This window comes from Gellertiella hungarica (assembly GCF_014197145.1).
In the GTDB taxonomy this organism is placed as follows: Bacteria; Pseudomonadota; Alphaproteobacteria; order Rhizobiales; family Rhizobiaceae; genus Gellertiella; species Gellertiella hungarica.
On record NZ_JACIEZ010000001.1, the window covers coordinates 1 to 56,457 of the forward strand.

Annotated in this window: 52 protein-coding genes (1 of these 52 only partly in view); 13 read left to right on the top strand and 39 right to left on the bottom strand. The window is 66.0% G+C overall.

The genetic code is table 11. The features are described from left to right. Nucleotides 1-15: 15 nt before the first annotated feature. The 12 genes from GGR23_RS00005 to GGR23_RS00060 all read right to left on the bottom strand — a co-directional run bounded on the left by GGR23_RS00005 (nt 16) and on the right by GGR23_RS00060 (nt 12,634). Nucleotides 16-798, bottom strand: a complete 783-nt coding sequence (locus GGR23_RS00005) for an SDR family oxidoreductase (protein WP_183364046.1) — start codon at nt 796-798, stop codon at nt 16-18. Next, the gene (locus GGR23_RS00010; protein WP_183364047.1) at nt 798-1,727 is read right to left on the bottom strand and encodes a dihydrodipicolinate synthase family protein; all 930 of its coding nucleotides are present in this window, start codon (nt 1,725-1,727) and stop codon (nt 798-800) included. Before GGR23_RS00010 ends, GGR23_RS00005 begins: the two co-directional genes overlap by 1 nt. A 10-nt stretch (nt 1,728-1,737) precedes the next feature. After that, the gene (locus tag GGR23_RS00015) at nt 1,738-3,183 is read right to left on the bottom strand and encodes an amidohydrolase family protein (RefSeq protein WP_183364048.1); all 1,446 of its coding nucleotides are present in this window, start codon (nt 3,181-3,183) and stop codon (nt 1,738-1,740) included. Then, on the bottom strand, nt 3,180-4,646 hold the full coding sequence (locus GGR23_RS00020; RefSeq protein WP_183364049.1) for an ABC transporter substrate-binding protein: 1,467 nt from the start codon (nt 4,644-4,646) through the stop codon (nt 3,180-3,182). Before GGR23_RS00020 ends, GGR23_RS00015 begins: the two co-directional genes overlap by 4 nt. After that, nucleotides 4,643-5,668, bottom strand: coding sequence for an ABC transporter ATP-binding protein (locus tag GGR23_RS00025; protein WP_183364050.1), 1,026 nt, complete (start codon nt 5,666-5,668; stop codon nt 4,643-4,645). The genes GGR23_RS00020 and GGR23_RS00025 overlap by 4 nt, the downstream gene beginning before the upstream one ends. Further along, nucleotides 5,665-6,645, bottom strand: a complete 981-nt coding sequence (locus GGR23_RS00030) for an ABC transporter ATP-binding protein (RefSeq protein WP_183364051.1) — start codon at nt 6,643-6,645, stop codon at nt 5,665-5,667. Before GGR23_RS00030 ends, GGR23_RS00025 begins: the two co-directional genes overlap by 4 nt. A gap of 17 nt (nt 6,646-6,662) precedes the next feature. Continuing rightward, nucleotides 6,663-7,535: an ABC transporter permease subunit gene (locus tag GGR23_RS00035; RefSeq protein ID WP_183364052.1), complete on the bottom strand. Its 873-nt coding sequence runs from the start codon at nt 7,533-7,535 to the stop codon at nt 6,663-6,665. Nucleotides 7,536-7,542: 7 nt separating this feature from the next. Further along, on the bottom strand, nt 7,543-8,508 hold the full coding sequence (locus tag GGR23_RS00040) for an ABC transporter permease subunit (RefSeq protein WP_183364053.1): 966 nt from the start codon (nt 8,506-8,508) through the stop codon (nt 7,543-7,545). An 82-nt stretch (nt 8,509-8,590) separates the two neighbouring features. After that, complete coding sequence (locus GGR23_RS00045; protein WP_183364054.1) at nt 8,591-10,159, bottom strand: ABC transporter substrate-binding protein; 1,569 nt, start codon at nt 10,157-10,159, stop codon at nt 8,591-8,593. Nucleotides 10,160-10,206: 47 nt separating this feature from the next. After that, complete coding sequence (locus GGR23_RS00050; protein WP_183364055.1) at nt 10,207-10,602, bottom strand: VOC family protein; 396 nt, start codon at nt 10,600-10,602, stop codon at nt 10,207-10,209. Continuing rightward, on the bottom strand, nt 10,599-11,978 hold the full coding sequence (locus tag GGR23_RS00055; protein ID WP_183364056.1) for a dihydroorotase: 1,380 nt from the start codon (nt 11,976-11,978) through the stop codon (nt 10,599-10,601). The genes GGR23_RS00050 and GGR23_RS00055 overlap by 4 nt, the downstream gene beginning before the upstream one ends. Next, entirely contained in the window at nt 11,975-12,634 is a 660-nt protein-coding gene (locus GGR23_RS00060; protein WP_183364057.1) for an aspartate/glutamate racemase family protein, read from the bottom strand. Before GGR23_RS00060 ends, GGR23_RS00055 begins: the two co-directional genes overlap by 4 nt. A gap of 195 nt (nt 12,635-12,829) precedes the next feature. Between GGR23_RS00060 and GGR23_RS00065 the strand changes: the two genes are divergently transcribed. After that, nucleotides 12,830-13,537, top strand: coding sequence for a GntR family transcriptional regulator (locus GGR23_RS00065; RefSeq protein ID WP_183364058.1), 708 nt, complete (start codon nt 12,830-12,832; stop codon nt 13,535-13,537). A gap of 197 nt (nt 13,538-13,734) precedes the next feature. Here GGR23_RS00065 and hydA read toward each other — a convergent pair whose 3' ends face one another. From hydA to GGR23_RS00090, 5 genes are all read right to left on the bottom strand, one after another. Beyond that, nucleotides 13,735-15,129, bottom strand: a complete 1,395-nt coding sequence (gene hydA / locus GGR23_RS00070; protein ID WP_183364059.1) for a dihydropyrimidinase — start codon at nt 15,127-15,129, stop codon at nt 13,735-13,737. A gap of 25 nt (nt 15,130-15,154) precedes the next feature. Further along, nucleotides 15,155-16,420: a cysteine desulfurase-like protein gene (locus GGR23_RS00075; RefSeq protein ID WP_183364060.1), complete on the bottom strand. Its 1,266-nt coding sequence runs from the start codon at nt 16,418-16,420 to the stop codon at nt 15,155-15,157. A gap of 22 nt (nt 16,421-16,442) precedes the next feature. Further along, nucleotides 16,443-17,180, bottom strand: a complete 738-nt coding sequence (locus tag GGR23_RS00080; RefSeq protein WP_210296799.1) for an amino acid ABC transporter ATP-binding protein — start codon at nt 17,178-17,180, stop codon at nt 16,443-16,445. Further along, entirely contained in the window at nt 17,180-17,851 is a 672-nt protein-coding gene (locus GGR23_RS00085) for an amino acid ABC transporter permease (RefSeq protein WP_183364061.1), read from the bottom strand. Before GGR23_RS00085 ends, GGR23_RS00080 begins: the two co-directional genes overlap by 1 nt. Nucleotides 17,852-17,913: 62 nt before the next feature. Beyond that, nucleotides 17,914-18,711, bottom strand: a complete 798-nt coding sequence (locus tag GGR23_RS00090; RefSeq protein ID WP_183364062.1) for an ABC transporter substrate-binding protein — start codon at nt 18,709-18,711, stop codon at nt 17,914-17,916. Nucleotides 18,712-18,870: 159 nt separating this feature from the next. Between GGR23_RS00090 and GGR23_RS00095 the strand changes: the two genes are divergently transcribed. Next, the gene (locus tag GGR23_RS00095; protein WP_183364063.1) at nt 18,871-19,560 is read left to right on the top strand and encodes a FadR/GntR family transcriptional regulator; all 690 of its coding nucleotides are present in this window, start codon (nt 18,871-18,873) and stop codon (nt 19,558-19,560) included. A 35-nt stretch (nt 19,561-19,595) separates the two neighbouring features. Here the strand turns inward: GGR23_RS00095 and GGR23_RS00100 are convergent, their stop codons facing one another. From GGR23_RS00100 to GGR23_RS00125, 6 genes are all read right to left on the bottom strand, one after another. After that, nucleotides 19,596-21,419 carry an aminopeptidase P family protein gene (locus GGR23_RS00100; RefSeq protein WP_246364787.1) on the bottom strand — a complete coding sequence of 608 codons (1,824 nt, stop codon included), beginning with the start codon at nt 21,417-21,419 and terminating at the stop codon, nt 19,596-19,598. Between the two features lie 63 nt (nt 21,420-21,482). Then, nucleotides 21,483-22,514, bottom strand: a complete 1,032-nt coding sequence (locus GGR23_RS00105; protein ID WP_183364064.1) for an ABC transporter ATP-binding protein — start codon at nt 22,512-22,514, stop codon at nt 21,483-21,485. Continuing rightward, nucleotides 22,511-23,524 carry an ABC transporter ATP-binding protein gene (locus tag GGR23_RS00110; protein WP_183364065.1) on the bottom strand — a complete coding sequence of 338 codons (1,014 nt, stop codon included), beginning with the start codon at nt 23,522-23,524 and terminating at the stop codon, nt 22,511-22,513. The genes GGR23_RS00105 and GGR23_RS00110 overlap by 4 nt, the downstream gene beginning before the upstream one ends. Nucleotides 23,525-23,529: 5 nt before the next feature. Next, a complete protein-coding gene (locus GGR23_RS00115; protein ID WP_183364066.1) occupies nt 23,530-24,399 on the bottom strand; it encodes an ABC transporter permease in 870 nt (289 codons plus the stop codon). After that, nucleotides 24,396-25,337, bottom strand: coding sequence for an ABC transporter permease (locus GGR23_RS00120; protein WP_183364067.1), 942 nt, complete (start codon nt 25,335-25,337; stop codon nt 24,396-24,398). The genes GGR23_RS00115 and GGR23_RS00120 overlap by 4 nt, the downstream gene beginning before the upstream one ends. A gap of 68 nt (nt 25,338-25,405) precedes the next feature. Further along, nucleotides 25,406-26,983, bottom strand: coding sequence for an ABC transporter substrate-binding protein (locus tag GGR23_RS00125; RefSeq protein WP_183364068.1), 1,578 nt, complete (start codon nt 26,981-26,983; stop codon nt 25,406-25,408). A 183-nt stretch (nt 26,984-27,166) separates the two neighbouring features. Here GGR23_RS00125 and GGR23_RS00130 point away from each other — a divergent pair, with 183 nt between their 5' ends. Then, a complete protein-coding gene (locus GGR23_RS00130) occupies nt 27,167-27,799 on the top strand; it encodes a cupin domain-containing protein (protein WP_183364069.1) in 633 nt (210 codons plus the stop codon). Between the two features lie 20 nt (nt 27,800-27,819). Here the strand turns inward: GGR23_RS00130 and GGR23_RS00135 are convergent, their stop codons facing one another. Further along, on the bottom strand, nt 27,820-28,308 hold the full coding sequence (locus GGR23_RS00135) for a MarR family winged helix-turn-helix transcriptional regulator (protein WP_183364070.1): 489 nt from the start codon (nt 28,306-28,308) through the stop codon (nt 27,820-27,822). A 108-nt stretch (nt 28,309-28,416) separates the two neighbouring features. Between GGR23_RS00135 and GGR23_RS00140 the strand changes: the two genes are divergently transcribed. Next, nucleotides 28,417-29,046, top strand: coding sequence for a pyridoxamine 5'-phosphate oxidase family protein (locus GGR23_RS00140; protein ID WP_343066585.1), 630 nt, complete (start codon nt 28,417-28,419; stop codon nt 29,044-29,046). Next, nucleotides 29,043-29,921: an MBL fold metallo-hydrolase gene (locus tag GGR23_RS00145; RefSeq protein WP_183364072.1), complete on the top strand. Its 879-nt coding sequence runs from the start codon at nt 29,043-29,045 to the stop codon at nt 29,919-29,921. The genes GGR23_RS00140 and GGR23_RS00145 overlap by 4 nt, the downstream gene beginning before the upstream one ends. A 16-nt stretch (nt 29,922-29,937) precedes the next feature. Here GGR23_RS00145 and GGR23_RS00150 read toward each other — a convergent pair whose 3' ends face one another. Genes GGR23_RS00150 through GGR23_RS00160 form a run of 3 tightly spaced genes read right to left on the bottom strand, consistent with a single transcriptional unit; the run spans nt 29,938 to nt 32,534 of the window. Then, a complete protein-coding gene (locus tag GGR23_RS00150; RefSeq protein WP_183364073.1) occupies nt 29,938-31,035 on the bottom strand; it encodes an ABC transporter substrate-binding protein in 1,098 nt (365 codons plus the stop codon). Nucleotides 31,036-31,083: 48 nt separating this feature from the next. Next, on the bottom strand, nt 31,084-32,037 hold the full coding sequence (locus GGR23_RS00155) for a GNAT family N-acetyltransferase (protein WP_183364074.1): 954 nt from the start codon (nt 32,035-32,037) through the stop codon (nt 31,084-31,086). Beyond that, nucleotides 32,034-32,534, bottom strand: coding sequence for a class I SAM-dependent methyltransferase (locus tag GGR23_RS00160; protein WP_246364789.1), 501 nt, complete (start codon nt 32,532-32,534; stop codon nt 32,034-32,036). Before GGR23_RS00160 ends, GGR23_RS00155 begins: the two co-directional genes overlap by 4 nt. 45 nt (nt 32,535-32,579) lie before the next feature. On the opposite strand from GGR23_RS00160, the gene GGR23_RS00165 reads away from it, so the two are divergent. Then, nucleotides 32,580-33,362 (top strand): helix-turn-helix domain-containing protein, encoded by a 783-nt coding sequence (locus GGR23_RS00165; protein WP_183364076.1) that lies wholly within the window; start codon nt 32,580-32,582, stop codon nt 33,360-33,362. Nucleotides 33,363-33,389: 27 nt separating this feature from the next. Here the strand turns inward: GGR23_RS00165 and GGR23_RS00170 are convergent, their stop codons facing one another. From GGR23_RS00170 to GGR23_RS00225, 12 genes are all read right to left on the bottom strand, one after another. Next, a complete protein-coding gene (locus GGR23_RS00170; RefSeq protein WP_183364077.1) occupies nt 33,390-34,154 on the bottom strand; it encodes an amino acid ABC transporter ATP-binding protein in 765 nt (254 codons plus the stop codon). Next, nucleotides 34,151-34,831, bottom strand: coding sequence for an ABC transporter permease subunit (locus GGR23_RS00175; protein WP_183364078.1), 681 nt, complete (start codon nt 34,829-34,831; stop codon nt 34,151-34,153). Before GGR23_RS00175 ends, GGR23_RS00170 begins: the two co-directional genes overlap by 4 nt. Before the next feature lie 79 nt (nt 34,832-34,910). Continuing rightward, a complete protein-coding gene (locus GGR23_RS00180) occupies nt 34,911-35,684 on the bottom strand; it encodes an amino acid ABC transporter substrate-binding protein (RefSeq protein WP_183364079.1) in 774 nt (257 codons plus the stop codon). A 772-nt stretch (nt 35,685-36,456) separates the two neighbouring features. Continuing rightward, nucleotides 36,457-39,018, bottom strand: coding sequence for a GcvT family protein (locus GGR23_RS00185; RefSeq protein WP_183364080.1), 2,562 nt, complete (start codon nt 39,016-39,018; stop codon nt 36,457-36,459). A 200-nt stretch (nt 39,019-39,218) separates the two neighbouring features. Beyond that, entirely contained in the window at nt 39,219-39,839 is a 621-nt protein-coding gene (locus tag GGR23_RS00190) for an RBBP9/YdeN family alpha/beta hydrolase (protein WP_183364081.1), read from the bottom strand. 161 nt (nt 39,840-40,000) lie between these two features. Beyond that, nucleotides 40,001-40,798, bottom strand: a complete 798-nt coding sequence (locus GGR23_RS00195) for an SDR family NAD(P)-dependent oxidoreductase (RefSeq protein ID WP_183364082.1) — start codon at nt 40,796-40,798, stop codon at nt 40,001-40,003. 27 nt (nt 40,799-40,825) lie between these two features. Beyond that, complete coding sequence (locus GGR23_RS00200; protein ID WP_183364083.1) at nt 40,826-41,995, bottom strand: zinc-dependent alcohol dehydrogenase; 1,170 nt, start codon at nt 41,993-41,995, stop codon at nt 40,826-40,828. A gap of 119 nt (nt 41,996-42,114) precedes the next feature. Further along, entirely contained in the window at nt 42,115-42,537 is a 423-nt protein-coding gene (locus GGR23_RS00205; protein WP_183364084.1) for a response regulator, read from the bottom strand. After that, a complete protein-coding gene (locus tag GGR23_RS00210; protein ID WP_183364085.1) occupies nt 42,534-43,661 on the bottom strand; it encodes a histidine kinase dimerization/phosphoacceptor domain -containing protein in 1,128 nt (375 codons plus the stop codon). Before GGR23_RS00210 ends, GGR23_RS00205 begins: the two co-directional genes overlap by 4 nt. 272 nt (nt 43,662-43,933) lie before the next feature. Next, nucleotides 43,934-47,053: an efflux RND transporter permease subunit gene (locus GGR23_RS00215; RefSeq protein ID WP_183364086.1), complete on the bottom strand. Its 3,120-nt coding sequence runs from the start codon at nt 47,051-47,053 to the stop codon at nt 43,934-43,936. 55 nt (nt 47,054-47,108) lie between these two features. Next, entirely contained in the window at nt 47,109-48,257 is a 1,149-nt protein-coding gene (locus tag GGR23_RS00220) for an efflux RND transporter periplasmic adaptor subunit (protein WP_246364793.1), read from the bottom strand. Between the two features lie 74 nt (nt 48,258-48,331). Next, nucleotides 48,332-48,946, bottom strand: a complete 615-nt coding sequence (locus tag GGR23_RS00225; RefSeq protein WP_183364087.1) for a TetR/AcrR family transcriptional regulator — start codon at nt 48,944-48,946, stop codon at nt 48,332-48,334. A 304-nt stretch (nt 48,947-49,250) separates the two neighbouring features. On the opposite strand from GGR23_RS00225, the gene GGR23_RS00230 reads away from it, so the two are divergent. The 7 genes from GGR23_RS00230 to GGR23_RS00260 form a co-directional block, all read left to right on the top strand. Then, on the top strand, nt 49,251-50,417 hold the full coding sequence (locus tag GGR23_RS00230) for a transporter substrate-binding protein (protein WP_183364088.1): 1,167 nt from the start codon (nt 49,251-49,253) through the stop codon (nt 50,415-50,417). Beyond that, nucleotides 50,414-51,022 (top strand): ANTAR domain-containing response regulator, encoded by a 609-nt coding sequence (locus GGR23_RS00235; protein ID WP_183364089.1) that lies wholly within the window; start codon nt 50,414-50,416, stop codon nt 51,020-51,022. The genes GGR23_RS00230 and GGR23_RS00235 overlap by 4 nt, the downstream gene beginning before the upstream one ends. Continuing rightward, nucleotides 51,012-51,908, top strand: coding sequence for an ABC transporter permease (locus GGR23_RS00240; RefSeq protein ID WP_343066586.1), 897 nt, complete (start codon nt 51,012-51,014; stop codon nt 51,906-51,908). The genes GGR23_RS00235 and GGR23_RS00240 overlap by 11 nt, the downstream gene beginning before the upstream one ends. Further along, a complete protein-coding gene (locus GGR23_RS00245; protein WP_183364091.1) occupies nt 51,905-52,825 on the top strand; it encodes an ABC transporter permease in 921 nt (306 codons plus the stop codon). Before GGR23_RS00240 ends, GGR23_RS00245 begins: the two co-directional genes overlap by 4 nt. Nucleotides 52,826-52,874: 49 nt before the next feature. Next, nucleotides 52,875-54,497, top strand: a complete 1,623-nt coding sequence (locus tag GGR23_RS00250) for an ABC transporter substrate-binding protein (RefSeq protein WP_183364092.1) — start codon at nt 52,875-52,877, stop codon at nt 54,495-54,497. After that, the gene (locus GGR23_RS00255) at nt 54,487-55,431 is read left to right on the top strand and encodes an acetamidase/formamidase family protein (protein WP_183364093.1); all 945 of its coding nucleotides are present in this window, start codon (nt 54,487-54,489) and stop codon (nt 55,429-55,431) included. The genes GGR23_RS00250 and GGR23_RS00255 overlap by 11 nt, the downstream gene beginning before the upstream one ends. Before the next feature lie 64 nt (nt 55,432-55,495). Further along, nucleotides 55,496-56,457: the 5' portion of a dipeptide ABC transporter ATP-binding protein gene (locus tag GGR23_RS00260; RefSeq protein WP_183364094.1), read on the top strand. The gene runs 823 nt beyond the window's last position; 962 of the gene's 1,785 nt are visible here — the first part of the coding sequence; its start codon is at nt 55,496-55,498; the stop codon falls past the right edge of the window.

Genomic DNA, 56,457 nt, shown 5'->3' on the forward strand with positions numbered 1-56,457 from the left:
CCAGATCCCAAAAACTCAAACCGATCCGATCAAGCCACCATCAACACGGATCTTGCTTCCCGTAACATACGAACTGCAAGCAGAAGACAGGAAAACCGCTACGGCGGCAAATTCTTCGGGACGGCCGTAACGGCCGGCGGGTATTCTCGCCGCAGACTCCGCGGCCACATCCGCGACACTCCGGCCCGCCCGATCCGCCGCCGCCGCGTCGAGCTCCTCGACACGCTGGGTGTGGATGCGTCCCGGCAGGAGCACGTTGACCGTCACGCCATCGCCCGCCACTTCCTGAGCAAGCGTCTTCGACCAGCCGACCAGCGCGGAGCGGATGCCGTTCGACAGGGCAAGCCGCGGTATCGGTTGCTCGACGCCGGAAGAGGCGATGGAAATGATCCGCCCCCAGCGGCGCTCGCGCATCATCGGCAGCAGCTTGCCGGTCAGGTGGAAGATGCTGGCCGCCATGGCCTCGAACTGCCGGACCCAATCCTCAAGCCGGGCTTCGGAGGCAAGGGCGGGCGGCGGGCCGCCGGAATTGTTGATCAGGATGTCGACACCCCCGGCCGCACGCAGCGTCTCCACGACGGCATTGACGCTTTCGATGCTTGCAAGATCCAGCGACAGCGGATGAACCTTCCCGAAAGTATCCGGCAGCGCGGAAGCCCAGGCTGCGATCGCCTCGACATTGCGCGCGGCGGCATAGACGGTCACCCCTTCCTCGGCGAGCCCGCGGGCTATCGCCGCACCGAGGCCGCGGCTTGCCCCCGTCACGAGGGCCGTCTTGTTTCTGAGGCCAAGGTCCATCAGCCAATCTCCTTCAGTCTGTTTTCCTGCCGCGCGACGAGGCGCTCGATGTCTGCGATGTCTGCCGGGGAAAGGGCTCCGCCGGGCTTGCGCAGCGCAGGCGTTGCGATCGCGCCGCGTCTTGCCATGATGTATTTCCGGATCGCCAGACCGAGGCCCGGCTGCTGTTCGTAGCGGGCAAGCGGGAGGTAGGCATCGAAGATGTCCTGCGCGCGGTCGCGCTCGCCGATGCGGTGGAAGTGGACAACGTCACGCATCATTTCCGGATAGGCGAAGCCCGTCATCGCGCCATCGGCACCGCGCGCCATTTCCTCGGGCAGGAAGAGGCCGCCATTGCCGCACAGGATGGAGATGCGGCGGCTCTCGCCGGCATCGGAGAGTTTGCGCAGGGCCGTTATCTTCGAAAGGCCCGGCCAATCCTCGTGCTTCAGGCAGACGCAGGTCGGCACCTCATCGACGATCGCCTGGATCACCGACACCGGAATGGTGACGCTGGTGACGAGCGGGAAGTCCTGCAGCACGAAGGGCGTGTCGCCGATGAACTCCGCGGCCTGCCTGAAATAGGTGACGATCTGCTGGTCGTTGCGCAGCGAGGAGGGCGGTGCGATCATCACACCGGCCGCGCCGTCGTCCATGACCATCGTCGTCAGTGCCTGCATCTGGGCGAAACCGGCGGCAGAGACGCCCGCGACCACGGGCACGCGGCCGTCCACGCGGCGCAGGATGCGGCGCACGTAGGTGCGGGATTCCTCGATCGTCAGCTTTTGCGCCTCGCCCATCATGCCGAGCACGGTCAGCCCGGTCGCGCCCCGCTCGAGGTAGAAGTCGACCATGCGGTCGGTGCTGTCGAGGTCGAGCTCGCCCGTTTCCGTGAAGGGCGTAAGCGCGATCACATAGACCCCTTGTGCCTGTTCGTTCAGCCTGTTCATCGTCGTTTCCTCATTGGTCGGGGTAACGGGCATGGGAGAAGAAGCCTTCCGGCTGCCCGATCATGGTCCGCAGGCCCATCCGCTCCACGAGCAGCTCTGCCTCGCGGTTGGCGTCGGCCACCACCGCGCCGGGATCGGTCCTGACCGGACGGCCGTTCTCCAGCAGGATCTCCCCGTCGATCACGACCATATCCACGTCATTGCCGTTTGCGAAATAGGCGAGGCGGAAGGCGGGCATCTGGAAAGGCGCGAGATGCGGGCGCTGCATGTCGACCACGACCACATCCGCCTTCCTGCCGGCTTCCAGCGAGCCGATTTCCGTCTCCATGCCGAGTGCCGCCGCCGCGTCGATCGTCACCATCTCCAGCGCCTTTCCCGGAGGCAGGACAGACGGATCGCGGAAATGCCGGCGGTGGTAATGCATGCACTGCTGCATGTGGCGGAACAGGTCTCCGGAACGATCGGGCGCGGTCGCGTCCGAGCCGATCGCGACGACGGCCCCGGCCTCGATCAGCTCGATCGCCGGGCAACGGCCGAGGATCGAGGCGATGGCGCTCGGGTTGTGGGCGATCTTCGAACCGGTATCGGCAACGATCCGGATTTCCTCCGGCGTGAGATCGATGGCATGGGAGAGGAGCGCATCCGGTCCCAGAATGCCCATGTCCAGAGCCCTGAGGACCGATCCCCTCCAGTGACCGTCCTGGGTAAAGATAACGCCCGCATCGCGGGAGAGGGCGCGGACGGCCTTCGTCTGAGCCACCGCCTCCTCGTAATCCGAGGCTGCCATGCCTCGTTCGTGTTCGTCGCGGAGTACGGGCGTCAAAAGGGCGATCCGGAGGCGGCCACGACCGTGCCACATGCCCAGAAGCCGGCGGCTGACTTCGAACTGTTCCTCGAAGGAGACATGCCGCTCGAAACGCCGGTCCTCGTGCCATGCGGCATAGAGGCGCGGATGCGGAGGCCGCGTGGGACCGACTGCCACCACCGATCGCGTGCCGATATCGGCCACGCCCTCGCAATGCGCGCAGCCATGGGCGACGTCGTCCGTCCGCATGATCGTGTCCCCGCCGCCGAGAAGCGAGACGCCCGTCGTCACGCCGAAGCGCAGCCGTTCGAGCGCTGCAAGCCGTGCCTCCGCAAACCAGAAATCGGGGGTTGAGCCGACGGTATAGGCGGCATTGCAGATCTCTTCCCAGTGGTTTGCCTGCTCCATGCCCATGGTCTTGATCAGCCCGTGGCCCGCATGGGCATGCACGTCGATCATGCCGGGCATGACCACCTTGCCCGTCGTGTCGATGATGCGCCTCGCCTCGAAGGTTCCGGCGATCTCCCCGGCCGTTCCCACCGCGGCGATCCGGTCGCCGGAGATGGCAACGGCACCCTCGCCGATGATGCGGCGGGCGCTGTCCATGGAAAGGATGGTGCCGCCGGTGAGGATCAGGTCCGCGTGCCTCATGGATTTGCGCCTCCGGCATGGAAATCGGGCAGGTTCGTCACATCGAGCACGCCGTCACGGCGCATCGTCCAGTCCGGCCAGCGACCGGAAAGTCCGGTCACCCGCAGGGGATTGTAGAGGTAAAGCCAGGGCGGATCGGCCTGCAGCGCGCGGAAGGCCGCGCGGTAGATCCCGGCCCTTTCCCGGTCCGCGATGGTGGCACGTCCCTTGTCGAGCAGCGCTTCCACCCCGGCATTGTGATAGCCGAGCCACCACGACCCCCTGGAGCGATGGTCGATCTTCTCCGCGAGGATCCGGAAGGTGCTGAGCGGGCTCGAATCGAAGACGCACATGTCGCGCACCTGTTTCAGGCGGACGCCATGGGCATAGGCCTCCCGGTCCTCATGACGGAAGACCTCGAGGGTGACGCCGATTTCGGCCAGCTGGCCGGCGAGGGCCGCCGTCAGCGCCTCGGCCTCGTCGGGAAGGCGGTTCGGGCAGTCCACCGCGATGGTGAGGCCATCCGCATGGCCGGCTTCCGCCAGAAGCCGCCGCGCGCCTTGCAGATCCGGCCTGTTGTCCTGCGTCGGCGCACTGCCGAAATGCACCGGGCTCACGAAGCCTTGCAGGGGCCTGGCCGCGCCGTGCACCACCTCGTCCACCAGGCGCTGGCGGTCTATGGCGAGGTTGAATGCCTGGCGCACTCTCGCATCCGCGAGCGGCCCGCGAAAGGCGTTGAAGAGGTAGATGATGGCAACAGGCACCAGGGAGACGGCTCTCGTGGCGTCCGCGGCCTCGAGGGCGCGGGATGTCCGGAAATCAAGGCTGTTTGCAACCTGTGCCCGGCCATCCAGCAGCATGGCGAGGCGGACATCGCCGTCTTTCTCGAGGCGGAAGGTAAGCGCCGCATTGGCGGGGGCTCCGCCATGCCAGTCGTCGAAGCGCCGAAGGTGGAGGGCCGCACCGCTTTCATGGGAGACAAGGCGATAAGGCCCCGTGCCGACCGGATGGGACGTGTCGCCGGCGTCGTAGCGATCCAGCGCCTGAGGTGAAACGACGTAGCCGTAGACGAGGATGTCGAGCAGGTCGGCGATCGGCTTTGCAAGGCGGATCGAGACGGTCAGCCGGTCGCGTGCCTCGATGACGGCATCGCCGAGATACTGGTTCCAGACGCCGGGCGCGCCGAGCGTATAGCCCTTGTCGGGCCGGGCCATGCGGCGGAGCGAAAGGCACACCGCCTCCGCATCGCAGGGGCTGCCGTCATGAAAGGTGAGGCCTTCCTTCAGCCGGAAGGTCCACGACTTCGCATCGGCGCTCACTTCCCATGACCGCGCCAGCGCCGGAATGTACCCGCCCTCGGGGCCGTAGCGGACGAGCCCGTCGAAGAGCGCATCGAAGACGGCCAGCATGTCGTTGGCGTCGGTGCAGTCATGGGGGTCCTCGAGGCCGAGGCGCGGCTGGACGATGACGGCGGTCGAACTCACGGGATCATCCTTTCGGTGTCGGTCCGGTCGTGGAGATGGCAGGCAACCGCACTGCCATCGGCCTGCGGTTTGAGCGCAGGCCGTTCGACGGCGCAGCGGTCGAAGGCGAGGGGGCAGCGCGTGCGGAAGCAGCAGCCGGACGGCAGGCGGAGCGCGCTGGGGACCTCCCCCCTTATCTCGATCTTCGTTCCCGGGTTGCTCTTGTCGAGCGTCGGTGCTGCCGAGAGCAGGACGCGCGTATAGGGGTGCTTCGGTTCCCGGAAGAGCTGGTCGCGGCTCGCGGTCTCCACCATGAAGCCGAGATACATGACGCCGATGCGGTCGGCGATATGGTGGGCGACGGAGAGATCGTGTGAAACGAAGAGGTAAGAAAGCCGGAACTCGTCCCGGAGATCCTTCATCAGGTTGAGGATCTGTGCCTGGATGGAAACGTCCAGTGCCGAGACCGGCTCGTCGGCGATGATGAGGGTTGGGCGGACCGAGAGCGCCCGCGCGATCCCGATCCTCTGCCGCTGGCCGCCCGAGAACTGGTGCGGATAACGGTTCGCCTGTTCCGCGTTGAGGCCGACCTTGGCAAGAAGGGCCACGGCCTCGTCCTGAAGCTCGCGGCGGCTGAGCCTGCCGCCCTGGGCAAGCCGCGGCTCCATCACGATGTCGCGCACGCGCTGACGTGGATCGAGCGAGGCATAGGGGTCCTGGAAGATCATCTGCAGCTTGCGGCGGACCGGCAGCATCGCGCGAAAGGGAAGGCGGGATACGTCCTCGCCGTCGATCCGGATCTCGCCCGATGTCGGCTCGTAGATCCGGGCTATGGTCTTTGCAACCGTCGACTTGCCGCAACCGGACTCGCCGACAAGCGCAAAGACCTCGCCGGGCGCTATCGTGAGGCTGACGCCGTTGACGGCCCTGAGCTGCCGTTGCGGCGCAAGCAGGCTTCCCTTGCCGACCTGCAGACGGTCGAGGAAACCGCCGACGGGGAAAGCCTTCACCAGATCTTTGACTTCAAGCACGGGAGGCGTCATGGAGCGGTCTCCTCCAGAGGGAAGTGGCAGGCCGCGTCCAGCGATCCGCGGACGGGTGAAAGGACCGGCGTTTTCTCCGCGCAGACTGGCTGCGCCCGGAAGCACCGGTCACGGAAGCTGCAGCCTTTTCCCAGTGTCCTGATGTCCGGCACCGTGCCGGGGATCTGGTCGAGGCGGTCGCGGCGCTCCGCGATGCGCGGAATGCTGTCGAGGAGCCCCCGTGTATAGGGGTGGGAGGGCGCGTTGATGATCTCCGCCGTCCGTCCCCTTTCCACGACCTTTCCGCAATAAAGGACGACCACGCGGTCCGCCATCTCCGAGATGACGGCGAGATCATGGGTTACCATGATCATCGCCGCGCCCCTTTCGACGATCTGCCGGCGCATGAGCTTGAGGATCTGTGCCTGCACGGTCACGTCCAGTGCCGTCGTCGGTTCGTCCGCGATGATCAGGCGGGATCCGGCAAGAAGCGCGATGGCGATGACCACACGCTGGCGCATGCCGCCCGAGAACTGGTGGGGATAGGCGTCGAGCCGGCTCTCCGCCTCCGAAATCCCGACCTGCTCCAGCATCTCCACGCAGCGCGCGCGTCTGGCCTTGCGGTCGAGATCGGTATGCAGCCGCAGCATCTCGTCCATCTGGTGGCCGACGGTGTAGACCGGGTTCAGGGATGTCATGGGGTCCTGGAACACCATGGCGATCTCGCCGCCTCTGACGGACCGCATCTCTTCCTCGCTCTTTGCCGCGAGGTTTTCCCCGGCAAAGAGGATCTCGCCGGCCTCGATCCGGCCGGGCGGGTCGATCAGGCCCAGGATCGAGAAGCCGACCACGGATTTGCCGCCGCCGGATTCGCCCACGAGCCCGACGACCTCGCCCTGCCTCACGTCGAAGCTCACGCCATCGACGGCCTTCACCACCCCGCCGAAGGTGTGGAAGTAGGTCCTGAGATCCCTGACCTCGAGCAGTGGATCGGCCATGGTTCTTGCCTCCTTGCTCACCGGAGCCTCGGATTGAGTTCGTCGCGCAGGAAATCGCCGAACAGGTTGATGCCGAAGACGAGGAACATGATGAAGAGGCCGGGGAAGGCCGATGTCCACCAGATCCCGGAGAACAGGACGTCGAAGCCCTCCTTCACCAGCAGGCCGAGCGAGGGCTGGGTGATCGGCACGCCGACGCCGAGGAAGCTCAGCGAGGCTTCGATCAGGATGAACGTCCCGACCTGGATGGTGGAGACCACGATCAGCGGCGTCAGGACGTTCGGCAGGACATGCTTGCGGATGATCGCGACATTGCCGAGTCCCGCGACCCTGGCTGCCTGGATGTATTCCTTCTGGATTTCGCCGAGCGTCGAGCCGCGCACGGTGCGCGCATAGACGACCCAGCCGACCGCCGTCAGCGCGATCAGCACCATGTCGATCCCGGTTCCGAAGGCCGACATCAGGAAGAGCGCGATCAGCATGGAGGGAAAGGAAAGCTGGATGTCCGCGATGCGCATGATGACGCTGTCGGCAAGGCCGCCGTAATAGCCTGCGACCAGACCGAGCGTGGTGCCGATCAGGCAGGAGCACAGCATTGCGGCGAGGCCGATGAAGGCGGAAATGCGCGCGCCATAGACGATCGAGGCGAGCACGTCGCGCCCCTGGCCGTCGGTGCCGAGCAGATAGCGCGGGTCGCCGCCTTCTAGCCAGACGGGCGGCTTAAAGCTGTCCATCAGCTCGAGCTGGGTGACGTCATAAGGATCCTGCGCCACCAGGAGCGGGCCGAAGATCGCCATCAGCGTGAAGCAGAGAAGAAGCGCGCTTCCGAAGATGGCCGGCAGATTGCGGCGATAGTGGTAGAAGAATTCGGAGGAGAGGAAACGGGTCACGGCATCCTCACTTCACGGAAATGCGCGGGTCGATCAGCGTGTAGACGATGTCGACGAGGAAATTGATAGCGACGAAGATGAAGGCCGTCAGCATGAGATAGACGACGATCACCGGCCGGTCGCCCCGGTAGATGCTGTCGATCAGCAGCTTGCCGGTGCCCGGCCAGGCAAAGATCGTCTCGGTGATGGTCGCGAAGGCGATGAGATCGCCAAGCTGCAGGCCGAAGATGGTGACGACAGGGATGAGGGCGTTCTTGAGGCCGTGCCGGAAAAGGATCGACCGGCGCGATGCGCCCTTTGCGCGCGCAAACCGCATGTAGTCCTGCCGCATCACCTCCATCATGCCGGCGCGGGTGATGCGGAGCATGATGGCGAGCGTCGCAAGTGCAAGCGTGAGCGCGGGAAGGATGATGTGCGCGAAGCCATCGGCGGTGAAGATCGAGAGGCGCAGGCCGAACACCTCCACCGTATCGCCGCGTCCGGACGACGGCAGCAGCGGGTAGCGGACGGAGAAGAAGAAGATCAGCATCATCCCCACCCAGAAGCCCGGCAGGGATATGCCGAGGAGCGAGCCCGCCATGATGCCGCGTGATACCGGCCGGTTCGGATTTGCCCCCGCATAGACGCCGAGCGGAATGGCGATTGCCGTTGCCAGCGTGATCGCCACGAGAACCATCTCGATCGTCGCGGGCAGGCGCTCGAGGATCAGCTGCATCGCCGGCTGGCGGAAGACGTAGGACCGGCCGAAATCGCCCTGCAGCATGTCGCCGAGGAAGATGAAATACTGGCTGAGCAGCGAGCGGTCGAGGCCGAGGAGCCGACGCGCCTGCTCGATTTCCGCCGCGGTGGAATCGATGGGGATCACCATGAACACCGGATCGCCGGTGAAGCTCATCATCAGGAAGACGATGACCGATACCGCGAAGAGTACCAGCACCATCTGCAGGAGCCGCTTGATCGTGTAGCCCAGCACGGACATGTCCCGTCATCAAGAAATTGCACTGGCCGGAACAGCCGGTTCTCGAACCGGCTGTCCCGCGTTCGGATGAAGGCGCTTATTCCTTGATGTCGATCTCGTAGGCCCAGAGGAACTTGTCCGCCCGCGGCGTCATCTCCACGCTGGTCTTCGCCGCATAGAGATCCTGCTCGTAGTGGATCGGGATCATCGGGATGTCCTGCATCAGGATCCGGGTGACCTCCTGGAGGTAGCCGTCGCGCTCCTCGAGCTTCGAGGTCGCGTCCGCCTTGTCGATCAGCTCGTCCACCTTCGGGTTGGAATAGGAGGCGCGGTTGACCTGGCCGTAGCCCTCCTTCTTGTCGCGCGAGTAGAACATGACGCTGTACATCGAGCCGCTGTCGTCCGAGGGCACGTCCCAGCCGCTCATGATCATGCTCGACTTGTCGCTCGGCACCCGGATGTAGCCGAAGAAGTTCGATTTCGGCATGAGGTTGAGCTGCAGGTTGATCTTGATCTTGCCGAGCATCGAGGCAAGCGCCTGGGCGATCTGCTGGTCGTTGACATACCGGTTGTTGGTCGTATCGAGCGTCACGGTGAAGCCGTCGGCGTAGCCGGCCTCCGCCATCAGTTCGGCGGCCTTCTTCACGTCGTAGGGGTACATGTCGCGGAAGCTCGCGCCCTCCACGTAGCCGGTGTGCGATGCCGGAACATACTGTTCGGACGGCGTCGAAAGACCGTTCATGATGACCTTGTTGATGGCGTTCACGTCGATGGCGCGAACCATGGCCTCGCGCACCCGGCGATCCTTGAGCGGGTTCTTGTCGAGCGCGATGGTGGGGCTCTTGTCGCGCTGGTCGAGCGAGACGACGACGTTGAGCAGGCTCGGTTTGGTCATCACCTTGTAGCGGCTGTCGGCCTTGACCCGATCGACGTCGCGGACGTTGAGATCCTGGATGACGTCGACTTCTCCGGTGAGCAGCGCGGCCGTGCGGGTTGCGCCATTGGTGATGGGCCGGAAGGTGACTTCGTCGATCTTCGGCGCGCCGGCAAAGTAATCGGGATTGGCCGCGAGCGTGATGTGGTCTTCCTTGACCCATTCCACCAGCTTGTAGGGCCCGGTTCCCACCGGCTTCAGGTCGAGCTGCTCGTCGCCGGCCTCCTTGGCATATTTCTCGTTGAGGATGAGGACTGCGGCAAGATCGTTCGGCAGGACCGCATAGGGGCGGGGCGTCTTGATCTCGACCGTGTAATCGTCAAGCGCCTTGAAGGAGGCGATGTTGGCGCCGAGATTGGCCATCAGCGACTTCTTCAGGCGGTCCAGCGTGAACACGACGTCCGAGGCCTTGAACTCTTCGCCATTGTGGAACTTCACGCCCTTGCGCAGCTTGAAGACCCAGGTCGTGTCGTCCTTGATCTCCCAGCTCTCGGCGAGGCCCGGACCGAAGGTCAGGTCCGCGTTGCGGCGCACCAGCGGATCGTAGATGTGGTAGAAGAGGATGTTGCTGGACAGCTCCTCGCCCGCCTGCGGGTCGAGATTGACGGCGTCCGAGGTCAGCCCGACCGTCAGCTCCTTGGCCTGAGCCAGTCCGCCGATGGCGGTCGAAGCGAGAAGGATGGCGGCGGCTAAAATGGCGTTCCGACCGGATTTCATGCGCAGATTCAGCATTGTGGTTCCCCTTTTTTGGTTATGCCGACATGTTTGCATGCGAGATTTCACCGAAGTGCGGATTGCACCTCCATCTGGTAGCCCTCCGGGTCCTCCAGCACGAAGGCGCGGATGCCGAGGGAGGCGCTGTCCCTGGGCTGGGTCAGTCCGGAGGCGTTGCAGGCGGCCAGATAGCGGTGCCAGGCATCGACATCCGGCACGCGGATGCAGAGCTGGACCGGCTTGACCGGATGGGCGCGGTGCATGCCGCGGCTTTCGTCCACGAGCCCGACATAGGCGTGGTCCGCGATCCTCAGGATCTTCGACCAGCCCTGGTCGATTTCGAGCGGAAAGCCCATGATGCGGGTGTAGAAGTCGAACGCGCGGGCAAGATCGACGTAATAGAAGAAGGTGATGGCCTTGGTGACGGTCCCGCCGTCCGGCCTTTCCGGAGCCTGGCTCATAGGGGCATTCCTTCCTGAAACCATGTGCTTTCGCCGCGGCGCAGGTACCGTCCGCTGCCGGGCGTGTTGAGAACGGTGCGGCCGTCATAGGCGAGACGGCCGGCATGGTAGGTTGCGGCGACCCGTGCCACGAAGCGGCGGCCGTCATAGGGGCTCCAGCGAAGCCCGTCCCGGGCGCGGCTCGAATCCCAGATGTCGTCCTCTTCGGCGAGAATGGCGATGTCCGCATCCGCGCCGGGCATGAGGGCGCCCTTGCGGGGGTAGAGGCCGAAGAAGCGGGCAGGACGCTCTGCCAGATATTCGGCGGTCATGAGGGCCGCATCGACACCGCGTCTTGCGGCGGCCGTGTAGAAGGCCGGCAGCAATGTCTCCATGCCCGGCACGCCCGCGCCCGCGTCGAAGATGCTGTCGGTGAACTTGTTGTCGATCGGCCAGCTGGAATGATCGGAACTGACGAAGGCGATGCGTCCCTCGACGAGCTCCTGCCAGAGCGCCTCGATCTGGCCGGGCCGGATCGGCGGGTTGACCTTCATCCGCGCGCCAAGCTCGCGGCCATGCTCCGCCGGGTCGAACCAGAGATAGTGGACGCAAAGCTCGCCCGTTGCCCGGAAGCCGTCGCGGGCATAGTTGTCGACCAGCCGGAAACCGCGCGGCGTGCTGATGTGCACGATATGCGCATGCGCGCCGGCGCTGGCGGCAAGCTCGAGGAAATGCGCCGTCGAGGCGAGTTCCGCCGCCGGGGGCCGGCTCGGAGAGTGAGCGTCGATGCCGTTTTCGCCCGCGGCCCTTGCCCGCGCGATGCGGCTTCTCACGATTTCCTGATCTTCGTTGTGAAGGCCAAGCGGCAGATCCGTCGCCGAAAGCGCTTCGAGGAGATCCAGCGTCAGGCCGGCATCGATCCGGGGGAAGCGTGTCGGGCTGCTTTCGAAGGCCGAGATCTTGAAGGCGACAACGCCGCCGTCCGCGAGAAGCTTGACCGCATCCAGCGGCTGGCCGGGCATGACGGTGCCGTAGAGCGCGACATCGCAATGGGCATGGCGCTCCACCGCCTCGATCTTTGCGGCCAGATGCTCCGCCGAGCTGAGGGGCGCGGGATTGTCATAGGGCATGTCGACGATGGTCGTGACACCGCCGGCAATGGCGGAGCGGGTGGTGGGTTCGATCCCCGGCAGACCCAGATAGCTGCCGGCATGCGTCTGGCCGTCGATGATGCCCGGAAGCACGAGCGAGCGGCCGGTATCGTGAACCGAGACGGCATCCGGTGGATCGCCCTTGCCGATGGCGAGGATCGTCGAGCCCCGGATTGCGACCCAGCCATTGTCGATCACGGTCTGCGGGGTGATGATCCGCCCGCGAATGACGAGGTCTATCGTCATGTGCGCCTCCCCGAATAGGCGAGTTCCGCATTCATGCAGGCGATCGCGACGCCGGCCTGGACCGGATCGACGACGGGCAGGCCAAGCTTCGCCTGCAGCGCCTGCCGGTAGGTGCCGAGCCCGGCGCATCCGAGGATCACCACATCGGCACCATCTTCATCGCGCAGTTTCGAGCCGATGCTCGTGACGGGCTGAACGACGTCGCGCGCCATGAGTTCTGCGACCGTCATGTCGATAGACCGGTCCCCGGCGAGACGGCCCTCGATCTTCAGTTTTTCCAGATAGCGCCGATGCCGGTCGATGGAGGACTGCCCGAGCGAGACGATGCCGAAACGGCTGCCGAGGCCGAGCGCCGTGAGATAGGCGGCTTCCGCGATGCCCGTGACCGGTACCCTGGAGGCGGCGCGCACGGCCGAAATGCCGGGATCCGAGAAGCAGGAGACGACAATGGCGTCGGCCCGCTCCCTCTCGACCGCCGCGATCAGCAGCGGGATCACCGCCTGGACGTGGTCGTCCGTTTCGATGCCGACGGGCGCTCCCGCAAGCTCGATGCAGCGGATGCTGTGGCCATTGCCGTCGAACGGCGCAAGGCACGCCTCCATCGACCGCGTGACGGCCTTCGAGCTGTTCGGATTGATCACCAGGATATCTGCCACGCTTCCTCCGAGACGGCTCTCCCCAGCCGTCGTGCTGATATGCAACGTAATATACTACGAAATATGTCATGTCAAAGGGCCCCTGTCTTGCGCATGGATGAAAAGTGGAGGAGAAGGATGACGGGGTAGGCGCGGTGGCACACGGCGCCTTGGAATTCGTGGAAGACAAAGCCCCTGAACCTTGGAACCTGAGCCTTGCAGAGCCTCACCATCGACACTGGTGCATCCACCGGTCGGCAGAAGAAAGTATCACTGACGGAAACCGCCTATCTGGCGCTCCGCAACCGCGTGCTCTCCGGCGAGCTTCGCCCGGGCGCGGAGTTTTCGGAGCTGGAGCTCGCCGACCAGATGTCGATGAGCAAGACCCCCGTGCGCGAGGCGCTTGGCCGGCTGGTGGCGGAAGGCCTGATCGAGGCTTTCCCCCGGCGCGGCTACCGGGTGACGCCGGTGACCGTGAAGGACATCAACGACCTCTTCGCGATCCGCGCCATGACGGAAGGAACGGCGGCGGCCATGGCGGCCATCAACCTCTCCGCTGGCGATCTCGATCGTCTCGAGGCCATGGCGGAGGCGCGCTACGACCCGCAGCAGGGGGAAAGCGTCCAGTCCTTCGTGAAGGCCAATCGCGACTTTCACCTGGCAATCGCCGAGGGCGCGAACAACCAGCGGCTCCTCGCGCTGGTGACGTCGCATCTCGACGAATGCACCCGCCTCTTCTATCTCGGCGCGGTCAGCCGGGACGTCAATCCCGAAACCAGCGCCGATCACCGGCGGATTGTCGACGTGCTGCGCCTTCGCGATCCCGATCTGGCGCGTGCCGCCATGGTGGAGCACAGCGAGCACACCCAGCAGGGCATTCTGAAGGCGCTGATCGCCAGCGATACGACCGCGCTGACGCTCTGAGGGCGAAGGCCCGTGCCTGTCGCCCGGGCGGGTCCGAAGCCGCACGGGAAGCGGGAAAGCCGGTCGGCCAAGCGGGGAAAAAACGCCTCGCGGCGTCCGTCGGCGGCCCCGTCGGGGACCGAGACCTTCCGGCAACCCGTCACGCTTCGCGATCCGCTTGAGCGCGTGCAGGCGTGCCTTTTGCACGGCTCAGGCGCCTAGATCCCGCTTCTGCCGCGCGGCAGGTATTGTCCCGACGATTGCACCCGCAGCGTATTGTCGCTCACGATCGTCTTGCCCCTGAGGATCGTGCGCACCGGCCAGCCCTTCAGGACCGTGCCTTCATAGGGCGTGTAATCGGCTCCGTGCTGCAGCATGTCGTTTGTCAGCACGCATTCCCTCTCCGGGTCCCAGAGGGTTATGTCCGCGTCCGAGCCGATGGCGATCGTGCCCTTTCGGGGGTAGAGGCCGTAGAGCTTCGCATGATTGGTGGAGGCCAGCCGGACGAACTGGTTGAGGTCGATTCGGCCCTTCATCACGCCTTCCGAGAAGAGGATCGGCAGGCGCGAGCCGACGCCGGGGATGCCGTTCGGTATCCAGCGGAAATGGCGCTTGCCCTTCTCGTTCAGCTTTCCCTCGGGATCGTCGAAGCGGAAGGGGCAGTGGTCGGATGAGAAAAGGTCGAAGACGTTCTGCTCCAGCCCTTCCCAGCAGGCATCCTGGCTCGCCTTGTCGCGCGGCGGCGGGGAGCAGACATATTTCGCGCCTTCGAGCGCCTCCTGGTCGAGGTCCTCTGCCGTCAGCATCAGATATTGCGGGCAGGTCTCGCCGGCGACCTTCTGGCCGCGCTGCCGGGCGCGGCGGATCTCCTCCATCGCCTCCCGGTTCGAGACGTGGACGATGACGATCGGCACGTCGACGATCTCGGCGAGCGACAGCGCCCGGTGCGTCGCCTCGCGCTCCGCCGCCACGGGCCGGGTGGAGGCATGGTATCTGGGGGCGAGCTTTCCTTCCTGCTCGTGCCGGCCGATGAGGTAGCGGATCGCATCCTCGTTCTCGCAGTGGACCATGACCAGCGCGCCGGTCCGCCTTGCGGTGTCGAGGGTGGCGAGGATCTCGTCGTCGCGAAGCCTCAGGCCCTCATAGGTCATGAACACCTTCAGCGAGGTATATCCGTCCTCCACCAGGGCCGGCAGTTCCTGGCCGAGCACCTCGGGAGTTGGATCGGTGATGACGAGGTGGAAGGAGGTGTCCACATGGCACTTCCCCTCGGCCCGGGCGTGATAGTCCTTCAGCGCCTCGCGCAAGGACTGGCCCTTCTGCTGCATGCAGAAGGCAAGGATGGTGGTATTGCCGCCGATGGCCGCAGAGCGGGTGCCGCTGGCGAAATCGTCGGCCATGACGATACCGTCGCCGGACGGCTGGTCGAGATGCACGTGGCTGTCGATGCCGCCGGGCATCACATAGAGCCCCTTCGCCTCGATGATCTCGGATGCGCCCTCGAGGCGGGCGGCGAGTGCCGCGATCCTGCCGTCGCGGATGCCGACATCGCTGACGAAGGTGTCGCCGGCGGTGACGACCGTTCCGCCGCGGATGATGGTGTCGAACTGCATGGCGCGCCCTGCCTCCGGCGTCCGTTCAAAGGGCCCGGGCCAGGTCGGCGGAGGGCGAGAGGATGGTGTCGAAGATCGCGGTCAGCCCGTCGACCTCCTCCACGGTATTGTAGTGGACCATGGAGACGCGCAGCATGCCGCCGAGATCGGTGACGTCGAGATATTCGGCAAGCCGCCGGGAGTGGAAGTCGCCGTGGCGGATCGCGATGCGGCTCTGGTCGACCGCCTTGCAGATCTCGGCCGCATCGCGCCCGTCGAAGCGGAAGGCGATGGTCGGCACCCGCTGGCTGTCGCGGTTCACGGTCTGGCCGATGACGGTGCAGTCGTTCCGGGAGCGCAGATAGGCGAGCAGCCGGTCGGTCAGCAGGTTTTCCTGCGCCGTAATCGCCTGGTAGGCTGCCTCGATGCGTTGGCGGGTCGAGCCCGTCTCGCCGGCACGGGCGCCGAGTTCGGAGAGATAGTCGACGATCCCGCAGGTGGAATAGGCGAGCTCGTAATTCGGGTTGCCGGGCTCCAGCTTCCCGGGAACCTTATCCTTGCCGTAGAAGTAGTGGTAGAGCGTGTCGAGCTCGGCCAGCAGGGCGTATTTGCCATACATCAGCGCATAATGCGGGCCATAGGTCTTGTAGAGGCTGAAGACGTAGTAATCCGCATCGAAGGCCTGCACGTCGACGGCGCGGTGCGGCGCATAGGCGACCGCATCGACACAGATCAGCGCGCCGCGGGCGTGGACGTAATCGGCGATCTCCCGGACGGGATTGACCGAACCCAGGATGTTCGAGACATGGGTGACGCAGACCATGCGCGTCCGCTCGCTCATCAGCGGCTCGAGATCGGCGAGGTCGAGGGCGAGCGTCTTCCTGTTCAGCGGCCAGACCTTCACCACCACCCCATGGTCCTGCAGCCGCACCCAGGGGCCGATGTTCGATTCGTGGTCGCTGACGGTGACGACGATCTCGTCGCCGGCCTTCAGCTGGCTCTGCATGGCCTTGGCGAGGTTCTGCAGGAGAACCGTGGTCGACGGGCCGAAAACGATCTCTTCCGGGCGGGATGCGTTGACGAGATGCATGGCGGCAGTGCGGGCCTCGTAGAGCGCTGCCGCGGCCTGCTGCGAGATGTCATAGCTGCCGCCGATCTGGACGTTCTTCTCGAACAGGAAGCGGTTGATGCGCTCGACGGCTGAGGAAAGGATCTGCGAGCCGCCGGCATTGTCGAAAAAGGTCCAGCCGCGCTCGAGCCCGGGAAACTGGCTGCGGGCATAGGCGAGATCGAGTGGATACGTGCGAGCCATGACAGCCCTCCCTGTGAATATGTCAATGATTGAGGACGGCGCGCAGGAAGGCGCGGGTACGGGCCTCCTGCGGGCTGTCGAAGAGGGCGGCAGGCGTGCCGCTTTCGACGATGCGGCCGCCATCCATGAAGATGACGCGGTCGGCCACCTGGCGCGCGAAACCCATTTCATGGGTCACGACCACCATCGTCACGCCGGTGCCGGCGAGCTTCTTCATGACGTCGAGCACCTCGCCGACCATTTCCGGATCGAGCGCCGAGGTCGGCTCGTCGAAGAGAAGCACGCGCGGCTCCATGGCGAGCGCCCGGGCTATCGCCACGCGCTGCTGCTGGCCGCCGGAGAGCTGGCCGGGAAATTTCTCCGCCTGTTCGAGGATGCCCACGCGGGCAAGCAGATCGCGAGCGCGCGCGGCGGCGGCCTCGGCCTTCATCCCGCGCACCCGCATCGGCGCGAGCATGACGTTCTTCAGCACGGTCATGTGCGGGAAGAGGTTGAACGACTGGAAGACCATGCCGACCTCGGCCCGCACCCGCGCCAGATTGGCGCCGGGTAGGACGGCGACGCCATCCACCACGATCTCGCTTTCCGCCGCGAAGCCCTCGAGATGGTTGATGCAGCGAATGAGGGTGGATTTGCCGGAGCCGGAGGGGCCGATGACGCAGACCACTTCGCCTTCCGCAATCGTGAGGTCGATGCGGTGCAGCACCGTGAAGCTGCCATAGGCCTTCACCAGGTTCTTGATGGAGACGATCGGCTTCATCAGCGCTTCCCCCGGTTGAGATGCTTTTCGAGCCGCGCGACCAGAAGAACCATGGGGCAGAGCAGCAGCACGTAGATGAGGGCGGCGCCGATCAGCGGCGTCGGGTTGGCGGCAAGCGCCTGCGCCTGGGTTGCCTGCTTCAGAAGGTCCGGCATGGCAACGACGGAGGCAAGCGCGGTATCCTTCATCACGTTGATCGAATTGTTGGTGAGCGGCGGAATGACGATGCGGATCGCCTGCGGCAGGATCACGTCCACCATGGTGTGCCGATTGGATAGCCCGAGCGCCGCGGAGGCCTCGAACTGCCCGTTCGGGACGGCCTCGATGCCGGCGCGGAAGATCTCCGCGGTGTAGGCCGCCGAGACGAGGCCCAGGGCCGTCACCGCCGAGGCAAAGGGCGAGAGCCGGATGCCGACGAAGGGCAGCGCATAATAGACGACGATCAGCAGCACCAGCAGCGGGATCGACCGGAAGACGTTGACATAGGCGACGATCAGCGTGCGCACCAGGCCGGGCGCATAGAGGCGCGCCACCGCCAGCACGAGGCCGCCGGCAAGCCCGACGAGAATGCTGACCACGCCGATTTCCAGCGTCACCAGCAGGCCCATCATCAGCACGGGCAGGCTGTCCAGCAGAACCGGAACGTTGAAGAAGGTATTGAGGATGTTCATGAGCAATCCGCCTCGCGGGGGGCTGCCGGCTGCGGGGATGCCCGCCGCCGGCGATTGAGGCCTTACTTACCCTTGGGCATGTCCAGAACCTGGACGGTGGAGGTGGTGTCTTCGGCCTTTGCGCCGAACCAGGTTTCATGCAGCTTGGCGATGAAGCCTTCCTTCTTCAGCGTGGTGATGACCTCGTTCACCTCCGCCGCGAGCGGATCGTTCTTGTTGAACATCACGGAGTATTTCTCGCCAGTGGGAATGCGCTCCACCACCTTCAGCTCCGGCTTGTCCTTGACGTAGTAGAGGAGGGCGGGAATGTCGCTGACATAGCCGTCGACGCGCCCGGCGACGAGATCGAGCATGGCCGGCTGCAGGCCCTCGAAGCGGCGGATCTCGCCGAACTTGTACTCATCCTTGTGCGCCTCGGCCCACATGTCGCCGGTCGAGCCGGTGTCGACGCCGACCGTCTTGCTGCCCATGTCCTTCAGCCCCGTGATGCCGGAGGCGGCGGTGACCGTCAGCGACTGGTCGCTGTCGTAGTAGGGCTGTGCGAAGGTGACGGATTCGAGCCGCTTTTCCGTGATCGTTATCGAGGAGATCGCCATGTTGATGCGACCGGACTGGACGGCGGAAAAGAGGCCGTTGAAGGGTGTGTTGACGAACTCGACCGACTTGCCGAGCCGCTTGCCGATCTCGTTGACCAGATCGATTTCGAAGCCGGTGACCTTGCCGCTCGAATCCTGGAATTCCCAGGGGACATTGCCGATGTTCGCGCCGACGGTGAGATCCGCCGCATGGGCGGAGAAAGCGGCGATTGCGGACACGATGCCGGAAAAGAGAGCGGTCTTGAGGGTGGATTTGAGTGCCATTGAGGGTTCCCCTTGTTTTTCGTGCCGGTTGCCGCTAGCTCTGGTCTAACTGGTCAGACCGGTATGACCAACAAAGCATGGCCGAATAAACTTGGCAAGACGACCCTTGAAAAAATAAGGTGGTGGCTCTCAGGCACCGCCGGCTGGCGAAGGTAACGCATGTTCAACAAGACGCTTCTCCCGCAGACCATTGCGCGGGAAATCCAGACCATGATCCAGTCGGGCGAGCTGAAGCCGGGCGAAAAGATCCCCTCTCAACGCGATTTCTCGATCCGTTTCGGCGTGAGCCGCGCATCGCTGCGCGAGGCGCTGCTGACGCTGGAGACGCTGGGCCTCCTGAAGACCGAGGCGGGCAGGGGCACCTTCGTCGCCGCCGCGCCGAGCGGCTCTTCCGGACACATGGCGCCCTGGCGCTATTCGGACAGCTATTCCGTCTTCGACGTCTTCCAGACGCGCCTTCTGCTGGAGGGCGAGATTGCCCGCCTCGCCGCCGGGCGGCTGACGCATGCCCAGCTCGAGCGCATGGAAAATGCCACGCGCACCATGGAGGATTGCTGGGCCCGCCAGGACCTGCTCTCGAACGTCGAGGCGGACCTCGAATTCCACGGAACCATTGTCGCTGCCTGTTCGAATGCCATGCTGAAGGCACTCTACCAGACGGTACGCGAGCAGATCGCCGAAGCCCAGCGCCAGCCGATCCCGATCACCGATCCCGACCGCATGCGCGAATCCGTCGGAGAACACCGGCAGATCATCGCCGCCCTCAAGTCGGGCGACGGCAATGCGGCCCGCGAGGCCATGGAGCGCCATGTGCGCAACACGGCCCGCTGCGCGGGCCTCTATCCCTGAGCGCAGGCGGTTTTCCCTGTCTTCCCTGATGCCTTTCAGCCAGGGAGGCGGGGAAGCGGCACGGCTTCGGTGCGGTCGAGAAGCCATTGCAGCGTCTCGCCGTCGAGATCGGGGGCAAGAGCGCGCCGCACGCCCATGTGGTATCCGTTCAGGAAGCGGATCTCGTCGAGCGAGAGCAGCCCCATGTCGGCCAGGCGAAGGTCGAGCGGGATCAGCGTCAGGCTGCGGAAGGCAAGGAAGCCGGGATGGCGGCCTTCCACCACCTCCACCTGGTTTTCCAGCCGGATGCCGTAGACGCCCGCCTCGTAATGGCCGGGCTCCACCGTGGTGACCATGCCCGCCTCGATGTCCACGTCGTTCACCCGCTTGTCGAAGCGCTGTGCCTGTTCGTGAACCGAAAGGAAGTGGCCCACGCCATGGCCGGTCCCGTGGTCGTAGTCGAGCCCTTCGGCCCAGAGCGCGCGGCGGGCGAAGGCATCCAGCTGGTGGCCTCTCGTCCCGCGCGGGAACTGAAGGCTCAGCATCGAGATCAGACCCTTCAGCACGGCCGTGTAGGCGCGGCGGATCTCGGCGCTGACGGGGGCGAAGGCGGTCGTGCGCGTCGCGTCGGTGGTCCCGCAGCGATACTGGCCGCCGGAATCGAGGAGATAGACCTGCTGCATCGAGAGCGGCGCGTCCGTTTCGGGTGCGGCGGCATAGTGGCACATGGCCGCGTGGCCGCCCGCCGCCGAGATCGAGCGGAAGCTCGGTTCGACGAAGAGCGGATCGCCATTCCTGAAGGCGAGGATCCTTGCCTCCGCCTCCAGCTCCGTCACGGGGTTGCCCTCCGCCTCCCGGCGCGGAACCTCCGCTTCCAGCCACGCCAGGAACCGGACCCAGGCCAGCCCGTCGCGCTGGTGGCAGGTGCGGAAACCGGAAAGTTCCGCCTCGTTCTTCACCATCTTGATCTCGGTCAGCGGGCTGCGCGCCAAAAGCACCGTGCCCGCCTTCTGCTCCACCGCGCGCGAAAAGGCCGCCGGGGCGAAATCGGGGTCGATCACCGCCCGCCTTCCGGCCGCCAGCCCGCCGATGCGCTCCAGCAGATGCTCGGGATCGGTGCGCGTGACGTCCTCGAGCTCGAAGGCGGCGAGATCGTTGGGCAGCTTGCGGCTGTCGACCATCCACTCCACCGCGCCGGTCGAGCTGGCGACGAGGAAGGAGTTGGGCATCGGATTGAAGGCCACGTCCCGGCCGCGGACATTGAGCAGCCAGGCAATGTTGTCAGGCTGTGCCTCGATGAGAAGATCGGCGCCCAGCGCCCGCAGCCGCTCGGCGACCAGCCGGCGCTTCTCGACCGAGGTCATGCCGGCATGGTCGACGGGCATCGGCGTGATGGCGCCCAGCGGCCGGTCGGGCTGGTCGTGCCAGATCGCATCCACCGGATCGGACTCGAGCGCCAGCCATTCACCCCCCTTTCCGCGTACCGCCGCGCCGCATTCGCTGTCCCAGCGGTGGGGGATGAGCATGGGATTGAAGCCGATCCTTTCCCCGGGCTTCACCGTCCGGGCAAGCCAGTCCTTCAGCGGTGCCTGATGGAAGTGCTCGATGGCATAGAGGCCGGTATCCGTCTCCTCGCGCACCTGCACCTGGTAGCGTCCGTCGACGAAGAGGGCGGCCCTGTCGCGGAAGACGGCGGCAACCCCCGCCGAGCCGGTAAAGCCGGTCAGGAATGCCAGCCGGTTGTCGTGCGGGGCGCAGTATTCGCCCTGATGCTCGTCGAAGCGGGGAATGACGAAGCCGTCGAGGCCGCGCCGGTCGAGTTCGGCCCGCAAGTCGGCAAGACGTTGGGCCAGCAGGAATTTCGGGGTCATCATGGACATGGGAGTCATCATCCTTTCGGCCGGTGGCCGGGCGCGGTTGGGGCAAGGGGCAGGCGGGCTCGATCAGGCAGGCTGCGGTTCGGCCTTCCGCACCGGCTGCGTGCCGGCGGCGATCTCTTCGGCGAAGTGGCAGGCGGCAAGCCCGCCCCCGTGAGGCAGCAGGGCAGGCTTCTCGCGCCGGCAGCGTTCTGCCGCATAGGGGCAGCGAATGTGAAAGGGGCAGCCGGGCGGAATGGCGAGCGGGCTGGGCAGTTCGCCGGAGAGGGCCGGGGTCTTCCGCCCCTCCTTCACCTCGAGCGTGGGTGCCGCGGCCAGAAGGGCCTGCGAATAGGGATGGCGCGGTGCCGAGAACACCGTCTCGGACGGGCCGATCTCCACCACCGAGCCGAGATAGATCACCGCCACACGATGGGAGACGTGGCGGACCAGCCTGAGGTCGTGGGCGACGAACAGCACGGTCAGCCCCAGGCGGTCCTGCAGGTCGAGCATCAGGTTCACCACCTGCGCCTGCACCGATACGTCGAGGGCAGAGACCAGCTCGTCGGCAATCAGGCATTCCGGTTCCACCGCAAGGGCGCGCGCAATCGCGATGCGCTGTCTCTGCCCGCCGGAGAATTCGTGCGGATACTTGTCCCGGGCGTCCTGCGGCAGGCGCACCAGCTCGAAGAGCTCGCCGATCCGCTCGTCGACCCCGGAGCCGGAGCGCATGCGGTGGACGGTAAGGGCCTCGCTCAGCATGTCGCCGACGGTCATGCGGGGGTTGAGCGAACTGTAGGGATCCTGGAAGATCAGCTGCACCCGCCGGTTATAGGCGCGCCGGTCCTTGCCGCGCAGGTCGGCGAGCCGTTCGCCGCGGAAGCGGATTTCCCCCTCGGTGGGGGTGACGAGGCCTGCCAGGCACCGCGCGAGCGTGGATTTCCCGCAGCCGGATTCGCCGACGATCCCGAGCGTCTCGCCGCGGGCAACCGCGAGATCGATCCCGTTCAGCGCCCGCACCTCCTGCCGGGGGTGGCCGAGCAGCTGGTGGGCGAGCGGCCTCGGTTTGGAAAAGCGGACCGAGAGGCCGGAGACCGATAGAATGGGTTCTGCGCTCATCGGGTCTCCTCCGTGGGACCGGGTTCGGGATTGTGGCAGGCGAGGCCGCGACCCCCGGCCGAGACCGACGGGACGGGCTTCTCGTCACGGCAGACATCCAGGGCGTTCGGGCAGCGGGGCGCGAAGGCGCAGCCTGGCGGGCGCTCTCCAAGGCCCGGCGGCACGCCGGGAATGGAATAGAGCGGCGTGCGGGGCGCCACCCCGCGCGGGATCGAATGCAGCAGTCCCCGCGTATAGGGATGGCGGGGGGCGGCAATGACGTCGGCGGTCGGGCCGCTCTCGCAGAGCCGTCCGCCATACATGACGCTGACGCGGTCGCAACAGGCGGCGACGACGCCCATGTCGTGGGTCACGAGGATGACCGACATGCCGAATTCCGCCGCGAGCGACTGGAGAAGCCTGAGAATCTGGTCCTGAATGGTCACGTCGAGCGCGGTGGTCGGCTCGTCGGCGAGCAGCAGCTGCGGCCTGGAGGCCAGCGCGATGGCGATCATCACCCGCTGGCGCATGCCGCCGGAAAACTCGTGCGGGAAATCGGCAAGCCGCGCGCGGGCGCCGGGAATGCCCACCCGGTCGAGGAGGGCAACGGCCTCGCGCTCCCGCTCCGCCCGGGCAAGACCGGTATGGGCCGCGAGATTTTCCGTGATCTGCAATCCCACCGGCAGCAGCGGGTTCAGCGACGTCATCGGCTCCTGGAAGATCATGGCGATCTCCTTGCCGCGGATCGCCCCGAGCTCCCGTTCGGAGAGGGCGGCCAGGTTTCGCCCCTTCCAGAGGATCTCGCCGCCGACGCGCCCGCGCGGCTGGATGAGGCCGAGGATGGAGCGCAGCGTGATCGACTTGCCGGACCCGCTTTCGCCGACCAGGCCGTGGATCTCGCCCGCCTTCAGCGAAAGGGAAAGGCCGTCCACCGCCACGAGGGGCCGTTCCTGCGGGCCGAAGCTGGTGGTCAGGTTGCGGATTTCGAGAACGGCGGGGCGCGCGGCGGCGTCAATGTGTCGGTCGAGCATCACGGTCAGCGTCCCTTGGGCCGGAGGAGATCGGCAAGCGAGTCGCCGAGAAGACTGAAGCCCAGCCCGGTCACCACGATGGCGATCCCCGGCATGAGGCTGATCCACCAGGCGGTCATGATGAAGTTGCGGCCCTCGGCAATCAGCACGCCCCATTCGGCGGCCGGCGGCTGGGCGCCGAGGCCGAGATAGCCGAGCGAGGAGCCGAGGAGGATGGCAAGCGCCATGTCCGTCATCCAGTAGACGATGACGGGGGAGATGGCGTTCGGCAGCAGGTGGCGGAAGATGATCCGCGCATCGGAATAGCCGAGCACCCGGGCGGCGGCGGCATAATCCTGTGCCTTCTGCGCCATGATCTCCGCCCGGGTCAGGCGGGCGTAGTAGACCCAGTTTACCGCCGTGATCGCCACATACATGTTGACGAGGCCCGGCCCGAGCACGGCGACGATGGCGATGACCAGCACCAGGAAGGGAAAGGTGATCACCGCATCCACCACGCGTCCGAAGATCGCGTCGGCGATGCCGCCGTAGAAGCCCACCAGCGCCCCGGTCGTGAGCCCGATCAGCATGGCGAAGACGGTCGCGAAGAAGGCCATCTGCATGTCGACCCGATAGGCCCAGATGACGCGGGACAGCACGTCGCGTCCGAAGCCGTCCGTCCCGAAGGGGTGGGCGAGCGACGGGCCCTGCTGGATTGCCGTCATGTCGAAGGCTAGGGGATCATAGGGTGCGATCGCCGCCGGGAAGAGGGCGAGCAGCAGCGAGGCGCCGAGGATGGCGAAGCCGGCGAGAAAGGCCGGGCGTTTGAGCGCGCGGGCAGCGAAACCGGACAGCCGGTTCGGACGCGCGGGAGCGATGCGGTCGAGCGTGGTCATGCCTGGCGGAGCCTCGGATCGAGCCAGGACTGGACGATGTCCGTGGCGAGAAAGGTGAGGGAAACGATGACGGCAAAGGTGAGCGTGAGGCCCTGGATCAGCGGATAGTCGCGGGCGAAGATCGCCTCGAGCATCAGCCGGCCGACCCCGGGCACCGCAAAGACCGTTTCGGTCACCAGCGTGCCGCTCATCAGGTTGCCGATCGACAGGCCGAGCAGCGTGACGGCGGAAACGAGCGCATTGCGCAGCACGTGGCGGGTCAGGACGATGCGCCGGGGCAGGCCCTTGGCGCGGGCGAACTGCACGAATTCGGAATCGAGCACTTCCACCAGCGAGGCGCGAAGATTGCGCATCAGGATCGCGGATGTGTAGAGCGCGATGCTGAGGGCGGGCAGGGCAAGGTGGTAGAGATTGTCGATGAAGCTGCGCCCGTAGCCGCCCACGGGAAACAGCCGGAGCTTGGCGCCGAGAACGGTCAGAAGCACGAGGCCGATATAGAATACGGGCATGGACAGCCCCACCTGGAACAGGCCGCGGATGGCGATGTCGGCCGGTCCGTTCGCGCGGGTTGCGGCAAACAGCGCCAGCGGTGCGGCCACCAGCACGGAAAGCGCCACCGCATAGAGCGAGAGATAGACGGTCACCGGCAGCCGTTCGAGGATCACCTCCGCGACCGGACGCTTCATCAGGATCGAGCGGCCGAGATCGCCCGTCACGGTATTCTTGACGAAATAGCCGAACTGCACCGCAAGCGGTTCGTTCAGCCCCATGCGCTCGCGGATTTCCGCCAGCTGCTGGTCGCTTGCCTTGGCCTCCGCCATGGCGATTGCGGGATCGCCGGGAAGCAGCCGGACGAAGAGGAAGATGAACACCATCACCAGCAGGAAGGTCGGCACGATCTGCAGGAGACGGGAGAGAAGATAGGCAGCTGATGGCATGGGCGCATCCCGGAAAGAAGAGGGGAACAGGCATTCGCGCCTGTTCCCGAGTCACGCGGGGGGAGGAGTTACTTGCTCTTCCACGCGGTGGAGAAATCGTTCGCACCCAGTGGCGACTGCACGTAATCCCTGACGGATTTCGCGAGAGCCACCGCAAAGGGCGTTTCGTAGAGGAAGAGAAGGGGCGCTTCCTCCGCGTAGATCTCCTGCATTTTCTTGTATTCCTCGCGGCGCTTCTCCGGGTCGGTCTCGGTCATCGAGGTCTCGAAGAGCGTGTTGAATTCCGCGTTGTTCCAGCCGGTGCCGACGGCCTGGCGGTGCTTGTAATAGCCGAGCCAGCTCGTCACCTGGGCGGGGTCGTTGATGTCGTTCGCCCAGCCATAGGTGTGGATGTCGAACGTGCCGGAGCGGTTCTTCTCGCCGCGGGTGGGGCTATCCACCTGCTCGACCTTGAGGTTGACGCCGATGCCCTGCCACATCTGCTGGAGTGCGGTGAAGAGGGTGGAATCGTCCGCCGAGCCCGCAAGGGTGGTCAGCGTGATGTCGAGGCCGCCCTCGATGCCCGCCTCCTTCAGGAGCGCCTGCGCCCTGGCGGGATCATAGGGGTAGAGCGGCTCGGACCCCGCATGATAGGTGGTCGCCGCCGGCATCAGCGAGGTCATCGGCATGCCCGTGTCGAAGGTGACGAGCCGGATGATCGCGCTCTTGTCGGTGGCATAGTTGAGCGCCTGGCGCACCCTCTTGTCGGCAAGCGGGTTCTTCGATCCGTCCGCCTTCGTCTCGCGGCTGTTGATCGGCGCGTAGATGATGCGCGAGGAGGGGAAGAGCTTCATGTCGAGGTTCGGATCGGCCGAAAGCTCCGCCACGCGCGAGAAGGGGATGAATTCCGCCCCGTCGACCTCTCCCGACTGGAGCTTCAGGATGCGGGTCGCGTCGTCGGGAATGATCTCGAAATCAACCTCGTCAAGATAGGGAAGCGGCTTTCCGTCCTCGCCGTTGCGCCAGTAGTTCGGGTTGCGCACGAAGACCATGCGGGAGCCCTTCTGGTGCTCCTTCAGCATGAAGGGGCCGGAGGTGACCGGGCCGGCAGCGTAGAAGGCGGCGGCCTTCTCCTGGTCGTTCGCGCCGTCCATCTTCTCGTAGGCGGCCTTGGGCACGATCCCGGTGTTGAAGGTGGCGAGCACCGACAGGATGGTCGGGTCCGGCTGCTTGAGCGACAGCGTCACCGTGCTGCCTTCGGCCTTCACGCCCGTCACCGAGGCCAGCAGATTGCCCCAGGGACCGTCCGGATTGCGCGCCCGTTCGAGCGAGAAGACCACGTCCCCGGCGGAAAGCGCCGAACCGTCGGAGAATTTCACCCCCTGGCGCAGCGTCAGCGTGATGGTCTTGCCGTCGGCGGAAACCTCGTGCTTCTCGGCAAGGCCGGGCTCCAGCGCGCCCTTCTCGCCGTTGCGCAGCAGCGTGTCGTAGAGGTTCGTCACCATCCAGATATCGGGGTTGCGTTCCGCCCAGACCGGGTCGATCAGCACGGAATCGTCGTAGCGGGCGAAACTCATGGCACCGCCGCGCTCGACGGCCGTGGCGGGCATGGCCATGGGTGCTGTCAGGAATACCGCTGCCAGAAGCGGCATGATCATCTTTTTCATGTGGATGTGAGCCTCCCGTTCTCATCTGCAGCCGGCCGGCTGCCTGTCCTCCCGCAAGGGCGGGAAAATTTATCGAGTGTTAAGCGGACTTTTTGTTATGATCGGTTGTCTTTTGTGTTGCTTAAGTCCACTTAAGCTACACTAAAGTTTTTAATGGATGCGAGTCAAGTGGAGAAGCAATCGATGTCAGAGCCTGCGAGCACCGATCCGCGGGAAGGGCATGCCGGCAGCGAAGGGGCCCGCCTGGGGCACCTTCTGCGGCAGCGCCGGAAGGAAATCGGGAAAACCATGAAGCAGGTGGCCGCCGAATGCGACCTGACGGAAGGCTTCATCAGCCAGGTGGAGCGGGGCCTTTCCGCGCCGTCGCTGATCTCGCTTTACAAGATTGCCAATGCACTCGGCATGTCGGTGGATTCCTTCCTTTCGGAGGAACCGCAGCACACGCCCTCGATGGTCACGCGCTCGGAGACGCGCACGGGCTATACGGTGGAGACGAAGGAGCGGGTCTACGAGATCCTGGAGCGCGGTTTTCCCGGCGCGAAGCTGAATGGCTGCATCACCCGCATTCCGGTCGGCTACGTGTCCGAGATGATGACCCACGAGGGAGAGGATTTCGTCTATATCATCGAAGGCGAGATCCTCTACGAGGTCAATGGCTCGCATTATCACCTGAAGGCGGGCGATACGCTCCACTTTCCCTCATCGCTGCCGCACCGGGCAACCAATGTCGGAACGGTGCCTGCCCGCGAGCTGTGGGTGGGCACCACGCCGATCTTCAAGGACAGCAGGCGCGAAGAGGCCTCTCCCGCCGGCTGAGCGCCGGCCGGCGCGCCCGGTCAGGCCTCGTCATTGCCGGCCAGACCGGTTGCCACCGCAACCAGCCACTGGCGGATGACGGCGGGATCGATGCCGCCGGCAGCCGCAAGAAGCCTTTCCTCGACCGGATCGAACAGCTTGCGCGCCTCCTGGATGAGTGCCTGCCCCGCATCGGTGATTTCCAGCCGCACGATGCGCCGGTGATGGGGATCGGGAAACTTCCGGATCAGACCCCGCCCGTCCAGCCGCTGCACCACCTCATGCGCGCTCTGCGGCGTTAGCATGGACAGGCGGGCCAGGTCGGCGCTCGACAGCGGCTGATAGGCCTTGATCATGGTGAGGGCCGAATACTGCGCCACGCTCAGGCCGAGCTCGGCAAGGGCACGGTCCATCGCCTGCTGCGCCACCGTGTTTGCCTGCCGCAAAAGGTACAGCAGATAGCCCTCCATGCCCCTCCGGCCTTCCCCGACCTTCGGAACCGCGCCTTTTGCTTCCGGTGATTTTGCCATGCCGCCTTGACTCCAGTATCAGGGACCTGATAATTTTTTCGCATCGCCAACCATATCAGGTCCCCGATGAGCACGCATCCTGCCCCACCGCCTTCTCCCCGAGTCCGTGTGAAGCGATTTCACGAGCGCGGACATTACGACCGCTCCGTCATTCAGGACATCCTCGATGCCGGGTTTCACTGTCACGTGGGCTTCGTCCATCAGGGACAGCCCTTCGTGCTGCCAACCCTCTACTGGCATGACGAGGAGAGCATCTACATCCACGGATCGGCGGCAAGCCGCATGATCGAGGCTTCTGCCGATGCTCCCCTGTGCATCACGGTCACCCATCTGGATGCGCTTGTCCTCACACGCTCGGCCTTTCACCACTCGGCAAACTACCGCTCGGTCACCATTCTCGGCCAGGGCCGGATGATCACCGACGCCGCGGAATGCGCCGCGCAGCTGCGCCTGATGATGGAGCGTCTCTTCCCCGGCAGATGGGACCGGCTGAGGCCGGTAACGCCGCAGGAGATAAAGGCGACCCGCGTCATCGCCCTGCCGCTTTCGGAGGCCTCGGCCAAGATCCGCACCGGTCCCCCCGACGAGGATGAGGAGGATCTTGCCTGGCCGGTCTGGGGCGGGGTCATCCCCCTCAGGACCACCGTCGAAGCCCCCGTTCCCGATGTCACCAGCCTGCTGCACGGCATCGACGACGCGCCGCATTGCGCGGTGAATCCCGGCACGAGGGACGCATGAGCACGGTGTCGCCGCCTGTCGGCATCGCCCTCACGGTGCTCGGTTCCGGCGGACCGATGCATGGCGGAGGCAGGGGCAGTGCCGCCTATCTGCTTCGCCTTCCCGAGGCGCGCCCCCTGGTCGTCGACATGGGCGGCGACACGCCGCATGCACTCGCCCGGGCCGGACTGTGCCCGGGAGAGGTCGGCACGCTTCTCATCTCCCACCTCCATCCCGATCACGTCTCCGGCCTGCCGGATTTCGTCTGGGGAGAGCTGACGGCGGATCGCTCCGCGCCGCTTCTCGTCCTCGGCCCGCCCGCAGCCGAAGGCTTTCCGGACATGGAAGCCTTCTGGCAGCGGCTTTTCGGTCCGCAGGGCGCCTTTCCCTTCCTGTCGTCCCTCGTCGACAATCCGCCCTTTCCCCTCACGGTTTCCGTGGCACGGCAGCGGCGCCTGTCCCTCGGGGCGGACGGGCAGGTCGACATCGCGGTCTATCCCGTCCATCACGGCCGCGCCCCCACCCTTGCTTTCCGCATCGACGCAGCCGGCGTGTCCGTCGTGCTCGCGGGGGATCAGGTCATGCGCGATCCCGCCTTCGTCAACTTTGCCCGCGGGGCGGAGCTCATGGTGGCGCACATGGTCGTCAGCGGAAAGGCGGCAGGCAAGCCGCTTGCCGATGTGGTCTGCCTGCCGGAGGACATCGGCCGGCTTGCGACGCTCGCCGGCGTTCAGCATCTCGTTCTCTCGCATCTGATGCTCGATCCCGGCCATGCGGGGCGCGATAGCGCGCTCTGGTCGCTGGCCGCCCTCGAGGAGGCCCTGGCCGATGTGCGGGCCCACTTCCGGGGGAAGGTCAGCCTGGCAGAGGATCTCGCCGTCTACAGGGTTGCCTGAATCACTGCCGCGCCCGTTACCGGAAAACGGTCCTGAAACGCTCGGGATCGGCCGGATCGCGCTCGGCGATCTCCACCGGCGCCGACGCCCATTGCCACACGGTATCCTCGTCGGCGCGGGACAGCACGATGTCGCCCCGGCTGCCCTCGATTTGGACCTTCGGCCAGCACAGGGGCACCCGCGCCCGGTCCAGCCCCGCCTGTCGCAGCGCATCCGCGAGAACCAGCATGGCGTCATAGCCCTCGAGGGCCACGAAGGAAGGCGTGCCGCCGAGGCGCGCGGAAAGGCGGGCGGCTATGGCCACGCCCTTTCCCGCGGTCGCGGGCGGCAGGTAGCGCAGAAACGGAATGCCTGCCGCGCCCGCCCCGAGACGCTCGACCCAGCCGGGAAATTCGGGCTGACCCGCGGGGGCGCCGAGCTTCAGCCGGGACAGTCGCGTGTCGCGGAGAACCGCCTCTGCAAGCGAAAGCGCCGGTTCCGGATGGCCGGCGAGCAGCAGGAGCGCGGTTGCGTTGCCCGCCGCCAGCCTGTCGCACAGCTCCGCCGGTTCGGTGGACTGAAGATCGAGCACCGCGACCGATCCGCCCGCCGCTTCGTGGCTCGCCCTCAGAATGCGGATGCCGGCCTGCCAGTAGACGCTGGGCTGGCAGGCGGCGGCGATGTGCCGATGCCCTGCGGCAAGCAGATGCGCCGCATAGCGGCTCCATCCCTTCGACTGCGGCGGTGCTATTCGCGCCACCCATCGGCCCGGCTTCTCGAGCAGGCCGTCGATGACGGCGGAGGAGCAGACGAAGGGAATGCCGAGCGCCTCGGCGCGTGCGGCGATGACGCGGGCGACCACGCTGTGATATTCCCCGGCAATGGCCGTCACCCCCTGTCCGGCAAGCGCGTCGACCGCTGCTTCTGCCGTCGCGGGGTCTGCCGCCGTGTCGCGCACCACGAGCAGGAGTTCCTGCCCGCCCAGCCCGCCGGCGGCATTGATGTCGCTCACCGCCTGCTGCATCCCGGCCAGCATCTGCTGGCCCGCCTCCACCCAGCCCGGCCGGGAGAGGGGTGCGAGGGCGCCGATGAGGACGGCGCCCCTTTTTCCGGAAGCACGATTTTTCGACGGCATGAAGATCTCCTGGTGAAGGGGGTAGGGGCGGGCGGCAGGGGTGGGCGGTCAGCCACCCCGGCTTGCTGCCGGGTAGGCCGGGTCGAGCCGCTTGCGCAGCTCCAGCCGGGTTCGATGGGGCGTGAAGCCGGTCTTCTCGGTCATCCGCAGCGCCGGCCTGTTTTCTTCCAGATTGTCGATCCGGACCTCCGCGCAGCCGGCCTCGGCCGCTTTCCCGACCAGCCCCTCGAGAAGGGCGGTGCCGAGGCCGAGGCCCCGGTGCTTCCGCTCGACACCGACGAAATAGACATAGGCATCCGCTCCGGCCCGATGCAGGGCACCGGCGCCGGCCAGATCATCGCCGTGGAGCGCCGCGAGCACCCAATCGGGCCGCGCATTCGGGTTCGTCCGGAAGATCCGGTCGAGCTGCTGCATCGACCAGGGCGGAAGACCCTCCAGATCGGGCGTCTCGCCAAGACGGTCGCGCAGGAAGGGGAGGAGGAGATCCCAGCCCGGATAGCCCTCCGCCATGGTCACGAGCCTGAACGCCGGCGGCAGGCGGAGGCCTGCATCCTGCCGGGCAGGATTTTCCGCCCGGACAGCCGTCGGCAACCGGCTTTCGCGTCTCCGACGGGCAATGGCAAAGCCGCGCCTCTTCAGCCAGTCCAGCGTTTCCGTGGCGCTGTCCGGCTGTTCGCCGTAAAGGCCGTCGAAACCGGACCGTCTGGCCTGATGTTCGAGTTCCGCCAGCATCCGGCTTCCGAGGCCGGCCCTGCGGTGCAGGGCGGAGACGGCAATCTCGGTCCTAAGGTATCCCGCCGGCACATAGGGCGAGCGCGCCAGCTGGCCCGCGACGACGAGCGCCCCTTCCTCGCCGATGACGAGGCGGATGGGCGCATCCGCCCCGGCCATCCGTTTCTCCCGCTCCAGGAAATCGGCAAGCCCGAGCGGCGTGCCGCGCAGCAGGTTCATGAGGCGCACCCATTCGGCGGCATCCTCCCTCCGGTAGAAGCGGATGGTCACCGGTGCCCGCTCCCGGTCTTTCCGCTGCCCGCCTTTTCGGGGTCGGTCTGGCCGGAAAGCCCGAGCGGACGGGCCCAGTCCATCAGGCGGACATCCACCAGGCCATCGCCGTGATCGATGAGGAACGGCGCTCCGGGCTTCAGCGCGGCCAGGATGCGGGGCAGCGAGCGCATGCCTTCCTCCACATGCCGCCCGTCGAAGGCGCCGACGCGGATCGCGACTGCAAGGTCGAAGCGGTCATCGCCGGCGGGCAGCGAAAAATCCGCCGCGCTGGCATGGCGATAGGCGAGCCGGCTCAAGGCGGCGTCGGGGGTGCCCATCTCCCTTGCGCGGGCGATCGCCGTGGCGCTGCGGTCGATCCCGAGCACAAACCCGTCCTCGATGCATTCGGCCATGTGGCGCGCCATCGCGCCGGTGCTGCAGCCGATCTCCAGAACCTTCATCCCCTTCCGGAGCGGAAGGGCCTCGACGACAGCCTTCAATCGGGCGGACAGCATGCGTTGCTCCTTGACAGCGCGACTCATGTGGGTAATTAACCACATATGGGCAGGCAAGTCATCACCGAAAATGAACCCGTCTGGCGCGCGCTCGCCGACCCGACGCGCAGGAAGATCCTCGATCTCCTGCGGGACGGACCGCGCACGACGGGCGAGCTTTGTGCCCATTTTCCGACATCCCGCTACACCATCATGGGCCATATCGAGGTGCTCCATGCGGTCGGCATCCTCACCTTCGAGAGGCGGGGCCGGGAACGCCTGAACCATCTCAATCCAGTGCCGCTGCTCGAAGCCTGCCAGCGCTGGCTCCGGCCCTTTTCCGCCGAGGCGGCGGCCTTTCTGTTGAACCTGGCGGATGACGCCGAAAAGAGGGAGACGCCCGTGACAGGCCTCAGCATCGACATTCGCGCAGAACACCTGGTCCAGCGGCCTGCGGACGCCACCTGGCGCTCGCTGATGCAGATGGAGCGATGGTGGCCGAGATGCTGGAAGGAGGGCGAGACGCTTTCCTTCGAGCCCCGGCTCGGCGGCCGGCTTGCGGTAGTTTCGGCGCCCGGCGAACCGGGCGGCGAGGCGGGTGGCACGCTCTGGGGCGCGGTCGAGCGCTTCGAGCCCGGCGCGCGGCTTGCCGTCCGGGGCGCCATGGGTCTCCCGGGCCCTGTGGTCGGGGTCTGGGACCTGGAGCTGATCCCGCGGGGGCAGGAGGCGACCCGCGTGGTTCTCGTCCATCAGGCTTTCGGCCCCGTCAGCGACGAGGACCGGCAATGCTTCCGGGAGGGCTGGGACGGCATGCTGTCTGCCCTTGCCCGCTTTGCCGAGGAGGCCTGACGGGCAGGCAGGCAGACGGGCAGCCGCCTAGCCGGCCGAAGCCCCGCCGGCCGCATGGATCGAGGCGACGAAGCGGCGTGTCCGCTCTTCCGCCGCATGGCTGAAGATGTCGGCGCCGCGGCCGGTTTCCACCACTCGGCCGGCCTCCAGAAACACCACCTGATCGGCAATGCGCGAGGCAAGGCGGATGTCGTGGGTCGCCATCACCATCGTGGTCCCTTCCCGTGCCAGCGCGCTCAGCACGTCCACCACTTCCTGGGAGAGCTCCGGATCGAGGGCGGAGGTCGGCTCGTCGCAGAGCAGCACGCGGGGCGAGGGCGCCAGCGCGCGGGCGATCGCCACGCGCTGCTGCTGCCCGCCCGACAGCGAGGCCGGCCAGGCATCGGCCTTGTGCGCCAGATCCACCTTCTCCAGCAGCTCCATGGCGCGGGCACGGGCCTTCGCCTCCGGCCAGCCGAGCACGGTCACAAGCCCTTCCATCACGTTCTGGATAGCGGTTCGGTGGGGAAAGAGCTGGAAGTTCTGGAACACCATGCCCGTCTGCAGCCGGATCCGCCGGATGTCCTTCCAGCCGATCTTGCGGCCTTCCGCGAAATCGATGCTCTCGTCGCCGATGCGCAGGCGTCCCGCCTGGGGAATTTCCAGGAGGTTGATGCAGCGCAGCAGCGTGCTCTTGCCGCCGCCGGAGGGGCCGATCAGCGCCGTCACGCTTCGTTCCGGCAGCAGCAGGTTGATGTCCCTGAGGATGACCGCGTCGCCGAAGCGCTTTTCGATGTGGGAAAGCTCGATCATCGGTTTGCCTCCAGCATGCCGCCATAGCGGGCGAAACGGGCCTCGAGCCGCACCTGCAGCGCCGAAAGCACCGAACTCATCGCGAGATAGATCAGCGCCGCCTCGATGTAGAGGATCAGCGGCTCGTAGGTGGTGGCGACGATGCGCTGCGCCGACTGGAAGAGCTCGGGCACGGTGATGGCGGCGGCGAGCGAGGTGTCCTTCACCAGCGAGATGAAGGTGTTGGACAGCGGCGGCACCGCAACGCGCGCCGCCTGCGGCAGGATGGTGCGGGTCATGGCCTGCCGCCAGGTCATGCCGATGGAATAGGCCGCCTCCCACTGCCCCCGGGGCACGGAGGAGATCACGGCGCGGATGATTTCGGAGGAGTAGGCGCCGATGTTCAGCGTGAAGCCGATGAGCGCCGCCGGAAAGGCATCGAGCAGGATGCCGATGCTCGGCAGGCCGTAGAAGATGACGAAGAGCTGCACCAGAAGCGGCGTGCCGCGGATGATCCAGACATAGAAGCGCGCCACGGCGACCAGCGGGGCGGGGCCGAACAGCCGCGCAATCGCCGTCACCAGGCCGAGCGCCAGCCCGAGCACGAAGGAAATCAGCGTCAGGGGGATGGTGAAGGTCAGACCCGCCAGCAGCAGCGTCGGCAGCGAGTCGATCATCAGTTGGAGCCAGTGGGGCACGGGCGTGGTCCTTCAAGAGGAATGCCCGGCACGCTTTGCCGGGCATGTCGTAATGCAGGGAGGGAACGGATGGTTCCGCTTACTTCGAGACATCCTGGCCGAAATACTTGTCGGCGATCGTCTTGTAGGTGCCGTCGGCCTTGATGTCGGCCAGCGCCTTGTTGATCGCTTCCAGAAGCTCCGGTTCGCCCTTGCGGATGATGATGCCGGAATAATCGGCATTTTCCTGCTCGGCGGCGATCTTCACCGGCGCATCGGGCTTGTGCTTCTTGAAGTCGAGGAAGGAGAGGCTGTCGTTGATCGTCGCATCGGCGCGACCGGTTAGCACCAGCTGGATCGACTGGTCGAAACCGTCGGTGCCGACGAGTTCCGCGCCGTTTTCTTCGGCGATCTTGCCGAAGTTGCTGGTCAGCGACTGGGCCGACTTCTTGCCCTTCAGGTCGGCAAAACCCTTGATGTCGGCATTGTCTTCCTTGACGATCAGCACGGCCTTCGAGGCGATGTAGGGCTCGGAGAAATCGTATTTCTGCTTGCGGGCCTCGGTGATGCCCACCTGGTTGATCACCGTGTCGTACCGGTTCGCATCGAGACCGGCAATCAGCCCGTCCCACTTGCCCTCGACGAACTCCGCCTTCACGCCGAGCTTGGCGGCAATCGCCTCGCCGATCTCCACGTCGAAGCCGACCAGCTTGCCGCTCTCGTCATGGTAGGTAAAGGGCGCATAGGTGCCCTCGGTGCCGATCTTGATCGCGCCGGCGGACTTGATCGCATTGAGGTTTTCCCCCGCCTGCGCGGGAACCAGGGCGGCTGCCTGCAGGGCGGCGGCAACGGCAAGGGTCTTCAACCAGTTCATGGGATGTATCCTTTCGATGAAAAGTTGCATTGCCCCACCTATCGCAGAAAATAGGCGCGCCGGAGTGGAAGGAAACACTGAAGAAAAAGAGATTCTGCAAAAACTTTTTCTTGTCTGTAAAAATTTTGAGATGGGACACGGACCGGGTTTCCGGGACCTCGTGGTTTCTGTTGCGGGATGGGGCTTGGGGGCGAGCGGCGTGGGGTTCGCCGTGCTGCCTGCACGGTGTTGAGTATGCCGGACCGCACCCCCCTCTGTCGGGACGGCGTTTGCGTTTGCCGCACCGCACCCCCCTCTGTCCCTGCCGGGAAATCTCCCCCGGCGGACGAGCTTCGCTCGCCGCGAGGGGGGAGATCATAGGCCGCGTTTGCCGATGCGCACCCCCCTCTGTCCCTGCACGGCGTTTCCTTTGCCGCACCGCACCCCCCTCTGCCCTGCCGGGCATCTCCCCCTCAAGGGGGGAGATCGACATTGCGGTTTTTGATTTCCTCAAATAACAAGCGTCTCATTTGCCGATACGTTTGCGGGGGACTTCCCCAAGAATCCCCATCCCGATCTCCCCCCTTGAGGGGGAGATGCCCGGCAGGGCAGAGGGGGGTGCGCATCGGCAAACGCAACGCCTTGCAAGGCAGAGGGGGGTTCGGTGCCCCAAACTCCACGCCGTGCAAGGCAGAGGCTGGGGTGCAGCACCGCATCCCCCCATGTTGCGGCCCGAACGGAAAAAGGCCGGTCCAGGGACCGGCCTTTCTGGCATGCGCGACGGGAAGCCCGGTCAGCTGCGGGGCTTGAGGTTCTGGGGGTCGTAGAGCGGCTTGTAGCCGACGCCAGCGACCTCGACCGGGTAGGTTTCTCCGAAATACTCGACCTCGAGCTTGCGGCCTTCCTGGCAGTAGGACCAGGGCAGGTAGGCGAGCGCGATGTTCTTGCCGATGGTGGGACCATAGGCGATGGAGGTGGTGTAGGAGCGGCGGCCGAGTTCGTCGACCAGCACTTCCTTGGTCTCGGGATCCATGACCGGCAGCGTGCCGACCGGGTAGCGCTTGACGCCCTTGGAGTCGGTGTTCTCGGTCATGACAAGCGTGCAGAGCATGGCCGGCTGGTTGGCGCGGGCCTTGTACTCCAGGTGCTTTTCCTTGCCGCGGAAATCGGCTTCCTTGACCTTCGGGCGGGCCAGATCGCATTCGATCAGGTTGTAGTAGGTCAGGAGGTCGGCGTTCTGCAGGCGCAGGCTCTTTTCCATGCGGCGGCTGTTGGCGTAGGTTTCCACGCCGAAGGCCATGACGCCGGTGGAGCGCAGCGCATCCCAGACGGCCAGGCCGTCCTCGTACTTCATGTGCAGTTCCCAGCCCTGCTCGCCCACGTAGGAGATGCGGAAGGCGGTCACCGGCTTGCCGGCGATCTCGATCTGCTTGATGGCGGCGAAGGCGAAGTTTTCCGGGTCGAGGCCGGCCGGGTCCGCGACGACCTTCTTCAGGTTCTCGCGGGCGTTCGGGCCCCAGATGCCGATGGTGATGTACTTCTCCGAGACGTCCGTGACGGTCACGTCGAAGCCCTTGTCCTCGGCGACGCGCTTCACGTAGTGGAAGTCGCGCGGGCCGGCATCGGCGCCGTCGATGACGCGGCAGCGGTCGGCCATGCGGATGACGGTGAGGTCGGCGCGCACCATGCCCTCGTCATCGAGGAAGTGGGTGTAGATGCCCTTGCCGATATTGGCGTCACCGCCGATCTTGGCGGCGCAGATCCATTCCATCAGCTCCACGTGATCGGGGCCTTCCACATCGAACATGTAGAAGTGCGAGAGGTTGACGATGCCGCAATCCTCGCTCATGGCGAGATGCTCGGCATTGGAGACGCGCCAGAAGTGGCGGTTGTCCCACTCGTTCTCGCGGACCGGAACGCGGTCGCCGTATTTTTCCAGCAGGTGCTCGTTGGCCGCGTAGCCATGGGCACGCTCCCAGCCGCCAAGCTCCATGAAGTAGCCGCCGAGCTCCTTCTCGCGCTCGTAGAAGGGCGAGCGCTTGGCATTGCGGCTCGTGGCATAGGGCTCGCGCGGGTGCACGGCCGGGAAGTAGATCTTCTGCGCCGCCTCGAAGCAGCGGTTGGCGATGAACTCTTCCGTCAGCTGGTGCGGGTAGAAGCGGGCATAATCGATCGAGTTGTGGTCGATATGGGTGCGCCCGTCGGTCATCCAGTCGGCGATGAGCTTGCCGTAGCCGGGGCCGTCCTTGACCCAGATGGCGACGCAGTACCAGAGGCCGCGGACCTTCTGGCTCTCGCCGCAGGACGGACCGCCGGCGGCCGATACCTGCAGCAGGCCGTTGAAGGAGTGGCCTTCGTTATAGCCGAGTTCGCCGAGGATCGGGGTGAGCTCGATGGCGCGTTCCAGCGGCTCGAGGATCTGTTCCATCTCGAGGTCGCGCTGCGAGGGCGAGAGGCGGGCCTCATGCTTCTCCAGCAGGTCGCGCGGATGGCACATGCGGGGATTGGTGGTTTCGTAGTAACCCCACTCGATCTGGCCGCCTTCGGTGGTCTTCGGGTCGCCGGTGTCGCGCATGTAGGCGGAGTTGCCCTGGTCGCGCAGCAGGGGATAGCCGATTTCCTTGCCGGTGCCTTCGAACTCGTTGTACGGACCGAAGAAGGTGAGCGGATGGTCGACCGGCATGACGGGCAGGTCTTCGCCGACCATTTCGGCGATCAGGCGGCCCCAGAGGCCGGCGCAGACGATGACGTGATCGGCCATGATGGTGCCGCGATGGGTGACGACACCCTTGATGCGGCCGTTCTCGACGATCAGCGACTGGGCGGGCGTGTTGGCGAAGGCCTGCAGCTTGCCGCTCTTTTCGGCCGCATCGACCAGCTTGCCGGCAACGGTCTGCGAGCGCGGGATGACGAGGCCGGCATCCGGATCGAACATGCCGCCCATGACCTTGTCTTCCTCGATCAGCGGGAAGAGCTTCTTGATCTCGGCGGGGCTGACATAATGGGCGCGGGTGCCGAAGGCCTTGGCGGACATCAGCTTGCGCTTGATTTCTTCCATCCAGGTATCGTCGCCGGTGCGCGCCACTTCCAGGCCGCCGATGCGGGCGTAGTGGCCCATCTTCTCGTAGAAGTCGATGGAATACTGGGTGGTCCAGACCGACAGATAGTCGTGGCTGGTGGTGTAGCAGAAGTCGGAAGCATGGGCCGTCGAGCCGATGTCCGTGGGGATGCCCGACTTGTCGATGCCGACAATGTCGTCCCATCCGCGTTCGATCAGGTGGTGGGCGATGGATGCGCCGACAATGCCACCGAGACCGATGATGACTACCTTCGCCTTTGTGGGAAACTCTGCCATGGGGTGCGACCTCAATTTGTTATCGGGCGGACTCTATGGCGAAGCCAATGCGAATTGAAGCCTGTCTGCGACATTCTTGGGGGACTGCACGACCACTTTGACGGCGCTGAGGGCAAAGGGGATGGCCTGTCTACGACCGAACGCGCCCTGCGGCCCTGCCTGCGTGTCGCAGCCGGACCATCGGCCCGGCCGCGCGCCGGTCAGGGCGACAGGCCGGCCTGCGGCCGCGGCGTCGCAAATCCGTAACCGCCGGTGGCCGTCCCCCCGGATTGCGCCCGTTCCACGAGCGCGTCGAAGAGCTGGTAGCCCTTGCGGAAGCGGCCGAAACCGCTCGAGAGGTTGATGTGCCCGGCATAGCCCATGTCGAAGAGGGAGGAGCCCCACAGGCCGGCGAACTGTTCCGCCCGCCCGAACGACATGTAGGGGTCGTCCCGGCTGGCGACCACCACCGAGGGAAAGGGCAGCGGCGCCTGCGGCATGGCGCCGAAGCGGATGAGGCCGGGGTGGATCTCTCCCGTCGCCGCGAGATCGCAAGGGGCGACGAGCAGCGCGCCGCGGATGCGGCTGCCGAGCGGCCGCGCCGCCATGTGCGCCGCCAGCACGCAGCCCAGGCTATGGGCGACCAGATAGGCGCCTTCGCTCGCGCAAAGCGCCTCCTCCAGCCGCGCGATCCAGCGGTCGAGATCGGGGAAGTCCCAGTCCGCCTGCTCCACGTAGCGGGAACGGGGGCGCTCCTCCGCCCAGAGATATTGCCAGTGCCCCTCGGGCGAGCCGGCAAGTCCCGGCAGGATGAGCGTCTCAGCATGATCGGAAAGGGTCATGGCGGTCTCCCTGGCGTTGCGTGTCGCGATGGGAGCCATTCTGGCCGAACACCGTCCGCCGGCGAAGGACGGCCATGCCAAATTCTATAAAAACCATAGAAAATAAAAGCGGCCGGGCATGCGCAGCCCGGCCGGTTGTTTTTCCGCAGCCTCCGGGGGCGCTACTGCTTCTTGCCGCTGCCGGGTTCGGCCATGCGGGCGTGCTGCTCGGCGAGCATGCCGGCGGGCGTGACATTGGCGACGGCGGAGGTGAGCTTGTTCTTCCAGCCGGTGACGATGTCGCCCTCGTTGTCCATCATCGCCTCGAAGCCGGCGCGGGCCACGTCCGCGGCATCGTCCTTGTCCGACTGGCCGACGGCGGTGTCGAGCATGTCGGCCCGCTCGAAGAAGCGCGTCTCGGTCGCGCCGGGCATCAGGCAGGTCACGGTCACGCCGCTGTCCTCCAGCTCCTCGCGCAGCGCGAAGGAAAAGCTGTTCAGGAAGGCCTTGGTGCCGTTGTAGACGGCCTGGTAGGTGCCGGGCATGAAGCCGGCGATCGAGCCGGTGATGAGGATGCGCCCCTGCCGCCGGGCGCGCATGGCCAGCCCGATGCGGTGGATGAGGCTGACGGTGCCGGTGATGTTGGTGCCGATCACGTGGAGCGCCTCGTCGAGATCCTGGTCGAGGAAGGCATGGCCGAGCCCGCGCCCGGCATTGGCCATCAGGATGTCCACCGGCTGGCCCTTGTCGGAGACGAAGTTGAAGAAGTCGTCGGCGCCGGCCCGGGTGGCGAGATCCACCTTCATGGCATCGACGGAAACGCCGAGGGACCGGAGTTCGCGAGCGGCATTCTCGATCTGCGGCTCGTCCGCCGCGATGATGAGGTCGTGGCCCTTGGCCGCGGCGATCTTGGCCAGCTCGAAGCCGATGCCGGACGAGGCGCCGGTGACCACGGCAAGGGGACGCATTTGGCTTCCCATGGGAATGCTCCTTCTGTTTCGGTGATGTCAGGGCTTCAGGACGACCTTGATGCAGCCGTCCTTCTTGTCGCGGAAGGTCTTGTAGAGCTCCGGCCCCTCCTCGAGGGTGGCCCGGTGGGTGATGACGAAGGAGGGGTCGATCTCGCCCTTCTCGATGCGTTCGAGAAGTTTCGGCAGATAGGCCTGCACCGGCGTCTGGGCCATGCGGAAGGTGAGCCCGCGGTTGATGGCGGAGCCGAAGGGGATCTTGTCGAGCAGCCCGCCATAGACGCCGACGATCGAGACGGTGCCGAAGTTGCGGCAGCAGTGGATCGCCTGGCGAAGCACATGCGGACGGTCGGTGCCGAGGAAGGTCGCGACCTTCACCCGGTCGATCATGGCGTCGACGCCGGACATGGCGTCCGCCTCCGTGCCGACCGCATCGATGCAGGCATCGGCCCCGCGTCCGCGGGTCATCTCCATGATCCGGTCATAGATGTTGTCGGCCCGGAAATCGAGCGTCTCGGCGCCGCCCTCGCGGGCAAGGGCGAGGCGTTCGGGAACGGTGTCGATGGCGATCACCCGTTCCGCACCCAGCAGGAAGGCGCTGCGGATCGCCATCTGGCCGACGGGACCGCAGCCCCAGATGGCGATGGTGTCGCCCGGCTGGATGTTGCAGAAATCGGCGGCCATGTAGCCGGTCGGGAAGATGTCGGAAAGGAAGAGGACCTGCTCGTCCGAAAGCCCGTCCGGCACCTTGATGGGGCCGACATCGGCATAGGGCACGCGCAGATATTCCGCCTGGCCGCCGCTGTAGCCGCCGAGCAGGTGCGAATAGCCGAAGAGGCCCGCGGGCGAATTGCCCCACAGCTTCGCCGCCTTTTCCCGGTCGGGGTTGGAACGCTCGCAGCCGGAATAGAAGCCGCGCTTGCAGAAATAGCATTCGCCGCAGGAGATGGTGAAGGGCACCACGACCCGGTCGCCGACCTTGAGGGCCTTGTTGTCCCGGCCGACCTCGACGACCTCGCCCATGGTTTCGTGGCCGACGATGTCGCCGGAATGCATGTCGGGGATCATGCCGTCGAAAATGTGGAGGTCCGATCCGCAGATGGCGCAGGCCGTTACCTTGATGATCGCATCGCGGCCGTCCTGGATTTCCGGATCGGGCACGCTCTCGCAGCGAATGTCGCTCTTGCCGTGCCAGGTGAGAGCCTTCATCGGTGTTGTCTCCTCTTCGTCTGCCGCCGGACGGCAAGGCAGGTGGATCGCCCCGTCTGTCCGAAACTCGCCAGACGGTCATTCGATCCGGAAGAGACCGGTTTTTTGGGGCGCGAGGCTCAGGCGCGGATGCAGGCGGGAGCGGGCACGAGGCCGGGCGGGGCGCGCCCGGGGTCGTGATGGACGCGCCAGTCCGCATGGCGCAGCAGCGCCGAGATGTAGGCGAGCGCGTTGTGCAGGCCGTTCTGCGAATAGGGCTTCTCGATCGCGCCGGCAAAATCCTCCGGGATGCGCTTCAGGTTGCCGGTGACGAACACGAAGGGGATGTTGTCGCGGGCGAGGATGCGGCCGACCTCGATGCCGGTCGGGCCGTCGCGCAGGTGGATGTCGACGAAGGCGAAGTCCGGCCGCCGGGCCTCGGCCAGCGCCACGGCCTCGCCCATGGACATCGCATGGCCGGTCACGTGGTGCCCCGCCTCCTCCAGCTCGCTCTGGAGTTCCAGGGCCAGCAACGCCTCGTCTTCAACGATCAGGATGTTCAACTCTGACTGCCCTCTGCAATGTTGCCCACCGGAAGTGTCACCAGAACCGTCGTTTCCACGCCGCGCTCTTCCCGTTCGATGGTTGCGCCCACCTGCTTGGCGCAGGTTTCGAGGATCAGCCGGCCGAACTGCTGCTCCTCGGGATCGACGGGGACCGGCTCGACCGTGTCGCTGACGGAAATGATGAAATGGCCGTTGAGGCGACGGACCTGCACGTGAATGAGCCCGCCGCCGTCCTTCAGGCCGCGCCGCACCGCATCGCCCACCAGCTCGTTGACGATCAGCGCCAGGGGCGAAGCCCGGTTCGCGGGAACGAGGACGGGGGAGATGTCCATGGTAATGCGGATATCGTCGCGCCGGAGGGCGCTGACGACATCCACCACCAGCTCGCGGGCAAACTCGCCCACGTCGAAGCGGGCGACATCGTCCATTGTGAAGAGCTTGCGGTGCACCATGCCCATCGCCTCCACCCGGTCCAGAACCGATTTCAGCGTGTCCTTGACGGTCCGGTTGGTGGAGATGCGCGCCTGCATCCGGATCAGCGACGCGATGGTGAGAAGATTGTTCTTCACCCGGTGATCCACCTCGTGGACCAGCATGGTCTTGGCCTCGAGCGCGGCGCGCAGGTCGGTCGTCTGGCGCAGGACCGTTTCCTCCGCCGCCTGGCGCGCGGAAGCCAGTTCGGCCTCGCGATGGCGGATGCCGCTGAAGTCGAGCTGCGAGGCGAAGAAATAGATCACATCGCCCTGATCGTTGCGCACCGGGCTGATGAAGAGCGCGTTCCAGAAGGTCGAGCCGTCCTTGCGATAGTTGAGGATGTCCTGCGATACCGGCAATTCCTGGCGGATGGCCTCGCGGATCCGTTCCACGGCTGCGGGGTCCGTATCCGGTCCCTGCAGCAGGCGACAGTTCCTGCCGATCAGCTCGTCCTGGCTGTAGCCGGTCAGCTCGGAAAAGGCCCGGTTGGAAAAGATGATCGGATTGTCCTCCTGCCGGGGATCGGTGATGATCATCGGCATGCGGGTCGCCTTGAAGGCGGCCGCAAAGGGATCTTCCGAGACATGGGAATCGAGCAGCGCCCTTCCTGCCCGCTCGGCGCCGTCGCGATGGCTGTCTTCAGACATCCTGAGGCCTCCTGTCTGCGCTTGCGGGGGAGATGGCGTTCCGCACCCATGTCGCGGCGGAGACCGACGCACGCACGGTGATGGGTGACATCTGCGGAACCACTCCCTGATGAACCTTCTGGATCGGCGCCCGGTGCGCCCGAGCCCATTACCTAAGGCGCACTTCGCGTTCGAAAAGGGGCAGTGCCCCCGTCGCAACTACAGGAAAATGAATGCAAAACGGCGCGCTTCGTTCCAGCGCGCCGCAGTTTTTGGATGATTTTCGGTAAAAATCAGGTGGAGGGGACTGTATCTTCCCCGATTTCAGGCCGTTTTTCCGTCTTCTGCCGCGCCCGGCCGAAGAACAGGGCATAGCCCGCCGGAAGCACCAGGACGGTCAGCACCGTCGCCACCAGAATGCCGCCCATCATCGCATAGGCAAGCGGACCCCAGAAGGCCCCGCGCGAGATCGGGATCAGCGCCAGCACGGCGGTGAGCGCGGTCAGCACGATGGGGCGGAAGCGGCGCACCGTCGCCTCCACGATCGCTTCCATGCGTTCCATGCCGGCGGCGATGTCCTGGTCGATCTGGTCCACGAGGATGATCGAGTTGCGGATGATGATGCCGAGCAGCGCGATGACCCCGAGGATCGCGACGAAGCCGAAGGGCGCGCCGCTGACGAGGAGCGCCGCCGCCGCACCGATGATGCCGAGCGGACCCGTCGCCAGCACCAGCATGGCCTTGCCGAAATGCTGGAGCTGCACCATCAGAAGCAGCACGATGATGATCAGCATGACCGGCACCTTGGCGGCAATCGATGCCTGGGAGGTTGCCGATTCCTCGACGCCGCCCTGGATCTCGATCTTGTAGCCCGGGGCAAGCCCGTCGCGCAGCGGCTTCAGCTGGTCGAAGACGGAAAGCGCCACCTCGTTCGACTGGACATCGTCCGGCACCACGCCGCGCACGGTGATCGTCGGCATGCGGTCGCGCCGCCATTCGATGCCGTTTTCCAGCACGGGCTCGACACGGGCGACCTGCGAGACCGGCACGAAACGGCCGTTGTCGGTCGGGACGTAGACGGAGTTGACCGCCGTCAGCAGGCTGCGGTTCTCGGCGGGCTCGCGCACCACGATGGAGATGGTCTCCTCGCCGGAGCGGAACTCCGAAAGGGGCGCTCCCGACATGGCCGCCTGCAGCATCTGGCGGACGCGCTGGGAGGAGACGCCGAGCGCGCGGGCGCGGTCCTGGTCGATCACGAGGCGCATGGCGGGCACCTGTTCCAGCCAGTCGTCGTGGACGGCCGAGAGCAGCGGGTTCTTGCGGTAGACCGCTTCGACCTCCGTGGCGATCCGGCGCACCTCGTCGCGGTCGGGACCGGAGACGCGCATCTGGACCGGCCAGCCGACCGGCGGGCCGAGGAACAGGCGGTCGACCTTGGAGCGCACGGTGGGGAAGTCCTTCGCCAGGATGTCCCGGAGCTTCCGGATCAGCCGCTCGCGGCTGTCCACGTCCTTCGCCATCACGAGGAGCTGGGCGAAGTTCGGATTGCGCAGCTGCTGGTCGAGCGGCAGGAAGAAGCGCGGCGCGCCCTCGCCGATGAAGGTGGCGACGAAGGTCTTGTCCTTGTCGTCGAGGATGCGCGCCTCGAGGGCCTTTGCCTGGCGCTCCACCTCGCCGATCGCCGTGCCCTCGGGCATCCACATGTCGACGAGGATCTCCGGCCGGGAGGACTGCGGGAAGAAATTCTGCGGGATGAAGCGGAAGCTGTAGATGCTGGCGCCGAAGACCGCGACCGTCGCGAGAAGCACGATGATGCGGTGGCGGACCGCCCAGCCCACGGTGGCCCGGAGCCGGCGGTAGAAGGGCGAGCCGAAGACATCGCGCACTTCGCCTTCCGCATGCGGGCGATGCTTGAGGATCATGTGCCCGAGCCAGGGCGTGAAGAGCACGGCGACGATCCAGGAGCAGACGAGCGCGATGCCGACCACGTAGAAGAGCGAGCTGACATATTCGCCCGCCGTGGAGGCGGCAAAGCCGACGGGGATGAAGCCCGCCGTGGTGATGAGCGTGCCCGTCAGCATGGGGAAGGAGGTGGATGTATAGGCAAAGCTTGCGGCCTCGAGCTTCGGCAGCCCTTCCTCGAGCTTGCGCTCCATCAGCTCCACGACGATCATGGCGTCGTCGACGAGGAGGCCGAGCGCGATGATGAGCGCGCCGAGCGAGATGCGCTGCAGCTCGATGCCCATCATTTCCATCACCGCGAAGGTTGCGGCGAGCACCAGCGGGATGGTGATGGCGATGACCATGCCGGACCGCCAGCCGATGGAGAGAAGCGAGACCACGAGCACGATGATGAGCGCCTCGATCAGCGCCTGGCCGAACTCGGCCATGGCTTCGCGGACGACTTCCGGCTGGTTCGAGATCTGTCCGACGCTGACGCCGACGGGCAGCGTCTCGCGGAAGCGCTCGTAGGTCGCCTCGACGGCGGTGCCGACATCCGTCACCTTGAAGCCCTTGGCCATGACGACGCCGATCTCGACGCTGTCGATGCCGTTGTAGCGGAACTTGCGCGACGGCGGGTCCTCGAAGCCCTCGTAGACGCGGGCGATGTCGCCGAGCCGGAAGACCTGGTTGCCGGCGGCAAGGCGGAGCTGGCGGATATCCTCCGGCGTGGTGACGCCGCCATCCACCGAAATGCGCACCGAACGGTCTGCCGTCGTGACGGTGCCGGCGGGATCCATGTCGTTCTGGCCGGCAATCGCGGCGGAGATGTCGCGGATCGTCAGGCCCCGTTCGGCGAGAGCCTTGGTGGAGACGTCGATGAAGATCTTCTGCGGCTGGTCGCCGAGGATGACCGCCTTTTCCACGCCCGGGGTCTGGAGCAGCATGTCACGGGCCTTGATGGCGAACTGCTTCAGCTCCGGATAGCTGAACCCTTCGCCGTTGAGCGCATGCAGGGTGATGTAGGTATCGCCGAACTCGTCGTTGAAATAGGGGCCGTAAAGACCGCTCGGCAGCTCGCTCCTGATGTCGCCCACCTTCTTGCGCACCTGGTAGAAGGCATCCTTCACCTGGGCCGCATTGGTATCGCCGGCGATGTTGATGGTGATGATGGCGCTGCCGGCGCGCGAGAAGGACTTGATGTAGTCGAGATGGGGCGTTTCCTGGAGTTTCCGCTCGATCTTGTTGACCACCTGATCCTGCATCTCCTCGATGGAGGCGCCGGGCCAGGCCACCTGGATGATCATGGCCCGGAAGGTGAAGTCCGGGTCCTCCTTCTGCCCCATCCGCATCAGGCCGAGCGCGCCCATCACGATGATCAGGCCGAAGAGGAAGCGGATGATGCTGGGATGCTGGATCGCCCAGCGCGACAGGTTGAAACCTGCGCCGTCATTGGTCGAAGAGGTCGACATGGCACACCTTGGGTCTATGGAGCGGGGACGGGAGGGGGGGGCTTTCGCCCCGCGGTCAGATGGCGGGTTTTGCAGCCGCGTTCGCGGCAAGCGCCTCGCGGAAGCCTTCGGGCAGCTTCACCTTGCGCTTGTCGGTCATGAACTGGGTGCCGGCGGCAACCACGAGATCGCCCCGCTTCAGCCCGTCGTCGATGGCCACGCCATCGGCGGTGAAGGCGCCGGCCCTGACCTCGCGCGGCGAGACCGTCTTGCTCTGCGCATCGACCACCCAGACCACCGTGCGGCCCTCGGTCTTCGACAGGGCCGAAAGCGGCAGGTTGACCACGGGATGGCCGCTCTTGCGGCTGGCCTCGACGGTGGCGGTCATGCCGAGGCGGACGCGCGGATCGTCGTCGAGGGAGACACGCACGGCAAAGGTGCGCGAAAGCGGATCGGCGCTTGCGGCGATCTCGCGCACCTTGCCGCGAAGATCGATCCCGGCATCCGCCCAGAAGCGGGCGCGCACCGGCTGGCCGACGCTGAAGGCGGCGATATCCATCTCCGGCACGGCGATCTGCACTTCCTTCTCGTCGTCGGCGGCAATCACCACGGCGATGCTGCCGGCGCCGATCACCTGGCCGGCCTCGGCCTGAACGGCGGTGACCACGCCGTCGCGGTCGGCGGTCAGGTCGGCATAGCGGAGCTGGTTGCGGGCCTCGTCGAGCTGCGCCTCGGCCGAGGTGCGGGTGGAAAGCGCCTGATCATAGGCGAGCTTGCGCTGTTCGAGCAGCGAGAGCGGAATGGTCTTCTGGCGGTAGAGCTGGTCGGCGCGCCGGAAGGCGGCTTCCGCCGTCTCGAACTGCTGGCGGGCCGCATCGAGGCTCGCCCTGGCGCGGCTTTCCGCCAGCGTGATGTCGGACCGGTCGAGGCTGAGCAGCACGTCGCCCTTCTTCACGCGGTCGCCGATGTCGACGCGGCGATCGATGATCTTGCCGTTGATGCGGAAGCCGAGATTCATCTCCGTCCGCGCCTTGACGGAACCGGAATAGACGAGGGTGGAGGAGACCTCCGCCGGCTCGACCTTGACGATCTTCACGGGGCGGATTTCCTCGACGGTCTCGACCTTTTCCTGCGAGCAGGCCGACAGCGCAAAGGCGGCGGCGGCCAGCGCGGTTGCGGTCAGGGCCGTGCGGAGCGTGCGGCCAAAGGGGGTGGGCTGCATCATGATCTCAGTTCCTTGTTCGTGCGCCGCATGGGCGGCGGGCCTTGTTCGTGCGCCGCACGGGCGGCAAGTCTTGTTCAGTGCGCCGAAGCGGCGGCGGGCGGCGCGTATTTCAGGGCGCGCAACAGGAAATCCGCGCTCTGCTCGGGCGTGGCGCGGTTTTTGCGGGGCGGGCATTGGGAGACGCATTGCGGATGAACCAGCGCCGTCATGCCCGACAGGAAGCACTTGGCGGACACTTCCGAATCCTGCGGCGGGAACTCGCCGTTGCGGATGCCGTCCTCGATGATGGACTGGGCGGTCCGCCACTGCCGCTCGATATGCGCCTCGATGACCGGCCACTGCTTTTCCATGGCGACCACCACCATCTCGTGGACCTTTTCCTCCACAAGGAAGGTCTCGACGGTGAGGCGGTGCATCTCGAGGAGGAAGCGGCGCAGGCGCTCCTCCGCGGGCAGGTCGAGGGCGGCGATGTCACGGGCGAGCGTGTCGTTCTGCGCCAGCATGCGGCGCGCGAGCTCCTCGTGGATGTCGGCCTTGGAGCGGAAGAAACGGTAGATGTTGGCCGGCGACATGCCGAGGTCGCGGGCGATGTCGGCCACGTTGGTCTTGGCGTAGCCGTAGACCCGGAAGAGCTTCTCGGCGCTTTCCAGGATCCGGCGGATGTTGTCCTCGTGGGTCATTTCGGTCATGGCGTGCGGCCAATTGTTCGCTGAAAGATAACTTCTGACGAAATTTATAATTCGTCAGTCGTCATAAATCAAGGGGTGGGGCTCATTTTCCCGCGGCGCGGAGGGGACCCATGCGGATCCATGGACCCGCTGCCGCGCCTGCCGGCCGTGCCGGGCAGCGGCGGCCCGGCGATGCGAGTTCCCCCTTGACTCCGGTCAGACCGCAATTCTATTCTGATGCATACATCAGGAAAGTGACGGGCATCTGCGCCCCACCGAAGCCTTGCCGGGCTTCCGTGGGCCTGTTGTCATTTGGGGGAACAACTTGGCTGAGAAGATCCGCGTGCCGGTCGGCATTCTCTTTTCCCGTTCCGGGTCCTATGCCGGTCCGGCCGGGCAGGGCTATGCCGGCGCGCTTTCGGCCATCGAGGCCGTCAATGCCGATCCGGAAAGCCGCTTCGAGCTGCGGCCCGTGGTGGCGGATCCGGGCGGCAATACCGACCGCTACGCCCCGCTTGCCCGTAAGCTGCTCGTCGAGCACGGGGTCAAGCACATCGTCGGCTGCACCACGTCCTGGAGCCGCAAGGAGGTGATCCCCGTCATCGAGAAGACGGATGCGCTCCTGTGGTATCCCTGCATGTACGAGGGTTTCGAGGCGAGCGAGAACGTCGTCTATGTGGGCGCCTGCTCCAACCAGCATGTCCTGCCGATCCTGGAATTCGCCATGCCCGCCTTCGGCGACAAGGGCTTTCTCGTCGGCTCCAACTATATCTGGGGCTGGGAAACCTGCCGGCTTGCCCGCGAGGTGATCGGCCGGTCGGGCGGCGTGGTGCTCGGCGAGCGGCAGGTGTCGCTGGGTGACACGGATATCGGCCACATCGTCGAGGAAATCCGCCGCAAGCGGCCGGATTTCATCCTGAATTCGCTGGTCGGGCCGTCCTCCTACGCCTTCCTGAAGGCCTACCGGGCGCTTGGGGAAGAGGATCCGGATTTCCTGCCCGCGCGCCGTCCGGTGCTGAGCTGCAATTTCCTGGAAAACGAGATGCGCGAGATCGCCCCCGCCTACGAGGGCAACTTCACCACCGCGATCTACTTCCAGGCGCTGGAAACGGCCGACAACCGCGCCTTTCTCGCCAGCCTCGATCCCGCGCTCGTCGATGGTGGCATCTCCGCCTGCTTCGCGCAGGCCTATGCCTCGGTGCTGCTGATCCGCGCCGGACTCGAGGCGGCGGAACAGGCAACGGCCACCGCGCAGCTCGAGGCGGTCAAGGCCCTGCGGCCTTCAACGCCGCTCGGGCCGCTCACCATCGATCCCGCGACCAATCACCTGCATGCGCCCGTCCACATCGCCCGGGGCACGGCGGACGGCCGCTACGCGGTGTTCCATCACTCCCGGGAAGCCGTGGCGCCGGACCCGTTCCTCAGCCGCACGCCGCTGACCGTGGGTGCCCGCCAGACGCCGGCCCCGGCCCGCCTGAGGATCGTCCCATGACCGGCGCATTCACCACACCCTCCTTCGAAGGCCTGAAGGCGCTGCTTCTGCATCGCGAGCATGCCAATACCGAGGCGCTGGAGCGCCAGTTCGCCCGCATCGGGGTGCGCGTCACCCGTGTCTGGCCGGAGCTCGAGCCCGGGCTGGGCTTCGGCGATTTCGACATCCTGCTCTTCGATGCGGACATGGGCTATGACGGCCAGTTCGCCTGGGCCCCGGGGGAAGCGCCGATGCCCACCATCGCGCTGATCGGCTCCGAGGCGCCCGGCCGGGTCAGCTGGGCCGCGGCCCATGGCGCGGATGCGCAGATGCTGAAGCCCATCGGCTCTTCCGGCGCCTATTCCGCGCTCGTCATCGCCACCCATGCCTTCGCACGGCGCAAGGCGCTGGAGCAGAAGGTCGAGACGCTGATCGGGCGGCTGAACAATCGCGAGCGGCTGGCCGAGGCGGTCGCGGTGCTGATGGTCCGCCACGGACTGAGCGCCAGCGCCGCCTACAACCGCCTGCGCCGCAGCGCCATGGAGGCGCGCGTCACCATGGACGATGCAGCGCTGCGCATCCTCGACGAAACCGGCGCAGGGGAGGAAAAGTCCAGTGGCCTCTGAACCCGTTTCCGCCGGCCTTGCCGCGCCCGCCCTTCCGGGCTTCTGGCGGCGCTTCTTCCGCCGCAAGCTTGCCACAGCCGGCCTGGCCGTGCTGGTGCTGATCGTTCTCGCGGCGGTGCTTGCGCCGTGGATCTCGCCCTACAATCCCGACGAGCAGTTCTTCGACGGGCTGACGCTCGAGGGCGCGCCGCTGCCGCCCAATGCGCAATACTGGTTCGGGACCGATCTCGTCGGCCGCGACCTCTTCAGCCGCATCCTCTACGGCGCGCGCACCTCGCTCGTCATCGGCATTCTCGCCAATGGCGTCTCGGTGCTGATCGGCGCGCTGGTCGGGATTACGGGCGGCTATTTCAAGGGCTGGGCCAGCGCGGCCCTGATGCGCTTCACCGACCTGATGATGGCCTTTCCGGCACTCCTTCTCGCCATCGTGCTGGCGGCGATGTTCCGGCCGAGCCTGCTCATCGTCGCGCTCGTCATCGCCATGGTGAACTGGGTGCAGATCGCCCGCGTGCTCTATACCGAGACCCGCTCGCTGGCCGAGCGCGACTTCATCGAGGCCGAACGGGCGCTGGGCGCGGGAACGGTGCGCATCCTCACCCGCCACATCCTGCCGCATCTGGTGCCGACGATCCTCGTCTATTCCACGCTCGGCATCGCCACCACGGTGCTTCTCGAGGCGACGCTGTCCTATCTCGGCATCGGCGTGCAGCCGCCGACCGCCTCCTGGGGCAACATCATCTTCGAAAACCAGACCTATTTCACCAGCGCGCCCTGGCTGGTCTTCATTCCCGGCGCCGCGATCATCCTGCTCGCGCTGGCCTTCAACCTCGTGGGCGACGCCCTGCGCGACCTTCTCGATCCCACACAGCAGGGGCATCACGGATGATTTCCTACATCGCCCGCCGCCTTCTCCAGTCGCTCCTGATCCTCGTCGGCATCTCGGTCGTCACCTTCGCGCTGCTCTATCTGCTGCCCGCCGATCCCGCGCGGCAGATCGCCGGGCGCAGCGCGACGGCGGAGACGGTGGCAAACATCCGCGAGCAGCTGGGCCTGAACCTGCCCTTCTACCAGCAGTATCTGCGCTATGCGGCAGGGCTGGTCCAGGGCGATTTCGGCCGATCCTATCTCCAGAAGACCGAAGTGTCGGAGCTGATTGCCTCGCGCCTGCCGGCAAGCCTGCTGCTGATGGCCGGCGCCATCACCTGCGAGCTGCTGCTCGGCATCACCATGGGCCTGGTCGCCGCGCTCCGGCGCGGAAAGCCCGCCGACCACATCCTGATGCTCGTCTCCTTCGTCGGCGTCTCGGCGCCGCAGTTCGTGGTCGGCATCATGATACTCTACGTCTTTGCGGTGACGCTCGGCTGGTTCCCCATCGGCGGCTACGGCACCTTCGCCCATCTCGTGCTGCCGTCGCTGACGCTCGGCATCCTCGGTGCCGGCTGGTATGCCCGCATGATGCGGTCTTCGATGATCGACGTCCTGCGGCAGGACTTCATCCGCACGGCCCATTCCAAGGGCATCTCCGGCCGCGCCGTCATCTGGCGCCATGCGCTGCCCAACGCGATCCTGCCCGTCATCGCCATGATCGGCATCGATATCGGCCTGTTCATGTCGGGCATCGTGGTGGTGGAAAGCGTCTTCGGCTGGCCGGGCATCGGCCAGCTCGCCTGGCAGGCGATCCAGCGCGTCGACATCCCGATCATCATGGGCGTCACGCTCGTCTCGGCGCTCGCCATCGTCATCGGAAACTTCATCGCGGACATGGTGACGCCGTTCATCGATCCGCGCATCAAGCTGCGCTGAGGGTCCCGCCGGGCCCGAGGCGAACAACGAAAACCAGAGGAGAACGATCATGAAGAAGATATTGCTTGCGGGCGTCGCGCTGATGGCGCTCTCCGCCTTCGGCATCGAAAGCCGCGCCGACGACATCAAGCAGGGCGGATCGATGACCGTCACCTACAAGGACGACGTCTCGACGCTCGATCCGGCGATCGGCTACGACTGGCAGAACTGGTCGATGATCAAGAGCCTGTTCGACAGCCTGATGGATTACGAGCCGGGCACCTCGAACCTCAAGAAGGATCTCGCCGAAGACTACACCATCTCCGAGGACGGCAAGACCTTCACCTTCAAGCTGGTGAAGGGCGTGAAGTTCCACAATGGCCGCGAGATGACCGCCGAGGACGTGAAGTACTCGCTCGACCGCGTGACCAACCCGAAGACCCAGAGCCCCGGCGCCGGCTTCTTCGCCTCGATCAAGGGCTACGAGAAGATGGCGGACGGCTCGGCCACCTCGCTCGAGGGCGTGACGGTCGTCGATCCCTACACGGTCAAGATCGAGCTGTCGCGGCCCGACGCGACCTTCCTGCACGTGATGGCCATCAACTTCTCCTCCATCGTTCCCAAGGAGGAAGTGGAGAAGTACGGCGCCGATTTCGGCAAGCATCCGGTCGGCACCGGGGCCTTCAAGCTCGCGGAATGGACGCTCGGCCAGAAGCTCGTCTTCGAGCGCAACAAGGATTACTGGAACAAGGGCCTGCCCAAGCTCGACCAGATCGTCTTCGAGGTCGGCCAGGAGCCGGTCGTGGCGCTGCTGCGCCTGCAGAAGGGCGAGGTCGACGTGGCCGGTGACGGCATTCCGCCGGCGAAGTTCCTCGAGGTGAAGAACGACCCGAACTTCTCCAAGCTGATCGTCGAGGGCGGCCAGCTGCACACGGGCTATCTCACCATGAAGGTGACGATGAAGCCCTTCGACAACCTGAAGGTCCGCCAGGCGGTCAACATGGCGATCAACAAGGAGCGGATCGTCAAGATCATCAACGGCCGCGCCGTTCCCGCCAACCAGCCGCTGCCGCCGACCATGCCCGGTTATGCCAAGGACTACGAGGGCTACAAGTTCGATGTCGAGGGCGCCAAGAAGCTGCTCGCCGAAGCGGGCTTCCCCGACGGTTTCGAAACCGAGCTCTATGCCAACAACACCGATCCGAACCCGCGCATCGCCCAGGCGATCCAGCAGGATCTGGCCGCAATCGGCATCAAGGCCGAGATCAAGTCCCTGGCGCAGGCCAACGTCATCGCTGCCGGCGGCGAGCCCGACCAGGCGCCGATGGTCTGGTCCGGCGGCATGGCCTGGATCGCCGACTTCCCCGATCCGTCCAACTTCTACGGCCCGATCCTCGGCTGCTCGGGTGCGGTCAAGGGCGGCTGGAACTGGTCCTACTACTGCAACAAGGACATCGACGCCCGCGCAACGGCCGCCGACAGCATCACCGACCCCGCCAAGAAGGGCGAGCGCGAGGACGCCTGGAAGGGCATCTTCCTCGACGTCATGAAGGACGCCCCCTGGGTGCCGGTCATGAACGAACAGCGCTTCACCATCCGCTCGGAGCGCCTCGGCGGCCCGGATGCGATCTTCGTCGATCCGGTCCACATTCCCGTTCACTACGATCAGGTTTACGCCAAAGATGTGCAATAACTGCAACTACACCATCCATGGCCGCCATCACCATTTCGGCTGGGACCGCTCGTTCCAGCCGGTGGAGACGGTGGCGCCGGGCTCCATCATCCGTTTCGAATGCATGGACAGCGGCAGCGGCCACTTCACCCGCGAAAGCACCGTGGCCGATATCGGCACGCTGGATTTCTCCAAGGTCAACCCGGTCACCGGTCCCGTCTATGTCGACGGGGCCGAGCCCGGCGATGCCATCAAGGTGACGATCCACGAATTCGAGCCGTCCGGCTTCGGCTGGACGGGGATCATCCCCGGCTTCGGGCTTCTGGCCGACCAGTTCACGGAGCCGGCGCTGGCGCTGTGGTCCTATGACCGGGAAAGCATGACGCCGGCCGCCTTCGGCAAGCATGCCCGCGTGCCGCTGAAGCCCTTCGCCGGCACCATCGGACTGGCGCCGGCCGAGGCGGGGCATCACTCCGTGGTGCCGCCGCGCCGGGTGGGCGGCAATCTCGACATCCGCGACATCACCGTCGGCACGGAACTCTACCTGCCGGTAGAGGTGGCGGGCGGGCTGTTCTCCATCGGCGATACCCATGCGGCGCAGGGGGATGGCGAGGTCTGCGGCACGGCCATCGAGAGCCAGATGAACCTCACGCTGACGCTCGACCTCGTGAAGGGCGCCAACCTGAAGATGCCGCGCTTCACGACGGCAGGACCCGTGACGCGGCATCTCGATGCGCGCGGCTACGAGGTGACGACGGGCATCGGCGCCGACCTGATGGAGGGCGCGAAGGCCGCCGTCTCCAACATGGTCGACCTCCTTGCCCGCCAGCACAACCTGACGGCGGAGGATGCCTACATGCTCTGCTCCGTCTGCGGCGACCTGCGCATCAGCGAGATCGTCGACATGCCGAACTGGGTCGTATCCTTCTACTTCCCGCGCATCGTCTTCGAATGAGCGAAACGGGGGCCGCGTTCTCGGCCCCCGTCCCACTCCCTTCCAGAAAAGGCACTGCCCGACCGTGACCACCGATCCAACACAGCCGCTGCTCTCAGTCAGGAACCTCGTCACCCAGGTGGCGACGCCGGCGGGCGCGCGTTCGGTGATCCGGGATCTGAGCTTCGACCTCGACCGCGGCAAGACGCTCTGCATCGCGGGCGAAAGCGGCTCCGGCAAGTCGATGACGGCGCTCTCCCTCATGCAGCTCCTGCCCAAGCCCATGGCGCGGGTCGCCTCCGGCCAGGCGATCTTCAAGGGGCGGGACCTCTTTTCGCTCGGGGAGGAGGAGATGCGGGCCGTGCGCGGCCGCGAGATCGGCATGATCTTCCAGGAGCCGATGACCTCGCTGAACCCGGTGCTGACCGTCGGCCGGCAGCTCGTCGAGGCCATCACCGCGCATCGCCCCATGGGCCAGGCGGCAGCCCTTGCGGAGGCGCGCCGGCTGCTCGAGCAGGTGCAGATCCCCGACCCGGCGCGCCGGCTCGGCCAGTACCCGCACGAGCTTTCCGGCGGCATGCGCCAGCGCGTGATGATCGCGATCGCGCTTTCGCAGGGGCCCGACATCCTCATCGCCGACGAGCCGACCACCGCCCTCGACGTGACGGTGCAGGCGCAGATCCTGTCCCTCATCCGCATGCTGCAGGCGGAAAAGGGCACCTCCGTCATCATGATCACCCACGACATGGGCGTGGTGGCCGAGATGGCCGATCACGTGCTGGTCATGAAGGACGGGCAGGCGGTGGAGCACGGGGATACCGTGCCGCTGTTTCGCGAACCGAAGGCCGCCTATACCCGCATGCTGCTCGACGCGGTGCCGAAGCTCGGCGAAATGACCGGCACCGACCGTCCGAAGCGGGGCAGGGCGGAAACGGAGGCCGCCGGCACGGCGCCGGTCCGCCAGCCGATCCTCGAGGTGCGGGACCTCACCGTCCGCTTCGACATCAGGGGCGGCATCCTGCAGCGGCCCGTCGCGCGGGTGCATGC

What these genes read in the sequence shown, in the direction of transcription:
- GGR23_RS00005 (WP_183364046.1), bottom strand. Translation starts at nt 798, where the DNA reads ATGGACCTTGGCCTCAGAAACAAGACGGCCCTCGTGACGGGGGCAAGC.
- GGR23_RS00010 (WP_183364047.1), bottom strand. Translation starts at nt 1,727, where the DNA reads ATGAACAGGCTGAACGAACAGGCACAAGGGGTCTATGTGATCGCGCTT.
- GGR23_RS00015 (WP_183364048.1), bottom strand. Translation starts at nt 3,183, where the DNA reads ATGAGGCACGCGGACCTGATCCTCACCGGCGGCACCATCCTTTCCATG.
- GGR23_RS00025 (WP_183364050.1), bottom strand. Translation starts at nt 5,668, where the DNA reads ATGACGCCTCCCGTGCTTGAAGTCAAAGATCTGGTGAAGGCTTTCCCC.
- GGR23_RS00030 (WP_183364051.1), bottom strand. Translation starts at nt 6,645, where the DNA reads ATGGCCGATCCACTGCTCGAGGTCAGGGATCTCAGGACCTACTTCCAC.
- GGR23_RS00045 (WP_183364054.1), bottom strand. Translation starts at nt 10,159, where the DNA reads ATGCTGAATCTGCGCATGAAATCCGGTCGGAACGCCATTTTAGCCGCC.
- GGR23_RS00050 (WP_183364055.1), bottom strand. Translation starts at nt 10,602, where the DNA reads ATGAGCCAGGCTCCGGAAAGGCCGGACGGCGGGACCGTCACCAAGGCC.
- GGR23_RS00055 (WP_183364056.1), bottom strand. Translation starts at nt 11,978, where the DNA reads ATGACGATAGACCTCGTCATTCGCGGGCGGATCATCACCCCGCAGACC.
- hydA (WP_183364059.1), bottom strand. Translation starts at nt 15,129, where the DNA reads ATGCAGTTCGACACCATCATCCGCGGCGGAACGGTCGTCACCGCCGGC.
- GGR23_RS00075 (WP_183364060.1), bottom strand. Translation starts at nt 16,420, where the DNA reads ATGGCTCGCACGTATCCACTCGATCTCGCCTATGCCCGCAGCCAGTTT.
- GGR23_RS00080 (WP_210296799.1), bottom strand. Translation starts at nt 17,180, where the DNA reads ATGAAGCCGATCGTCTCCATCAAGAACCTGGTGAAGGCCTATGGCAGC.
- GGR23_RS00085 (WP_183364061.1), bottom strand. Translation starts at nt 17,851, where the DNA reads ATGAACATCCTCAATACCTTCTTCAACGTTCCGGTTCTGCTGGACAGC.
- GGR23_RS00090 (WP_183364062.1), bottom strand. Translation starts at nt 18,711, where the DNA reads ATGGCACTCAAATCCACCCTCAAGACCGCTCTCTTTTCCGGCATCGTG.
- GGR23_RS00095 (WP_183364063.1), top strand. Translation starts at nt 18,871, where the DNA reads ATGTTCAACAAGACGCTTCTCCCGCAGACCATTGCGCGGGAAATCCAG.
- GGR23_RS00100 (WP_246364787.1), bottom strand. Translation starts at nt 21,419, where the DNA reads ATGTCCATGATGACCCCGAAATTCCTGCTGGCCCAACGTCTTGCCGAC.
- GGR23_RS00105 (WP_183364064.1), bottom strand. Translation starts at nt 22,514, where the DNA reads ATGAGCGCAGAACCCATTCTATCGGTCTCCGGCCTCTCGGTCCGCTTT.
- GGR23_RS00110 (WP_183364065.1), bottom strand. Translation starts at nt 23,524, where the DNA reads ATGCTCGACCGACACATTGACGCCGCCGCGCGCCCCGCCGTTCTCGAA.
- GGR23_RS00115 (WP_183364066.1), bottom strand. Translation starts at nt 24,399, where the DNA reads ATGACCACGCTCGACCGCATCGCTCCCGCGCGTCCGAACCGGCTGTCC.
- GGR23_RS00120 (WP_183364067.1), bottom strand. Translation starts at nt 25,337, where the DNA reads ATGCCATCAGCTGCCTATCTTCTCTCCCGTCTCCTGCAGATCGTGCCG.
- GGR23_RS00125 (WP_183364068.1), bottom strand. Translation starts at nt 26,983, where the DNA reads ATGAAAAAGATGATCATGCCGCTTCTGGCAGCGGTATTCCTGACAGCA.
- GGR23_RS00130 (WP_183364069.1), top strand. Translation starts at nt 27,167, where the DNA reads ATGTCAGAGCCTGCGAGCACCGATCCGCGGGAAGGGCATGCCGGCAGC.
- GGR23_RS00135 (WP_183364070.1), bottom strand. Translation starts at nt 28,308, where the DNA reads ATGGCAAAATCACCGGAAGCAAAAGGCGCGGTTCCGAAGGTCGGGGAA.
- GGR23_RS00145 (WP_183364072.1), top strand. Translation starts at nt 29,043, where the DNA reads ATGAGCACGGTGTCGCCGCCTGTCGGCATCGCCCTCACGGTGCTCGGT.
- GGR23_RS00150 (WP_183364073.1), bottom strand. Translation starts at nt 31,035, where the DNA reads ATGCCGTCGAAAAATCGTGCTTCCGGAAAAAGGGGCGCCGTCCTCATC.
- GGR23_RS00160 (WP_246364789.1), bottom strand. Translation starts at nt 32,534, where the DNA reads ATGCTGTCCGCCCGATTGAAGGCTGTCGTCGAGGCCCTTCCGCTCCGG.
- GGR23_RS00165 (WP_183364076.1), top strand. Translation starts at nt 32,580, where the DNA reads ATGGGCAGGCAAGTCATCACCGAAAATGAACCCGTCTGGCGCGCGCTC.
- GGR23_RS00170 (WP_183364077.1), bottom strand. Translation starts at nt 34,154, where the DNA reads ATGATCGAGCTTTCCCACATCGAAAAGCGCTTCGGCGACGCGGTCATC.
- GGR23_RS00180 (WP_183364079.1), bottom strand. Translation starts at nt 35,684, where the DNA reads ATGAACTGGTTGAAGACCCTTGCCGTTGCCGCCGCCCTGCAGGCAGCC.
- GGR23_RS00185 (WP_183364080.1), bottom strand. Translation starts at nt 39,018, where the DNA reads ATGGCAGAGTTTCCCACAAAGGCGAAGGTAGTCATCATCGGTCTCGGT.
- GGR23_RS00190 (WP_183364081.1), bottom strand. Translation starts at nt 39,839, where the DNA reads ATGACCCTTTCCGATCATGCTGAGACGCTCATCCTGCCGGGACTTGCC.
- GGR23_RS00195 (WP_183364082.1), bottom strand. Translation starts at nt 40,798, where the DNA reads ATGGGAAGCCAAATGCGTCCCCTTGCCGTGGTCACCGGCGCCTCGTCC.
- GGR23_RS00200 (WP_183364083.1), bottom strand. Translation starts at nt 41,995, where the DNA reads ATGAAGGCTCTCACCTGGCACGGCAAGAGCGACATTCGCTGCGAGAGC.
- GGR23_RS00210 (WP_183364085.1), bottom strand. Translation starts at nt 43,661, where the DNA reads ATGTCTGAAGACAGCCATCGCGACGGCGCCGAGCGGGCAGGAAGGGCG.
- GGR23_RS00215 (WP_183364086.1), bottom strand. Translation starts at nt 47,053, where the DNA reads ATGTCGACCTCTTCGACCAATGACGGCGCAGGTTTCAACCTGTCGCGC.
- GGR23_RS00220 (WP_246364793.1), bottom strand. Translation starts at nt 48,257, where the DNA reads ATGATGCAGCCCACCCCCTTTGGCCGCACGCTCCGCACGGCCCTGACC.
- GGR23_RS00225 (WP_183364087.1), bottom strand. Translation starts at nt 48,946, where the DNA reads ATGACCGAAATGACCCACGAGGACAACATCCGCCGGATCCTGGAAAGC.
- GGR23_RS00235 (WP_183364089.1), top strand. Translation starts at nt 50,414, where the DNA reads ATGACCGGCGCATTCACCACACCCTCCTTCGAAGGCCTGAAGGCGCTG.
- GGR23_RS00245 (WP_183364091.1), top strand. Translation starts at nt 51,905, where the DNA reads ATGATTTCCTACATCGCCCGCCGCCTTCTCCAGTCGCTCCTGATCCTC.
- GGR23_RS00250 (WP_183364092.1), top strand. Translation starts at nt 52,875, where the DNA reads ATGAAGAAGATATTGCTTGCGGGCGTCGCGCTGATGGCGCTCTCCGCC.
- GGR23_RS00255 (WP_183364093.1), top strand. Translation starts at nt 54,487, where the DNA reads ATGTGCAATAACTGCAACTACACCATCCATGGCCGCCATCACCATTTC.